The organism is Streptomyces sp. yr375 (assembly GCF_900110755.1).
Lineage (GTDB): Bacteria > Actinomycetota > Actinomycetes > Streptomycetales > Streptomycetaceae > Streptomyces.
In genome coordinates, this window is the sequence record NZ_FOFF01000004.1 from 228414 (window position 1) to 285705 (window position 57292).

Consider the following 57292-nt stretch of genomic DNA (forward strand, 5'->3'; position numbering starts at 1 on the left):
AGGATCAGGAACATCGTCCAGGCGATCGCCGAGGCCCGGCCCAGGTGCTGGTTCACCCAGCCCTGCTCGTACAGATACAGGCCCAGCGTCTGGAACTGGTGCTCCGCGCCGCCCGACGCGCCCTTGTTGGCGTCGAAGAGGAGCGGCTCGCCGAAGACCTGACTGGCGCCGATCGTGGACACGACGACCGTGAACAGGATCGTCGGGCGCAGCGACGGCAGCGTGACGTGCAGGAACTGCTTCCAGCGGCTCGCGCCGTCCAGCGCCGCCGACTCGTACAGGTCCTGCGGTATCGCCTGCATCGCGGCCAGGTAGATCAGCGCGTTGTAGCCCGTCCACCGCCAGACGACGATCGTCGACACCGCGATCTGCGACGGCCACTTGTCGTTCTGCCAGTCGATCGCGTCGATCCCGGCGAAGTGCAGCGCCCAGTTGATCATGCCGTAGTCGCGCCCGAAGAGCAGCACGAAGACGAGCGAGGCGGCGGCGATCGACGTCGCGTACGGCGCGAGCATCGCGACCCGGTAGAACGTCGAGGCGCGCAGCTTGTAGTTGAGGATGTGGGCGAGGCCCATCGCCATCAGCAACTGCGGGACGGTGGAGATGATCCCGATGGTCAGGGTGTTCTTCGCCGCGTTCCAGAAGAAGTCGTCGTCGAAGATGCGCGTGTAGTTGCGCATCCCCACCCACGTCATGTCGGTGGGCGCGGTCAGCTCCACCTGGTGCAGCGAGGCCCAGCCGGTGTACACGAGCGGGAACAGCCCGAACGCGAGAAACAGCAGGAAGAACGGCGAGACGAACGCGTACGGACTCCAGCGCATGTCCCGCTGCCAGCGGCGGGACAGCCGGGACCGGCGCCTCTGCTCCGCCTCCGTGGCGCCGCCGGGCGGGCGGCCCGGGGCCGCGCCCCCCTCCTTCACGGGGGGCGCGGCGGTGTCGTGGCGGGTGGCCATACGGGTCACTTGTCCAGGTTGTTGTCGATGGTCTTGGTCGCCGTCTGCCAGGCTTCCGCCGCCGACTTGCCCTTCGTCACGAGGATGACGCCGTTGTCGGTCAGGCCCTGCTGGATGATCTGGTCCTTCGGGCCGATCACCTGCACCGGCGTGGTCTTGGCGGCCTCGGAGAAGACCGTGCCGATCGGCGAGTCACCGGTCATCTCGTTCTTCGCGCCGGTCACCTCCGCCATGGTGTACGTGCTCGGCGCGCTCGGGAAGTTGCCCTGCACCTTGAACAGCTTCGCCTGCTGCTCGGGCGCGGTCAGCCAGGTGACGAGCGCCTCGGCCTCCTTCACGTGCTTGCCGCTCTTCGGCACGCCCAGGAAGGAACCGCCCCAGTTGCCGGACTTGGGCGCGACGGCCACGTCCCACTTGCCGGCGTCCTCCGGCTTCGCCTTGCCCTTGATGGTGCCGAGCATCCACGGCGGGCAGGCGATGGTGGCGAACTTGCTGTTCGCGATCGTCGTGTCCCACGACTGCTGGAACTGCGTCTGCGGCTGGACCAGACCGTCCTCGGCGGCCTTCGCGGTGAGGTCGAAGGCGGCCTTCACGGCCGGGTTCGTCTTGTAGATGATCTCGCCGGAGGAGTCGTAGAACTTCTCCTTCTCACTGCTGAGGATGGCGTTGATCAGGCCGCCGGGGGAGTCCATGAAGAACGTGCCGGCCTTGGCCTTCTTCTTGTACTGCTGGCCTGCGGTGACGAACTTGTTCCAGTCGCCCGCCCACAGCTTGCCGACCTCGGTGCGGTCGGTGGGCAGCCCGGCCGCCTGGAAGAGGTCCTTGCGGTAGCACAGGGCCATCGGGCCGACGTCGGTGCCGAGACCGATCGTCGCGCCGTCCTTGGTCGTGGCCTGCGCCCACTTCCAGTCCAGCCAGTTGCTCTTGCTCACCCCCGAGACCTTCGACATGTCCTCGAATCTGCTGGCCTGCGTCGCCACGACCTCGGCGATGTTGCCCACTTCGATGGCCTGGACGTCCTGGAGGCCGCTGTTGGTGGTGAGGTGGTTGACGAGCGCCGGGTAGTAGTTCTCGTTCCGCTCCGTGACATTCTCGGCGATCTTGATGTCGGGGTGGAGCTTCTCGTACTCGGTGTAGAGCCCGGCTTCCTTGAAGCCCATCGTGCCGAACAGACCCAGGGTGATCGTGGTCTTGCCGCTGCCGCCGCCCGACGTACCGCCGGAAGCGTTGTCGTCGCCGCTGTCGTCGGCACAGCCGGCCAGCAGCCCGGCGCCCAGCGACGCGACGGCCGCGAGGACCACCACCCTGCGGGTGGATCGGGTACGTGCTCGCATTACGTCCTCCTGTTGCCCTGACGTGCCGACCCCCCGGCCAACTGCATTGTTGGGCCCGTTAGTTACTCGCTGCGGCTCGGGCGGGGAACGTGCGGGATGTGTATGTGTCAGGTACCGTGGGAGCGCTCCCACAAGTGATGTGTTGAAGAGTCGTCGGTTCGGGCGGGGGTGTCAAGGGTGGGGGCGCGGAAGGATGCGTTCAGTTATCGGGCTGTTAGCTAACCCGGGGGAGTGGCGCGTGTAAGCCGCGTTTCATCCCATAGCGGACCGGAGGATGGGGTCGCGGCGACGCCGGGCGGCCGACCGGTCGAACGGGCGGGACTGTTAGATTTCCAGGCCAGCGTGGACAAACAGGCGGGAAGGCGGGGCCCATGGCAAGCCACGGAGCGCGGGGGCGGAGCGGTGGTCGGCCGACCCTCGAAGAGGTGGCCGCACGCGCCGGCGTCGGCCGCGGCACGGTCTCCCGGGTGATCAACGGTTCGCCGAGAGTCAGCGACGCGACCCGCGCGGCGGTGGAGGCGGCGGTCGCCGAGCTCGGCTATGTCCCGAACACCGCGGCCCGCGCGCTCGCCGCCAACCGTACGGACGCGATCGCGTTGGTGGTGCCCGAGCCGGAGACCCGGTTCTTCGCGGAGCCGTACTTCTCGGACATGCTGCGCGGCGTCGGCACGGAACTGTCGGAGACCGAGATGCAGTTGCTGCTGATCTTCGCGGGTAGCGACCGCGAACGACGCCGACTGGCCCAGTACTTGGCGGCGCACCGGGTGGACGGCGTGCTGCTGGTCTCGGTCCACGCGGACGACCCGCTGCCCGACCTGCTCGCGCAACTGGAGATCCCCGCGGTGATCAGCGGCCCGCGTTCGGCGGGGGAGACGCTTCCGTCGGTGGACTCCGACAACTACGGCGGCGGCCGCTCGGCGGTCGAGCACCTCCTCTCCCGCGGTCGCACCCGCATCGCCCACATCACCGGCCGCCTCGACGTGTACGGCGCGCAGCGGCGCGTCGACGGCTACCGCGACGCCCTGCTGGACGCGGGGTACGGGGCGGACGAAGGCCTCATCGCGCCGGGCGACTTCACCGAGGAGGGCGGCCACCGCGCGATGCGCGAACTCCTCGCCCGCACCCCGGCCCTCGACGCGGTCTTCGCCGGTTCCGACGTCATGGCGGCGGGCGCCCGCCAGGCCCTGCGCGAGGCGGGCCGCCGTATCCCGGAGGACGTGGCGCTGGTGGGCTACGACGACTCGGCGATCGCCCGCCACATGGATCCGCCGCTGACGAGTGTCCGCCAGCCGATAGAGGAGATGGGCCGCCGGATGCTGGACCTGCTCCTGACGGAGATCGCGGACCGCCGCCCGGCGGTCTCCCGGGAACTGGAACGCCGTCAGGTGGTGCTGGCCACGGAGCTGGTGGAGCGGGCCTCTTCGTAAGCCGGGCACGGCCCCCGGCCCTCGGCCCCGGCCCTGGGAAACGCATCAGCCGGTGACTTCCCCTAGGGGAAGTCACCGGCTGATGACTCAGGGTGAGTGACGGGACTCGAACCCGCGGCATCCTGGACCACAACCAGGTGCTCTACCAGCTGAGCTACACCCACCACGTTCGGTAGTTGGACTTTGTGGTCTCCCTACCGGCCGAGAAAAAGTGTACAGGGTCCGAAGGGGTGCTCGTGCACGGCTTTTCCGGGCGACCCCCGACCGCCCCTACGGGGCGCGTTACGGGGCGCGCAGGACGTGCTTGGCGGCGATGGTCTTCGCCGTGTCGGAGTCCGGGCCGGGCTGCGGTACGAAGACGGCCTCGCGGTAGTAGCGCAGTTCCGCGATGGACTCGCGGATGTCGGCGAGGGCGCGGTGGTTGCCGCTCTTCTCGGGGCTGTTGAAGTACGCCCTCGGGTACCAGCGCCGGGCCAGCTCCTTGATCGACGACACGTCGACGATCCGGTAGTGCAGGTAGGTCTCCAGAGCCGACATGTCCCGGGCCAGGAACCCGCGGTCGGTGCCGACGGAGTTGCCGCACAGCGGCGCCTTCCCCGGCTCCTTCACATGCTCCCGGACGTAGGCCAGCACCTGCGCCTCGGCCTCCGCGAGCGTCGTCCCGCCGGCCAGCTCGTCGAGCAGCCCGGACCGGGTGTGCATCTCGCGCACCACGTCGGGCATCGTCTCCAGGGCTTTGGACGGCGGGCGGACGACGATGTCCACGCCGTCGCCGAGGATGTTCAGCTCGGAGTCGGTGACGAGGGCGGCAACCTCGATGAGAGCGTCGTCCGACAGCGAGAGGCCGGTCATCTCGCAGTCGATCCACACCATGCGATCGTTCATGCGACCACCCTAAAGCTGACGTCGGCTTTTGAGGTGCTCACGGCGGTGTGGGCTTTGTCCGGGTGGGCTTCGTCCGTGTCGGCCTCGTCCCGGGAACGCGGGAGGGGGCTGGGTCGGCCCAGCCCCCTCCCGCGTCACAAGGTCGTTCACATACCGCTGCGCTGCCCCGGCAGGCTCGCCCGCGAGGTCGCGTACGCGTCGCGCGCGTGCTCGGACGGCAGGGACGCCGACGAGCCCATCGCGCCCGCGCCGGCCGTGCGCCGGATCTGCGGCGGGACCGGTCCCGGCCCGTCCGCGTGCAGCGACTGCGACGAGGGCGGCGGGGACGACGGCTCGTTGTCCGTCGTCCGTTCGCCCTGCGGCCTACGGGCCCGGTACGCCGCCCGGTACGCAGCCGGGGACGACCCCAACTGGCGGCGGAAGTGGCCGCGCAGGGCCACCGGCGAGCGGAACCCGCACCGGCCCGCGACCTCGTCCACCGAGTAGTCCGACGTCTCCAGCAGCCGCTGCGCCTGCAGCACCCGCTGGGTGATCAGCCACTGCAGTGGCGCGCTGCCGGTCAGTGACCGGAAACGGCGGTCGAAGGTACGGCGGCTCATATAGGCGCGGGCCGCCAGCGTCTCCACGTCGAACTGCTCGTGGAGGTGCTCCAGCGCCCAGGCGACGACCTCGGCGAGCGGGTCGGCGCCGATCTCCTCTGGTAAAGACCGGTCGAGATAGCGCTCCTGGCCGCCCGACCGGCGCGGCGGGACCACCAGACGCCGGGCCAGCGCGCCCGCCGCCTCGTTGCCGTGATCCGTCCGCACGATGTGCAGACAGAGATCGATTCCGGCCGCCGTACCCGCCGACGTCAGGACGTCTCCGTCGTCCACGAAGAGTTCTCGTGGGTCCACATGCACCGACGGATAGCGCTTGGCCAGCGTCGGTGCGTACATCCAGTGGGTCGTCGCCGGTCGGCCGTCCAGCAGGCCTGCGGCGGCCAGCACGAACGCGCCGGTGCACAGGCCCACGATGCGGGCACCCTCTTCGTGCGCCCGGCGCAGCGCGTCGAGCGCGTCCTCCGGTGGCGGAGAAGTGATCGAACGCCAGGCCGGCACGACGACCGTGCCCGCCCGTGAGATCGCTTCCAAGCCATGTGGCGCGGTGAGTTCCAGGCCCCCCGTGGTCCGCAGCGGGCCTTCTTCGCCGCCGCACACCAGCAAGCGGTAGCGCGGTACGCCGGCGTCCTGGCGGTCAATCCCGAACACCGACAGTGGAATGGAACTCTCGAATATGGGGCCGCCGCTGAACAGCAGCACCGCGACGATCTCCTTGCGGCGTCGCCCGGAGAGTTTCCGGGCCGCGGCTTCCGGCGCGGCAGTGGAGTCGTGGCTCATCCTGCTAAGCCCCCCTCGGTGGTCGCGGCTCCTCGGTTGTGTCGCTCCTGCACGTTTCCCCTCGGTCCTGCACGAGTCCCCCGCCGTAGACAGTCAAGATCGAAATCTACTGTGTCGCATGATGCCGGCGTGGCCAGTTCAGCACCCGGCAGATTGTCGACATGGCAACTTGGCGTGAAGCATTCGATCACGAAGCGTTGCACTAGTGGGCCGTACAGGGAAGTGCGCCTCGGTGTGGTGGCCAATCCCCGTAGGGTGCACAGGGGCTCTGAGGCCCTTTCCGTGCAGGTCAAACGGGGGGTGGGGGGTAGTTTCGGCAAGGGATGCGCACTGCCCGGAAGTTGGCTGAAAAGATGCGGGTCCGTGCGCGAAAACCGGTCAACCGACCGGTGAGTTTCCCCCGGAGTGACGACCGCCACGGTGCGACCCCGATCCGGTGCGCTGATGGCGCCCCCGGTGGTGCGCCTGCGGCGTGTGGTCCTCCGCGAGCAGCCGGGCCGCGTACCGCTCGGAGCGGCGCAGCAGCACCCGGCAGACGGCCGTGACGGCGGCCAGGCCCAGGGCGGTGCCCGCGGTGCCGGCCAGCGAGGTGCCGTACCAGAGGAGGACCACCGGAACCAGGACGCAACTGAAGGCGGCCCAGCGCATCAGGTCGGTCGTCCGGTCTTCGCGGGGGTGGGTGCCGGGGCGGGTGCCGGGGGTGGCGCGGGGCGAGAGCACGGGGCGGGCTCCTTCCTGGGGGCGGCGCGGGGGCGGTGCGGCGGCGGTACCGGGGGGCCGGTGGTGCAAGGGGTTCAACGCCGCTCCGGGCGGTCGGTCACTGCCGAGGTCGGTTCCGCGTAAGTGAACGCTGTGCAAACCGCCTGTACGGGGCAGCAGCCATTGCGTTACGGGCGTCCGCTCGGGCATGCTCCCTGGAACCCCCACCGGGGGTGTGCGTGATCTGGGCCTGGGAGGCGTGCCGCCGTACCCTTGGGGGTATGGGGTTGGGAAGATGATTCCCGGACAGCTCCCCAGCTCCGTCGATCACCGCCGCCCCGCCCGTATGTCCCGTATATAAGGATCGATTCGCCGAGACAGCCATGGCCGGTCACGAATTCTTCGAACCCGCGGACCGCAAGCGGCCCGTCGCCGACCCTACGGCGGCCGAGCCCCTGGCGGCGGAAGACGCACGCCATTCCTGCGATCCAGCCTTCAAGCACGGCGTGGTCGTCGGCTTCGACGGCTCCACGTCCAGTGAGCGCGCGCTCGCGTACGCCATCGGCATGGCCCACCGCTCCGGCTCGGGCCTGATCATCGTCCACGTCGCGAACCGGCTGCCCACCACGGTGTGGGCGGGCTGCGAGCCGCCCGTCTTCGTCGACGTGCCGGACCACCGCACCGAGGTGCTCGGTCTGGAGCTCGCGTGCGCGGAGTACCTCGCCGAGGTGCCCTGGATCCTGGTCGAGCGCGGCGGCGACATCTGCCACGAACTCGAAGAGGTGGGGCGGGAGTACGAGGCCGACGCGATCGTCGTCGGCTCGACGCACGGCATCGTGGGGCGGATCTTCGGCTCGGTCGCCGGGCGGCTCGCCAAGCGGGCGAAGCGGCCGGTCATCGTGATCCCGTAATTTCGCGATTCTTGGCGATCCTTCGCGTTCCTTGGCGATCCGCCCGAATTCGTGGCTCTCGCAGGGTGTTTGTGTGTTTGTGAAGGGCATATATCGCTCACACAACTGCACGTGCGTGAAGGGAGCCCGCCGTGGACAATGACGTCTCCGCGGGAAGCAGCACCACTACGATCGCCGGCCGACTCGCCCTCGGCGTCACCCTGTTGGCCTTCGGCCTCGGGAACACCGGCCTCATCGACGGCGTGACGGCCGCGGACGCCGTCGCCGTCGCCCACTACGTCGGCGGCGTCGCGCTGTTCGTCGCCGGCCTGTTCGCCCTCCGGGACCGCGACACGGCCTCCGGCACCGCCTACACCGTCCTGGGCGCGTTCTGGTTCACCTGGGCGGTCTCGGCCGGGGCGCAGGTCTCCGACAACGCGGCAGGGCTCTTCCTGCTGCTGTTCGCCCTCGTGGCGCTGTCCCTGACGCTCGCCGGTGGCGACCAACTCGGCCAGGGCGTGTACGGGTTGTTCTTCGTCGCGCTCGCGTTGATGGCCGTCGCGCGGTTCGCCGGAAGTGACGGGCTGACCAAGGTCGGTGGCTGGTTCGCCGTCGCGGCGGGAGTGGTTGCTTGGTATGCGGCGACGGCGGCGCTGGCTCACTGGCCTACGGCGTTTTTGCGGCGGGCTGCCCGCCCCGGGGTGACGGCCACGGGCTGATTGGCGGCCGGGGCCGGGGAGTTGGGCATCCCCGGTGACGGGGACGACCCCCCACGTGTCGGTAGCGCACGTGGGGGGCCGTTCTGTTGTCTCGCCTCTGCGGCGCGTCGTGGTTGCTCGCGCAGTTCCCCGCGCCCCTTCGGGGCGCTACTCCACCGTTACTGACTTGGCCAGGTTGCGGGGCTTGTCGATGTCTCGGCCGAGGGCCTTTGCCGTGTAGTAGGCGAGGAGTTGGAGGGGGATGCCCATGAGGATGGGGTCGAGTTCGTCCTCGTTCTTGGGGACGATGATCGTCTGGTCGGCCTTCTCCTGGTCCTGGTGGGCGACCGCGAGGATCCTGCCGCTGCGGGCCTTGATCTCCTCCAGGGCCGCGCGGTTCTTCTCCAGCAGGTCGTCGTTCGGGACGATCGCGACCGTCGGGAGCGCGGGCTCGATGAGGGCCAGCGGGCCGTGCTTCAGCTCGGAGGCGGGGTAGGCCTCGGCGTGGATGTACGAGACCTCCTTGAGCTTCAGGGAGGCCTCACGGGCCACCGGGTAGCCCCGGACGCGGCCGATGAAGAGCATGGAGCGGGCCTCGGCGAACTCCTCGGCCAGCTTCTTGATCTCCTCCTCGTGGGAGAGGATCTCCGCGATCTGGCCGGGCAGCTTGCGCAGGCCCTCGATGATCCGCTTGCCGTCGCGCACGGACAGGTCGCGGGTGCGGCCGAGGTGCAGGGCGAGCAGCGCGAAGGCCACCGTCATGTTGGTGAAGCACTTGGTGGAGACGACGCAGACCTCGGGGCCGGCGTGCACGTACATGCCGCCGTCGGCCTCGCGGGCGATCGCCGAACCGACCACGTTGACGATGCCCAGCACCCGCGCGCCCTTGCGCTTCAGCTCCTGGACGGCCGCCAGCACGTCGTACGTCTCACCGGACTGGGAGACGGCGATGTACAGCGTGTCGGGGTCGACGACCGCGTTGCGGTAGCGGAACTCGGACGCGGGCTCGGCGTCCGCGGGGATGCGGGCCAGCTCCTCGATCATCTGGGCGCCGATCATGCCCGCGTGGTACGAGGTGCCGCAGCCGAGGATCTTCACGCGGCGGATCTGGCGCGCCTCGCGGGCGTCCAGGTTGAGGCCGCCGAGGTGCACGGTGGAGAAGCGGTCGTCGATGCGGCCGCGCAGCACGCGGTCCACGGCGTCGGCCTGCTCGTGGATCTCCTTGTGCATGTAGGTGTCGTGGCCGCCCATGTCGTAGGAGGCGGCCTCCCACTCCACGGTGGTGGGCTCGGCCGTGGTGCGGGTGCCCTCCGTGGTGTAGGTGCGGAAGTCGTCGGCCTTGAGGGTGGCCATCTCGCCGTCGTCCAGCGTGACTATCTGGCGGGTGTGGGCGACCAGCGCGGCGATGTCCGAGGCGACGAACATCTCCTTCTCGCCGATGCCGAGGACGACCGGGGAGCCGTTGCGGGCGACGACGATGCGGTCGTTGAAGTCGGCGTGCATGACGGCGATGCCGTAGGTGCCCTCGACGACGCGCAGCGCCTCGCGGACCTTGTCCTCCAGCTTGTCGGCCTGCGAGCGGGCGACGAGGTGGACGAGGACCTCGGTGTCGGTCTCCGAGAGGAACTCGACGCCGTCCGCTTCCAGCTTCCTGCGCAGGTCGGAGGCGTTGTCGATGATGCCGTTGTGCACGACGGCGACCTTGAGGTCGGCCGACATGTGCGGGTGGGCGTTCACGTCGGACGGGGCGCCGTGGGTGGCCCAGCGGGTGTGGGCGATGCCGGTGGTGCCCTTGAAGCGCGCCGGGACCTTGGCCTCCAGGTCACGGACCCGGCCCTTGGCCTTGACCATCTTCAGGCCGGCCGTCTTCGGGGAGGTGACGACTATGCCCGCGGAGTCGTACCCGCGGTACTCCAGGCGCTGCAGGCCCTCCAGGAGCAGGGGAGCGACGTCACGCTTCCCGATGTATCCGACGATTCCGCACATATATACGTATCCCCAAGCTTCGGTTCAGCCGTAGACGATGCGCCGCAGTTGCCTGAGCGTGAGCTCGGGCGGGGCCACCGCACGGTATTTCAGGTCCGCCTCGATCCGTTCGAAGATCTCCGCGTTCACCAGGCCCTGGGCCTGGAGTTCGCGGTGGCGGCGACGGACGTAGTCCTCGGTCGTCTCGTCGAAGTAGGCGAGCACGTCCTGGATCACCCGTAGCGCCTCGCCCCGCTGGAGGGGCGTGGAGCGCGTCAGGTGATCAACGAGTTCGTCGTGCACCCGGTAGATCCTGAGGGACGCGAGCCGGTTTCGCAAGAAACCTGCCCGATTTCGGGCACGCGCCTGTTAAGGAACCTTGGGACAACATTGAATGTGTTATGAGCCCCTGTTCGCGAATCGTCCATATGGCGTCTTGCGGCTGGTCGTCCGAGGCCACGAGTTTCAGACGTCATGGACACTCCTCGCATGGGCGTACCCGACCAGCTCGCCGCACACATGAGCATGGCCGAGCAGCACGAGTACCTGCGCGCCAAGTTCTCCCGGCGCTCGATGATCAGAACCGGCGCGGTCACGCTGGGCGCCGTCTCCGGTGGCGCGTTCGTGACCGGTGCCACGGCCCAGGCCGCCGTACAGGCCCAGGCGCGGACGCAGACCCCGAAGCCCGCGCCGACCACCGAGCGGGTCGACGGCTCGCTCGTCGCCCCGTTCGGCCGCCACCTCGCCTACGGCAGCGACCCGCGCACCGAGATCTCCGTCTCCTGGCAGGTCCCGGTCGCGGTGAAGAAGCCCTTCATCCGTGTCGGCGTCCACCCCTGGGACCTTTCCCGCAAGATCGAGGCCGAGGTGCGGACCCTGTTCACGCCGGCCGGGGTCGGCGCGAGCGGCAACCACACCCAGTACTACCTGCACGCCAAGCTCACCCACCTCAAGCCCGGCAAGACGTACTACTACGGCGTCGGCCACGCCGGTTTCGACCCGGCCGCGCCGCACCTGCTGGGCACCCTGGGCACCTTCACCACCGCCCCCGCCCACAAGGCGCCGTTCACCTTCACCGCCTTCGGCGACGAGGGCGTCAGCTACCACGGCCTGGCCAACAACAGCCTGCTCCTCGGCCAGAACCCGGCCTTCCACCTGCACGCCGGTGACATCGCCTACGCCGACCCGTCGGGTTCCGGCCAGAGCTCGGACACCGGCTTCGACTCGCGGATCTGGGACCAGTTCCTCGCCCAGACCGAGTCCGTCGCCAAGTCCGTGCCGTGGATGCCGGCCTTCGGCAACCACGACATGGAGGCCTGGTACTCGCCCAACGGCTACGGCGGCGAGGAAGCCCGCTGGAACCTGCCCGACAACGGCCCGGACAAGAAGAACCTCCCGGGCGTCTACTCCTTCGTCTACGGCAACACGGCGGTCATCTCGCTCGACGCCAACGACATCTCGTTCGAGATCCCGGCCAACCTCGGCATCTCGGGCGGCACCCAGACCACGTGGCTGGAGGCGCAGCTCAAGAAGCACCGCGCCTCGAAGGACGTCGACTTCATCGTCGTCTTCTTCCACCACTGCGCCTACTGCACGTCCACCGCGCACGCCTCGGAGGGCGGTGTCCGCCAGGAGTGGGTGCCGCTGTTCGAGAAGTACACCGTCGACCTGGTGATCAACGGCCACAACCACCAGTACGAGCGCACCGACGTCATCAAGAAGGGCGCGGTCGCCAAGAAGCTCCCGATCGGCGGCACCGCCTACCCGGAGACCGAGGGCGTCGTCTACGTCACGGCGGGCGCGGCCGGCCGCAGCCTGTACGCGTTCACCGCCCCGCTGTCCTACGAGGGCCACGAGAACGAGGTCGAGTCGGTGGCCTCCTTCATCAACACCAAGTCGGGCAAGGTCAACGAGACGGTCACCTGGTCGCGCGTGCGCTACCTCGACTACTCGTTCCTGCGCGTCGACGTCACCCCCGCCGCGAAGGGCCGTACGGCCACCCTGACCGTGCGCGGCATCGCCGAGACCGGCGACCAGATCGACCACTTCACGGTGGCCCGCAAGGCCAAGTAGCCCCGTACGCACCACGGTGTGCCCGGAAGGCAGGGCGCACACCCCCGGCAGGCGGTCCTCGCCCGCGCTACAGGCGCTTGAGGACCGCCTGTTTGGCCATCGTGAACTCCTCGTCCGTCAGGACCCCGTCCCGGTGCAACTCGCCGAGCTCGCGCAGGCGGCGCAGCAGCGCGTCGTGGTCGTCGGCGGGCTCCGGCGCCGGGAGGAGGGCGCCCACCGGTCCTGCGGTCGTCGTGGCCGACGGGTGCGGCAGGCGGGCCTGGACCGCCGCCGCGACCAGCGCCATCAGCGGGTCCTTGCGGAAGCCCCACAGCTCGACGGCGTTCGGGTCGTACTTCGGCCGGGCCTTGGTGGGCGCGCCGCGCACGGTGAACCGCAGGTGGCCGTTCTCCAGGCCGGCCGACGGCTGCCATTCGACGCCCGTTATGTCGGCGACCGCGATCGTGCGGGCGCCGGCGGCGGCCTTGGCGTCCTCCGTCTTCCAGTTCCACTCCAGGCGCACCTGCTCGCCGTCGAAGCTAGCCGTGCCGTCCCCGGCGGCGGCCGTGAGCGGTACGGACGGCCCCGGCAGCAGATACGCGTCCACCGGGCCGGCCGGTACCTGGTCCAGCGCCAGCGCGCCCCGCACCTCGTCCACGAGGTACTCGGCGACGCCGTACCGGTCGGACTCGACGACGAGTTGGTACGGGTCGTGCGGCTCGGCCAGCCGGCCGCCGGTCGCGTGCAGCAGGGGGTCCGCGCCGTCGCGCAACCGCAGCCTCAGCCGCCCGGCCTTCTTGCCCTGCTCGACCGAGATCCCCGCCAACGCGCCCAGCGGGACGACGAGTTCACCCAGCTCCCGGCGTAGCAGGCCGACGTTCTTGTCCCGCCCCGGGGTCAGGCGCAGGGTGTCGCCGTCGAAGACCCAGGTGCCGTCCTTCTGGATGATTTCCGCCATGGGGCGATTGTTCCAAAGAACGCGGCGGGCGCCCCCGAGGACCGTACTCGGGGGCGCCCGCCTGTCGTGATCAGAACCCTGTGACGGGATTCTTCAGGGTTCCGATCAGTTGGAGGGCGCCCGAGGGGTCCGCCAGGTCCACCATCTGCCGGTTGTCGCGCAGTTGGAGCCGGTTGAGGCAGGACAGGGCGAACTCGGGCGCGAACAGGTCGTACTGGCGGAACTTGTCGGCCAGTTCGGGGTTGGCGTCCTGGTAGGCGCGGGTGACCTCGGCGACCGTGCGCCAGAAGTCGTCCTCCGCGAGGATCCCCTCGGCGGCCAGGTCGGCGGCGAGGAAGCGGAAGAAGCAGTCGAAGACGTCGGTGAAGATGGACAGCAGTTTCTTGTCCTCGGGCACCTCGACGCGGATGCGCCGGACCTCGGGCGGCAGCACCGCGAGCGGGTCCAGGACGGCGATCTCCTCGGCGATGTCCTTGTAGATCGCCCGCCGCACGACCCCGTCCGCCAGCACCAGGACGGTGTTCTCGCCGTGCGGCATGAAGACCAGGTCGTAGGCGTAGAAGCTGTGCAGCAGCGGCGTGTAGTAGGCCTGGAGGTAGTGCCGCAGCCACTCCGTCGGCGCCAGCCCCGACTGCTCGACGAGCGCGCCGGCCACCGACCGTCCCTCGTGGTCGACATGGACGAGCGAGGCCATCGTCGCGAGCGACTCGCCGTCGCGGAGCGTGGGCACCGGGCTCTCCCGCCACAGCGCGGCCAGCATCTTGCGGTACGGCGAGTAGCGGTCCGTCGCCGCCTCGTACTCCAGGTGCCGGTAGCCGACGGCCGCCCGCTCCCGGATGATCGACAGCCCCGTCGACTTCAACACCGGGTCGTTGTCGATGAGTTGGGCGAGCCAGTCGTTGATGGCGGGGGTCGCCTCCATGTACGCCGCCGAAAGGCCGCGCATGAAGCCCATGTTGAGGACGGACAGCGCCGTCTTCACGTAATGCTTCTCGGGATGCGAGGAGTTGAAGAACGTGCGGATGGATTGCTGCGCCAGATACTCGTCGTCGCCCTCGCCCAGGCACACCAGGTTGCCGCGCGCGATCTCGGCGGCGAAGGTGACGGTGAGCTTGTTCCACCACTGCCAGGGGTGGACGGGGATGAGGAGGTAGGCGGCGGGGTCCAGCCCCTGTTCGCGCAGCCGGTCGTCGAACCGCTCGACGGTCTTCTCGCCCAACTCCGCCCGTACGAACGACTCGTACTCGATGCCGACGCCGGCCGTGAACGCGGCCCGTGAGCGGTGCGCGGCCAGCCACACCAGCCGGACCGGGCTCGCCGTCTCCGGGGCGTACGACAGGTACTCGTGGACGCCGAAGCCCAGCCGCCCGTTGTTGGCGACGAAGCAGGGGTGGCCCTCGGTCATCCCGGTCTCGATGGCCTGGAAGCCGCTTCTGACCAGCTCGGCGGAGGTGATCTGGGGCTTGGTGAGCTTGTAGCAGGTGCCGGAGAGGGTGGAGGAGATCTCCTCCAGGTAGACCGGCAGGATCTCGTCGCTGAGGCCCAGCGTCTGCTTCAGCTCGATGAAGAAGTCCAGTGCGGCGAGCGGGAGTTCGGCGTCGTCGCGGGTGCGGGTGATCGAGTCGGCGGCCACCTGCCAGTGGTCGAGGGCGCGGCGGACGGCGGTGAAGCGGTACGACGTCAGTCCGTCGTCGCTGCGGACGACGTACCGCCCGTCTTCCTCCGCGGGCGTGAGGAGCCGCTCGTGGGCGAACTCGGCGAGGGCCTTGCGGATCAGCAGGCGGTTGGCCTTCTCCCAGCGCTCGGGGGAGAGGTGGGCGACGGCGTCGGCGAGGCTCATACGGCCACCGCCGTCGCCGCGTGGAACTGTTCCCGGGTGCAGAAACTCAGCAACGCCTTCTTCTCCGGCTTCTGTATCTCGCGCTCGGGCACGAACCCGACGGCCTCGTTGAGCGCGTGCACGGCCTTGTTGGACACGTCGGGCTCGACGACGACGCGGCGCACCGCCGGGTCCTCGAAGAGGTGCGCCATGACGGCGGTGATGACGGCGAGGGTGAATCCGTGCACCGGGGCGTCGGTGGCCGGGGTGAGGAAGTGCATGCCGACGTCACCGGCCAACGGTTCGTAGTGGCCGACGAGTTCGCGGTGGACGGGGTCGTACTTCTCCATCAGGAAGGCGGGCACGCCGTCGCGCAGTCCGAGCAGCGCGTGATGGTGCTCGTCGGCGGCGACCTCCATGTAGGCGCGCTCGACGTCCACCAGTCCGGCGTCCTGCATCATCCAGTAGGCGGCCTTGGGATGCGTGACCCAGGCGTGCAGCAGCTCGGCGTCCTTGAGGGGGTCGAGCGGGCGGAAGGTGAAGGTCATACGGCGAACTCCTGGAACGCGATGGTCTTTTCGACCGGGTAGTACTCGCTGCCGAGCAGCTCGCGGATGATGGAGCTGTTGCGGTAGGCGCCCATGCCGAGGTCGGGGGAGGTGATGCTGTGGGTGTGCACGGCCGCGTTCTGGAGGAACACGCCCCGGCCCGTGGTGTCGATGGCGTAGTTGCGGGCGACGTCGAAGTTGCCCCGTGAGTCGTAGCGGAGCCTGTCCTTGACCGGGCTCAGGAACTCCGGTTCGGCGTACCGGTAGCCGGTGGCCAGGATCAGCCCCTGGGACTCCAGGGTGTAGTCCTTCTCCTGCTCCTCCTGGCGGAAGCCGAGCGTGTAGCCGCCGTCGGCGTAACTCGCGCTGTTGAGGGACGAGTTGGTGAGGAGGCGGGTGGGAACCGGGCCGCCGATGTTCTTCTGGTAGAGCAGGTCGAAGATCTCGTCGACGAGGTCGCCGTCGATGCCCTTGAACAGGCCCTTCTGCTCGGCCGTGAGGCGGTAGCGGGTCTGTTCCGGCAGGTCACGGAAGTAGTCGACGTACTCCGGGGAGGTCATCTCCAGGGTGAGCTTGGTGTATTCGAGCGGGAAGAAGCGGGGGGAGCGGGTGACCCAGTTCAGCCGGTAGCCGTGGACGTCGATCTCGCTGAGCAGGTCGTAGTAGATCTCGGCGGCGGACTGACCGGAGCCGACGAGGGTGATCGACTCCTTCTTCTGCAGCTCCGCTTTGTGCTGCACATAGCGGGAGTTGTGGATGAAGTCGCCGCCGAGGCCGTGGCAGGCCTCGGGTATGTAGGGCGGGGTGCCGGTGCCGAGGACCAGGCGCCGAGTGCGGAACGTCTCCCCGGCGGCCGTCCGTACGGCGTACAGCTCGTCCTCGTCCTGGTAAGTCACCGCCGTGACCGTCGTGTCGAAGCGGACGCTGCTCAGCTTGTGGGCGGCCCAGCGGCAGTAGTCGTCGTACTCGACGCGCAGCGGGTAGAAGTTCTCGCGGATGTAGAAGGAGTACAACCGCCCTTTCTCCTTCAGGTAGTTGAGGAAGGAGTACGGGGACGTCGGGTCGGCGAGGGTGACCAGGTCCGACATGAACGGCGTCTGGAGGTGGGCGCCTTCGAGGAACATGCCGGCGTGCCACTCGAAGTCGGGCTTGGACTCCAGGAAGACGCCGTCGAGCGCGTCGATCGGCTCGGTGAGGCAGGCCAGGCCGAGGTTGAACGGGCCGAGCCCGATGCCCACGAAGTCGTAGGTCCTCGTCGGGGAAACGGGCTCAGGAAGCGCGGTCAAGGGACTCTCCCAGGTACTGCTCGGCGTGGCCGGCGATCAGGTCGAGGACGGCCGTGATGTCGTCGGTCGTCGTCTCGGGGTTGAGCAGGGTGAACTTCAGGTAGTGGCGGGCGCCGACCTTGGTGCTCGCGACGACCGCGTCACCGGAGGCGAACAGGGCTTTGCGGGCGTAGAGGTTGGCGCGGTCGATCTCGGCCGGGTCGGTGACGGCGGCGGGGATGTAGCGGAACACCAGGGTGGAGAGGGACGGCTGGACGACGACGTCGAAGCGGGGGTCGGCGGCCAGCAGCCGCCATGCCTCGACGGCCAGGTCGCAGACCTCGTCGAAGAGCTGCCCGATGCCGTCGGCGCCCATCGTGCGCAGCGTCATCCACAGCTTGAGCGCGTCGAAACGGCGGGTGGTCTGGAGGGACTTGTCCACCTGGTTGGGGATGCGCTCCTGCACCATGCGGCGCGGGTTCAGGTACTCGGCGTGGTAGGTGGCGTGCTGGAGCGTGGCCGCGTCCCGGACCAGTACGGCGGACGAACTCACCGGCTGGAAGAAGGACTTGTGGTAGTCGACGGTGACGGAGTCGGCGCGCTCGATACCGTCGATCCGGCCCCGGTGCTTGAGGGAGGCGAGAAGTCCGCAGCCGTAGGCGGCGTCGACGTGCATCCAGGTGCCGTACTGGGCGCACAGCTCGGCGATCTCGGGCAGCGGGTCGATCGAGCCGAAGTCGGTGCTGCCGGCGGTCGCGACGACGGCCATCGGCGTCAGCCCGGCTTTCTTGCAGCGCTCCAGCTCATGGGCGAGCGCGACGGTCTGCATCCGCTTGTCGGCGCCGACGGGGATCGACACCACCGAGTCCGCGCCGAGCCCGAGGAGTTTCGCGGACTTCTGCACGCTGAAGTGGCTGACCTCGGAGGTGAAGACGCGCAGGGTGGCGAGGCCGTCGGTCTTGGCCTCCTCGCGGGCGAGCAGCAGCGCCTGGAGGTTGGACTGCGTGCCGCCGGAGGTGAAGATGCCGTCGGCGGCCGGTCCGAGGCCGATCCGCTCCGCCGTCCAGGCGATCAGTTTGCGCTCGATGAGGGTGCCGCCGGCCGACTGGTCCCAGGTGTCCAGGGAGGAGTTGACGGCGGACAGGACCGCCTCGCCCAGCACGGCGGGGATCACGACCGGGCAGTTGAGGTGGGCGAGGTAGCGGGGGTGGTGGAAGTAGATCGCGTCGCGGAGGTAGACCTCCTCCAGCTCGTCCAGGACGGCCGCGGTGTCGTGCAGCGGCTGGTCCAGGTCGATCCCGTCGATGCGGGGCGCGAGGGCGTCGACCGTGACGCCGGTGAACGGACGGTCGGTGGCGGCGAGTTTGGCGGCCACCCGCTCTACTCCTTCGGTCACGGAGCGGCGGTACGCCTCCGCGGTCGTGCCATTGAGCAGGTGCGAGCGCATGGTGAGGGTCCTCCGGGGTAAGGGGACGGGTCCGCTGAGGGACGGTTCGAGGGGACGAGGTCTCGGATCCGACCGGTTCGGCTTAGGTTAGCCTAACCTAAGTTATCCGGTGGAGGGTATGCCTCTGCCGTGACCGCGATCGCGTTGACCACACCGGTGCCCCCGCACAACTGCCAACGGAGGCACGGTCGTTGCTGCTACTCCGCGTCGCGGAGCTGTTCCTCGCTCATGCCGTGGCGCCAGTACCCGACGAAGGTGACCCGGCGCCGGTCGATGCCGCGCTCGCGCACGAAGTGCCGGCGCAACGCCTTCACGCACCCCGACTCGCCCGCGATCCACACGTACGGCTGCCCGGCGGGCGGCAGTTCGGCCGCCCGGAGGGCGTCGACGGAACTCTCCCCGACCACCCACGTGATCTCGGCGTCCGCCGCGGTCGCCAACTCCTGTACGTCGGCGGCGTCGTGCACCTCCAGCCACACCCGCGCCCGCTGCCCGGCAGGCAGCGACTCCAGGATCGACGCGATCGCCGGCAGCGCGGTCTCGTCGCCCCACAGCACGACCAGGTCGGTGCCCTGCGGCGGCCGGAACCGGATCGCCCGGTTGTCCGCGACGGCCGGCCCCAGCACGACGACCCGGTCCCCGACGACGGCCCCGGCGGCCCACGCGGAAGCGGGACCGGCCGGGGTGTGCAGCACGAAGTCGACGTCGATCTCGACGGGGCCACCACGCGGCGCACGCAGGCCGCGCAACGTGTACGACCGCATCACCGCCCGCACGTCGTCCGGCAGTTCACGCCACCCCTGCCACCACCCGTCCCCGAGCTCGAAGGGCACAGCGGGCGCGACCTGCCCGGGCTGCGGCAGAAACAGGGACAGCGACTGATCCCACCCGTCGGAGAGGAAGTGCACGAGGTCTTCCCCACCGAAGGACACCCGCACGAGAGCCGGCGACAACCGCCGAACCCGCACGACGTACAGCGAGAAAAACCGAAAGGGAGCGACGACAGCGGCGGTGGTCATAAGGGGGCTCCTGAAGCTTCGTCAGCCTTTGAGCAGAGGGCAGGGCAGCGTTTTTAGGGGCGCGGGGCTGTATCGATTTGCGGCTCCGCCGCGTGGGCGCGACCAGCCACAACGGACCCGCAGCTCACCCACAACGTCAAGCCACCCTGATCAGGCGACCTTCTTGGCCTTCTCAAGCGCCTCGGCGAGAGTCTCAAGCAACGGCGCACACTTGTCGTACGACAGAATCGGCTCCGGCGACCGAGCGATAACCTGCCCGGCCTTGACTGCGGGCAGCGCCTTCCAGGTGGCCTCCGTGATCGCCGAAGGCTGAATCGTCGAGGACCGGTCGTCCATCATGATGATGTCCGCCGGGTACTTGTCGACGTTCTCCCAGCTCAGCGACTCGAACCAGCCACCGCCCTGCGCTTTCGCACTCTCCGGCGGTTCGACGAAGTTCACGCCGAGGGCCTTGAAGTACTCCAGGTCGATGGAGAGGTTGGTGCCGGAGACGTAGAACAGCGCCTCGCTCGCGGAACCGGCCAGCACCTTGATCTCGGGCTTGGCCTTGGCGGCGGCGCGCAGCCGGGCGGCGGCGGCCTCGAACCTCTTCTTGGCGTCGGTGACCGCGGCGGCCGTCATGTCGGCGCCGAGGGACTCGGCCAGCTCCCACATGCGCTGGAGCGGGGTGGTCAGTTGACGGTCGTAGACGGAGAGGGCGACGCTCGGGGCGAGCTTGGCGATCTTGTCCTTGGAGGCCTCGGGGACGTACCAGAGGGTGCCGGCGGTGTCGAACGTCGTGGAGATGAGCACGTCGGGGGCGAGGGCGGCGTACTTCTCTACGTTGAACTCGTCCCAGACGTTGCCGAGGATCTCGACCTTGGTGATGTCCATGTCGCCGGCCTGGACGTCGGCCTTGCCCGCGGCGGTCCTGGTCGGGCCGAAGACGCCCTTGACCTGGATGCCGTAGTCGTGGAGGGCGGCGCCGACGCCGGTGAACGCGACGATGCTCGCGGGGATCTTGTCGAGGTTCACCGTGGTGCCGCGGTCGTCCTTGAAGGTCCACGGGCCGGACTTGGCCGAGGCGCTCGCCGACGCCTTCGAGCCGCCGGTGCTCGCGTCCTCGTCCCCGCAGGCGGCGAGTACGGCACCGAGGCCGAGGGCACCACCTGCGGCGAGGATGCCACGGCGGGTGGGACGAGCGGCTCTGGCGTTGGGCATGAGTCTGGCTACCTTCGAACGGGGTGGAGCACCACCCGGGGGCGAGTTCGAATGTAGGTTAGCCTAACCTTACTTATTGTCCAGAGGGGTGGGTCCGGCGGTCCGGGGTGGTCTCAGGGACGCCTCACAGCCCCAACTCGCGGGCGATCAGCATCCGCTGCACCTCGCTCGTGCCCTCCCCGATCTCCAGGATCTTGGAGTCGCGCCACATGCGGGCCACCGGATACTCGTTCATGAAGCCGTAGCCGCCGTGGATCTGGGTGGCCTCGCGGGCGTTGTCGACGGCGATCGTCGAGGAGTGCAGCTTGGCGATCGCCGCCTCCTTCTTGAAGGGCTCGCCGGACACCAGCCGGGAGGCCGCGTCGCGCCAGGCGAGGCGGGCGGTGTGGGCCTTCATCTCCATGTCGGCGATCTTGAACTGGATGGCCTGGTTGGCGCCGATCGGACGGCCGAACGCGTGCCGTTCCTTCGCGTACTTCACCGACTCGTCCACACAGCCCTGCGCGAGCCCGGTGGCCAGAGCGGCGATGGCGACGCGGCCCTCGTCGAGGATCCGCAGGAACTGCGCGTACCCGCGCCCCTCCTCGCCCACCAGGTTCGCCGCCGGGACGCGCACGTCGGCGAAGGACAGCTCACGGGTGTCGGAGGCGTTCCAGCCGACCTTCGAGTAGGGGGCGGCGACCGTGAAGCCCGGGGTGCCGGACGGGACGATGATCGCCGAGATCAGCGGCCTGCCGTCGGGCTGGCGGCCCGTCACCGTCGTGACCGTGACCAACCCCGTGATGTCCGTGCCCGAGTTGGTGATGAAGCACTTGGTGCCGTTGATCACCCACTCGTCGGTGTCCGGGTCGAGACGGGCCGTCGTCCGCGTCGCGCCCGCGTCCGAGCCGCCGTCGGGCTCGGTCAGGCCGAACGCGCCCAGCAGTTCCCCGGCGCACAGCCGCGGCAGCCACTCCCGCTTCTGCTCCTCCGTGCCGAAGAGATGGATCGGCATGGCGCCCAGCGAGACGCCCGCCTCCAGGGTGATCGCCACCGACGAGTCGACGCGCGCGAGTTCCTCCAGCGCGATGCCGAGGGCGAGGTAGTCGCCGCCCATGCCGCCGTACTCCTCCGGGAACGGCAGCCCGAACAGGCCCATGCGGCCCATCTCGCGGACGATCTCGTACGGGAACTCGTGCCGCTCGTAGAAGTCGCCGATCTTGGGGGCGACGACGTCGTGCGCGAACGCCTCGACGGTACGGCGGAGTTCTTCCAGTTCGGGGGAGAGACGGTGGTCCATGTCGGGTCACTGCTCCTTGTGGGGCTGTGTCGTGTTACCGAGGGCTCGGACGGTGCGGGACGGGCTGGGTCGGCCCAGTCGGTCGGCCATCCACTCGCTTGTGGCGACGAGACGGCCGAGGTCGACCCCGGTGTCGATGCCGAGGCCGTGCAGCATCCACACGAGGTCTTCGGTGGCGAGGTTGCCGGTGGCGGACTTGGCGAACGGGCAGCCGCCGAGACCGCCCGCCGAGGCGTCGACCGTGGTAACGCCGTGCTGGAGCGCGGCGAGGGTGTTGGCGAGGGCCTGGCCGTAGGTGTCGTGGAAGTGCACGCCGAGCACGTTCGTCGGCACGCCCTGTTCGTTGAGGGAGGACAGCAGTTCCAGGACGTGGCCGGGGGTGGCGACGCCGATGGTGTCGCCCAGGCTCAGTTCGTCGCAGCCCATGGCGCGCAGCGCCGCGCAGACCCGGACCACCTGGTGGAGCGGGACCGGCCCCTCCCAGGGGTCGCCGAAGCACATCGACACATAGCCGCGTACGTGCGCCCCCTCGTCCTTCGCGCGCCGCACGACCGGCTCGAACACGGCGAGCGACTCGTCCACCGTGCGGTTGAGGTTGGCCTTCGCGAAGGACTCCGTGGCGCTGGCGAAGACGGCGACGCGCCGCGCGCCAAGGGCCAGGGCACGGTCCAGCCCGCGACCGTTCGGCACGAGGACCGGGAGCGCCACCTGCCGCTCGCTCAGGTCGCTGACGAGCGGGAACAGGTCCTCGGCGTCGGCGAGTTGCGGCACCCACTCGGGGTGGACGAAGCTCGTCGCCTCGATCGTCGTCAGGCCCGCGTCGGCCAGCCGGTGGACGAACTCCGCCTTCACCGCCGTCGGCACGGTCGACTTCTCGTTCTGCAGCCCGTCCCGCGCGCCGACCTCGTGGATCCTGACCCGCGCGGGGAGATCGGGGGCCGGTACGACCATGGGGAGCGTCATTCTTTCTCCTCCTCCGCAGGGGTGACGACGGGTACCACGGGGGCGATGACGGCGAGGACCTGGTCCATGGCGACCGTCGTCCCCGGGGTGACGTCCAGTTCGGCGACCGTGCCGTCGTGCGGGGCGGAGATGACGTGCTCCATCTTCATCGCCTCCACCACCAGCAGACTCTGCCCCGCCGTCACCTCGTCCCCGACGGCCACCTTCACCACCGTCACCGTCCCGGGCATGGGCGCGGTCAGCGAGTCGACCCCCGCCCGCCCGCCACCGGACAGCGACGCGGCGACCGGATCATGATCACGCACCTGCCAGGCGTCGCCGTCGCGGCCGATCCAGGTGCCGTCCGGCAGGGCGGCGAAGGTGTGAGAGACGCCGTCGAGCCGGAAGGCGAACCGGTGGCCGGTCTCACGCTGCGGGGGCACGCCCCCGGACCCCTGGAGGGGTCGGTCCGCGCCGGGCAGGAGCAACTCCACCGAGCCGCCCGCCCCGCCGCCCGGCGTGCTGCGCACGCGCACGGTCACCGGCTCGTGGCCGGGCAACTGGAGGTGGTGGGGTGTCCAGGCCCGCTCGCCGCCCAGGCGCCAGCCGTCGGCGGCGGCGAAGGGGTCCGCCCAGCCGGAACGTGAGCTGGCGGCGGACCCGGAGTCGTCGCCGGGCGCGAGCGCGCCGTGGCGCAAGAGCGCCGCCGCCGCGTAGACCTCCGGCGGCACCGTGTCGGAGACCAGCTCGTCCACCACCCGCTCCACCAGCCCCGTGTCCAACTCGCCCGCCGCCACCGCCGGGTGGGCGAGCAGGCGGCGTAGGAAGCCCGCGTTGGTGGGGACGCCCAGGGTGACCGTGGACGCGAGGGCCGCGCGGAGTTTGCGCAGGGCTGTGGCGCGGTCCGGGCCGTAGGCGATCACCTTGGACAGCATCGGGTCGTACAGGCTGCCCACCTCGGTGCCCTCGGTGAGCCCGGAGTCGGTGCGGACGCCGTCGCCCTGCGGCTCGTGGAGTCGTAGCACCGTGCCGCCGGACGGGAGGAACCCGCGCGCGGGGTCCTCGGCGCAGATCCGGGCCTCGACGGCGTGGCCGGTCAGGCGGATGTCCCGCTGGCCGAAGGGCAGGGCCTCGCCGGCCGCGACCCGCACCTGCCACTCCACCAGGTCCAGGCCGGTGACCAGCTCGGTCACCGGATGCTCCACCTGGAGGCGGGCGTTCATCTCCATGAAGTAGTACGACGACACGGGGGGTTCGGGGGGCGTCCCCCCGACAGGCACAGTGGTGCCCGGCACGATGAACTCGACCGTGCCCGCGCCCCGGTACCCGCAGGAGCGCGCCGCCTGGACGGCCGCCTCGCCCATCGACGCGCGCGTGGCCTCGTCGAGGAACACGCTCGGCGCTTCCTCGACGACCTTCTGGTGCCGGCGCTGGAGGGAGCACTCGCGCTCGCCGAGGTGCACCACGTTGCCGTGGCCGTCGGCCAGGACCTGGATCTCGATGTGCCGGGGCCGGTCGACCCACCGCTCGACGAGGAGCGTGTCGTCGCCGAAGGAGGCGCGGGCCTCGCGGCGGGCGGCGGCGATCTCCTCCTCCAGCACGGACAGGTCCCGCACCAGCCGCATGCCCTTGCCGCCGCCGCCGGCCGACGGCTTGAGCAGCACGGGCGCGCCCAACGCGTGGGCGGCCTCGGCCAGTTCGGGGTCGCGCCCGCCGGGAACGACCGGCACCCCGGCCGCCGCCACGGTCTCCTTGGCGCGGATCTTGTCGCCCATGAGGGCGATGGCGTCGGCGGGCGGCCCGATGAAGACGAGCCCCGCGTCGGCGCACGCGCGCGCGAAGGACGCGTTCTCGGCCAGGAAGCCGTACCCCGGGTGGACGGCCTGCGCGCCCGTGCGGGCGGCCGCGTCCAGCAGCCGCTCCACGGACAGGTAGCTCTCGGCGGCCGGGGCCGGGCCGAGCCGGACGGCCGTGTCGGCCTCCCGGACGTGCCGCGCGTCGGCGTCCGCGTCGGAGAAGACGGCCACCGACCGCACCCCCAGCGCGCGCAGCGTGCGGATCACGCGGACGGCGATCTCGCCCCGGTTGGCCACAAGCACGGTGTCGAACATCAAGGCTCCCCTCCTCACATCCGGAAGACGCCGAACCGGGGTTCCCCCAGCGGCGCGTTGGCACAGGCGGTCAGGGCCAGGCCCAGCACCTGCCGGGTCTCCAGCGGCTCGATCACCCCGTCGTCCCAGAGCCGGGCGGTCGCGTAGTAGGCGTTGCCCTGCTGCTCGTACTGGGCGCGGATCGGGGCCTTGAACGCCTCCTCCGCCTCGGCCGGCCACTCCTCGCCGCGCGCCTGCGACTGGTCGCGCTTGACGGTAGCGAGGACGGACGCGGCCTGCTCGCCGCCCATGACGGAGATCTTGGCGCCGGGCCACATCCACAGGAAGCGGGGCGAGTAGGCCCGGCCGCACATCGAGTAGTTGCCCGCGCCGTACGACCCGCCGATGACGACCGTCAGCTTCGGCACGCGCGTGCACGCCACCGCCGTCACCATCTTGGCGCCGTGCTTGGCGATGCCCCCCGCCTCGTAGTCCCGGCCGACCATGAAGCCGGAGATGTTCTGGAGGAACACCAGGGGGATCCCGCGCTGGTCGCACAGCTCGATGAAGTGGGCGCCCTTCTGGGCGGACTCGGAGAACAGGATGCCGTTGTTGGCGACGATGCCGACCGGGTGGCCGTGGATCCGGGCGAACCCGGTGACCAGGGTCTGCCCGAACTCGGACTTGAACTCCTGGAAGCGGGAGCCGTCGACCACGCGCGCGATGACCTCCCGTACGTCGTAGGGGGTGCGGGAGTCGACGGGCACCGCGCCGTACAGCCCGTAGGGGTCCACCTTGGGTTCGACGGACGGCCGCACCTCCCAGGGGAGCGGTCCGCGCGCGGGGAGCGTGGCGACGATGTTGCGCACGATGCGCAGCGCGTGCGCGTCGTCCTCCGCGAGATGGTCGGTCACGCCCGACACGCGCGCGTGGACCTCGCCGCCGCCCAGCTCCTCGGCGGTGACGACCTCGCCGGTGGCGGCCTTCACCAGCGGCGGCCCGCCCAGGAAGATCGTGCCCTGGTCGCGGACGATGACCGCCTCGTCGCTCATGGCGGGCACGTAGGCCCCGCCGGCCGTGCACGAACCCAGGACGGCCGCGATCTGCGGGATGCCCGCCCCTGACATCCGGGCCTGGTTGTAGAAGATCCGCCCGAAGTGGTCGCGGTCCGGGAACACCTCGTCCTGCATGGGCAGGAAGGCACCGCCGGAGTCGACCAGGTACAGACAGGGCAGGCGGTTCTCCAGCGCCACCTCCTGGGCGCGCAGATGCTTCTTCACCGTCATCGGGTAGTACGTGCCGCCCTTGACCGTGGCGTCGTTCGCGACGATCACGCACAGCCGCCCGGCGACCCGCCCGATCCCGGCGATCACCCCGGCGGCCGGGGCCTGCCCCTCGTACAGCCCGTCGGCGGCCAGCGGCGCGAGCTCCAGGAAGGGCGACCCGGGGTCCAGGAGGGTGTCCACCCGGTCCCGGGGCAGCAGCTTCCCGCGCGCGGTGTGGCGGGCCCGCGCCTTCTCCCCGCCGCCCAGTCGGGCCGCGGCGAGCTTGCCGCGCAACTCCTCGACGAGGACGCGGTGCGCCTCCTCGTTGGCCCGCCAGACCTCCGACGCGGGATCGGCCGCGCTCGTCAGCTCCGGTGCCTGCTCCATCCTGCGGCTTCCCCTCACCCGGTGAGACCCGTGAATCGGCTGTGCTCGGTCGCTCTCGGCTGTTAATGAGCGTTAACCATTTCCTTCAGGTTAACGACCGCTAACGTCCCTGTCTAGAATCACTTTCATGGCCACGAGAACCGACGCCCCCACCCGCCGCGAGCAGATCCTCAAGGAGGCCGCGCGGCTCTTCGCCGAGCGCGGGTTCCACGGCGTCGGGGTGGACGAGATAGGCGCCGCGGTCGGCATCAGCGGCCCGGGGCTGTACCGGCACTTCCCGGGCAAGGGCGCGATGCTCGCCGAGCTGCTGGTCGGCATCAGCGGCCGGCTGCTGACCGGGGCGAAACGGCGCGTCGGGGAGGCGGACGGCGGGCCCGCCGGGGCGGTCCTCGACTCGCTCATCGAGGGCCACATCGACTTCGCCCTCGACGACCGCCCGCTGATCACCCTGCACGACCGCGAGCTGGACCGGCTGCGCGACAGCGACCGCAAGCTGGTGCGCCAGCTCCAGCGCCAGTACGTCGAGCTGTGGGTGGAGGTCGTCCGCGAGGTGTACCCGGCGCTGACCGAACCGGCGGCCCGCTCCGCCGTGCACTCGGTCTTCGGCCTGCTGAACTCGACCCCGCACCTGGGCAGGCCGGGCGCGCTGCCGGGCCGCGGGGTCACGGCGGAGCTGCTGCGCCGGATGGCCAGGGGGGCGTTCGCGGCCGCCGGGGCGTGACGAGGGTTACCCCGCTCCCACCCTGGACGGCTTCCCTACTCGCCGGTACGGTTGTCTGAGCAAGCGCTTAGATGGCGAAGTACGCGATGCGGGTACCTGGAGGTGGCGGACAGTGCGCCGTACGGTGTTCAACGAGGACCACGAGGCGTTCCGGGAGACCCTCCGGGCCTTCATCGAGGCCGAGGTCGTCCCCGTCTACGACGAGTGGTTCGCCGCCGGCCAGGCGCCGCGCGACTTCTACTACAAGCTCGCCGAGCTGGGCGTCTTCGGCATCCGCGTCGACGAGGAGTACGGCGGCGCGGGCATCGACTCCTACAAGTTCGAGGCCGTCCTGTACGAGGAGACCGCCCGCGCGGGCGTGTCCTTCGGCGGCTCCGGTGTGCACGTGCTGCTCGGCCTGCCGTACATCAAGCTGCTCGCCACCGACGAGCAGAAGAAGCGCTTCCTGCCGAAGTTCGTCTCCGGCGAGGAGATGTGGGCGATCGCGATGACCGAGCCGGGCACCGGCTCCGACCTCGCGGGCATGAAGAGCACCGCCAAGCTCTCCGAGGACGGCACGCACTACGTCCTCAACGGCTCCAAGACCTTCATCACCGGCGGTGTGCACGCCGACCGCATGATCGTCTGCGCCCGCACCGCCGCGCCCTCCGCCGAGGACCGCCGGCACGGCATATCCCTCTTCGTCGTCGACACCAAGGCCGAGGGCTACTCGGTCGGCCGCAAGCTCGACAAGCTCGGCCTGAAGACCTCCGACACCGCCGAGCTGGCGTTCGTCGACGTCAAGGTGCCCGTCGAGGATCTCCTCGGCGAGGAGAACAAGGGCTTCTACTACCTCGGCCACAACCTCGCCTCCGAGCGCTGGGGCATCGCCTACGGCGCGTACGCGCAGGCCAGGGCCGCCGTCCGGTTCGCCAAGCAGTACGTGCAGGACCGCGTCGTGTTCGGCAAGCCGGTCGCGCACTTCCAGAACACCAAGTTCGAACTGGCCGCCTGCCAGGCCGAGGTGGACGCGGCCGAGGCCGTCGCCGACCGCGCCACGGAGGCCCTGGACGCGGGCGAGCTGACCCCGGCCGAGGCCGCCAGCGCCAAGCTGTTCTGCACCGAGGTCGCCCACCGCGTCATCGACCGCTGCCTCCAACTGCACGGCGGCTACGGCTTCATGAACGAGTACCCGATCGCCCGCCTGTACGCGGACAACCGCGTCAACCGCATCTACGGCGGCACCAGCGAGATCATGAAGTCGATCATCGCGAAGGACATGGGCCTGTAAGCACGCAGGTCTGTGAGTTCAGGGCCGGTAAGGACATGGTTCTGTAAGGTTCCGGCAACTGCGCGCCGGTAGAAATGACCACCATGAGCCAGGCACTTCTCGATCTCCTCGATCTGCTGGACCTTGAGCAGATCGAGGAGAACATCTTCCGCGGCCAGTCCCGCTCCGCCGTCGTCCCCCGCGTGTTCGGGGGACAGGTGGCGGCGCAGGCGCTGGTCGCCGCCGGGCGGACGGTCCCCGCCGACCGGCACGCCCACTCGCTGCACGCGTACTTCCTGCGCACCGGCGACCCGGGCGCGCCCATCGTCTACAACGTCGAGCGGATCCGCGACGGCCGCTCCTTCACCACCCGCCGCGCGGTCGCCGTCCAGCACGGCCGGCCGATCTTCACGCTGTCGGCGTCCTTCCAGACGTACGAGGACGGCCTCGACCACCAGACGCCGATGCCGCCGGCGCCGGACCCGGAGACCGTCCCGACCGGCCAGGAACGCCTGCGCGGCTACGACCACCTCGACCCGGGCATCGTCGAGCGGTTCATCGAGGCCCGCGAGGCGATCGACCTGCGGTACGTCGACGAGCCGCCGTACGGGAAGTTCGGCGCGCCGCGCGAGCCGCGCAGCCAGGTCTGGTTCCGCACCAACGGCAAACTCGCCGACGACCCGCTGCTGCACGTCGTCCTCGCCACCTACGTCTCCGACATGACGCTCCTCGACTCGGTCCTCCTCGCGCACGGCCGCGGCGGCTGGGCGGTCGGCGACGTCGTCGGGGCCTCCCTGGACCACGCGATGTGGTTCCACCGCCCGTTCCGCGCCGACGAGTGGCTCCTCTACGACCAGGAGTCGCCGTCCGCGTACGGCGGCCGGGGCCTCGGCCAGGCCCGCATCTACACCCAGGACGGCCGGCTCGCGGTGTCGGTGATCCAGGAGGGCGTGGTCCGCGTCCCCCGCGACGGCTGACGTCCTACAGGCCGGCCGCCGCCAGCAGGTAGGCGATCATCGGGTCGTAGTGGCGCGGGCTGACGACGTGGTCGTCGAGCGGGACCGCCACCTGTACGGTGCCCTCGGCCTCGGCGATGAACAGCGCCGGGTCGTTGCAGTCGGCGTACCCGACGGAGTCGACGCCGTGCTGCCCCGCGTACCCCGCCCAGCCGTGGTCGGCGACGACCAGGTCCGGCAGCGGGCGGCCCGCGCGCTCCAGCGCGGTGAGGATGGCCTTCATCGGCTCGCCCGAGTGCGTGTGCCACAGGGTCGCGCCGTGCTCCAGGACGGCCACGTCCGCGACCTGCCAGACGTACCCTTCGTCCGTCTGCAGCCCCTCCGGGATGACGACGATCTCGCAGCCCGCCGCGCGCAGGGCGGCCGCCGTGGCGCGGTGCACGTCGAGCAGGCCGCCCGGGTGGCCGGTGGCGCACAGCACCCGCTGACGGCCCTCGGCGGCCTTGCGCAGCCGCGCCGCCAGCCGGTCCAGACCGTCGACCGTCAGCTCGGGGTCGATGGTGTCCTGGCCGTGGCGGTGCCCGGGATCGTCGTTCACGCCGACCCGCTCCGCCATCACCGCGAGCACGTCCTGCTCGTCGCTCCAGCGGTCGCCGAGTTCCAGGCCGAGCCAGAAGTTGCGGACGCCGTTGGCGAGTTGGCGGTAGTGGGAGAGGTTGTTCTCGCGCGGAGTGGCGACGTCCCCGGCGATACGGGTGCTGACGAGGTGGTCGACGAGTTCGGCGCGGCTGGGCGTCCCGGGTATCGGCATGGTCCCATTGTGAGGCAGCGGACAGCGGCCGTCTTCGCTGTTCCGGACGCTGCGACACGCGTCACTCAGCCCTGTTTCAGCGCGAACCACAGCTCCATCCGTACGTCCGGATCGTCCAGGTCCGTCCCCAGCAGGGCCGCGCAGCGGGCGATCCGCTGCCGCACGGTGTTGCGGTGAACGGCCAGCGCCACCGCCGTACGGTCCCAACTGCCGTGCAGGGAGAGCCAGGTGCGCAGGGTCTCGGTGAGCGGCGGCGCGAGCGGGGCCAGCAGCGTACGGGCGTGCGCCTCGGCCTCCTCCTGCGGGATGAGACCGGTCAGCCCCGCGCGGTCACCGTGCCGTACCAGGGGCGCGCGGGTGGCGCGGGCGCGGGCCAGCGCGCGGGCCGCCTGACGGTCGGCGAGCGCCCACTCGCGCGGCGCGACGACGGCACTGACCCCCAGCGTCCACCCGCCCTGCGGCTCCGCTCCCGTTCCCGTCTCCGCTCCCGTCTCCGCTCCCGTCTCCGCTCCCGTTTCGGGTCCGGCCGGGACCAGGATCCGTACGACGTCGGAGCCGGGCGCGAGGTCGACCAGCGGGGACCCGAGCGCGGCGCCCAGCGCGGCGGCGGCGAGGGCGTCGGGGGCGTGGTCGTCGGGCCGCGCGTGCACGACGAGCCACCGCTCGCCGCCCAGCAGCGGCGCCACCTCCTCGGGCGCGCCGCCCAGCAGCAGCCGCACCAGCGCGGCGGAACGGGCCGCTCCCGACCCGCTCCGCTGCTCACCGGTGAGGAGGGCGAGGAGGACGGCGGCGACCGAGGCGATGGTGTGATCACCGGGTTCCCGGCGCGGGGCCGCGACCCCGAGCACGAAACCGCGCCCCGCGCCGAGCGCGTAGGCGGCGAGGTGGGCGCCGGCGGGGGTGGTGTCGGCGGCGGTGGCGAGGGGCGTCGCGGGGGCACGGCGGGTGAGGAGACGGGCGAGCGCGGCGAGCGGGACGTCCACCGCAGGTGCCCCGCCTGCTCCCGTGACCCCTCCCGCCGCCGCGATCGGTGTTCCGTCCGGTCCGTACAGCACCGCGCGCCCGCCGATCCGCTGGGCGAGCTGCCGCAGGACGGCCGGGACCGGGTTAGGGCGGGCGGCGGCCGCCGCGAGGCTCTGCTGCGCCTCGGTCACCCGGCGCAGCTCGGCCGTACGGGCGCGCTCCACGAGCTGCCAGACGGCGCGGGCGACGGCCGCGAAGGTCGTCCGGGGCGGCACTTCGAGCAGCGGCAGCCCGTGCGCCTCGCAGGCGGCGACCAGCGCCCTCGGCACCGTGTCGTGCACCGGCGCCACCCCGAACCCGAGGGCCGCGCCGCCCGCCGCGACGATCCGCGTGACGTAGTCGTCGAAGTACGTCCCCGACCCGACCGCCGCCGGAATGTGCACGCCCGCCGTCAGCAGCAGCTCGCCGCCCAGCAGGTACGGGTACGGGTCGGCCATCTCCGACGTGTGCGCCCCGTGCAGCACGACGCCGGCGGCCTCGGCGGGCGGCCCGGCGATCTGCCGCAGCGCGAGATCCTCACGGGCCAGCAGGGCGGCGAGCGGGACGGGCGGTACAGGCTGGACGGGCGGGGGCGCGGGGGCGGCGGGCTGCTTCGGCATGGCGTGTGTGCGTTCCCTCCATATCATGGCTCATGAGTGGATGAAACGTACACTTCGCACTCGCTTTCCGGCCACCTAGGGTCGGTGCTCGTCCGTAGACGCGTAAGAAAGAAGGCATTCGACCGTGAGCAGCAACGAGACGCCCCGCGGCCCTGTCGACTCCTCCCGGATCCCGCGGTACGCCGGGCCCGCCACCTTCGCCCGGCTGCCCCGGCTCGACGAGGTCGGCCGGGCCGATGTCGCCGTGGTGGGCGTGCCGTTCGACTCGGGCGTCTCGTACCGGCCGGGCGCCCGCTTCGGCGGCAACGCGATCCGCGAGGCGTCCCGGCTGCTGCGCCCCTACAACCCGGCGCAGGACGCCTCCCCGTTCGCGCTGGCACAGGTCGCGGACGCCGGTGACATCGCGGCGAACCCGTTCAACATCAACGAGGCCGTCGACACCATCGAGGCGGCGGCGGACGAACTCCTGGGCGCCGGCGCGCGGTTGATGACCCTCGGCGGCGACCACACCATCGCGCTGCCCCTGTTGCGCTCGGTCGCGAAGCGGCACGGCCCGGTCGCCCTGCTGCACTTCGACGCCCATCTCGACACCTGGGACACGTACTTCGGCGCGGAGTACACGCACGGGACGCCGTTCCGGCGGGCGGTGGAGGAGGGCGTCCTCGACACGTCGGCGCTGTCGCACGTCGGCATCCGCGGCCCGCTGTACGGCAAGCAGGACCTCACGGACGACGAGAAGATGGGCTTCGGCATCGTCACGTCGTCGGACGTCTACCGGCGCGGCGCCGACGAGGTCGCCGACCAGTTGCGTCAGCGCATCGGCGACCGCCCCCTCTACATCTCCATCGACATCGACTGCCTCGACCCGGCGCACGCGCCCGGCACGGGCACGCCGGAGGCGGGCGGCATGACGTCCCGGGAGCTGCTGGAGATCCTGCGCGGTCTGGCCGGCTGCAACCTGGTCTCGGCGGACGTCGTCGAGGTGGCCCCCGCGTACGATCACGCGGAGATCACGTCGGTGGCCGCGTCCCACACGGCGTACGAACTGACGACGATCATGTCCCGCCAGATCGCGGCGGCGCGTGAGGCGGGCAAGGAGAACGAGGGCAAGTGACCCACGACCACGACCTGGTGCTGCGTCCGACGGAGGCGCAGATCGAGGCAGCGCTGAACCCTCCCGCCGGCCGCACCGGCGGAGACCTGGTCGTGGAGACGCTGTCCGGGCTCGGCGCGACGACCGTCTTCGGCCTGCCCGGCCAGCACGCGCTGGGCCTGTTCGACGCCCTGCGGCGCTCCTCCCTCCGCTACATCGGCCTGCGGGTGGAGAACAACGCGGGCTTCGCGGCGGACGCGTACGGCAGGATCACGGGCGAGGCCGCGCCGCTGCTGCTGTCGACGGGGCCGGGCGCGCTGACGTCCCTGGCGGCGCTCCAGGAAGCCGCCGCCGCCTCCGCTCCCGTGCTGGCGATCAGCAGCCAGATCCCGACGCGGGGGCTGGGCGGCGGGCGCCACGGCTACCTGCACGAACTCCCCGACCAGTCGGCCTCGTTCCGGGGCGTGGTGAAGTCGGTCCACCTGGTCCGTACGCAGTCCCAGATCCCGTCGGTGATCGAGGCGGCCTGGAAGTCGGCGCTGACGGCTCCGCACGGGCCGGTGTGGGTGGAGATCCCGCAGGACGTCCTGCTCGCCGAGACGTCCATCCCGGTGGTGACGGGCGGCGACGCCTTCCCGGAGGAACTGCCCCCGCGCCCCGAACTGACGGCGCTGGCGGCGCACTTGCTGTCCACGGCCGAGCGTCCGGCGATCATCGCGGGCGGCGGAGTGGTGCGGTCGGACGCGTCGGGCAAGCTGCGGCGGTTGGCGGAGCGACTCCAGGCCCCGGTGGTGACCACCTTCGGCGGCAAGGGCGCGTTCCCCTGGAACCACCCCCTCTCCCTCCAGTCCTGGCTGGAGGACCGCCACACGACGGACTTCCTGGAGGACGCGGACGTCCTGCTGGTGGTGGGCTCGGGCCTGGGTGAACTGTCCTCCAACTACCACACGTTCAAGCCGCGCGGCCGGGTCGTCCAGATCGAGGCGGACCTCGGCAAACTGGAGTCGAACCACCCGGCGCTGGGCATCCACGCGGACGCGAGGCCGGCACTCCAGGCCTTGCTGGAAACGGTGGAGGCGCGGGTGGACGACACGGCGGAGGCCCGCGTCAAGACGCTCCTCGCGAAGGTGACGGACCGCATCGCCGCGCAGGAACGAACCCTGGAACAGGGCCTGTTGGCTTCGATCCGCAGCGCGCTCCCCGCCGACTCCCCGTCCTTCTGGGACATGACGATCCTGTCGTACTGGGCCTGGTCGGCCTTCGACCCCAAGGCCCCCAACACCATGCACTCCGCCCAGGGCGCCGGCGGCCTCGGCTACGCCTTCCCGGCGGCGCTGGGCGCGGCGGCGGCCGACCCGACCCGTCCGGCCCTCGCGGTCTCGGGCGACGGCGGCGCCCTCTACTCGATCGCCGAACTGGCGACGGCGAAGCAGTACGCCCTCCCCGTCACCTGGCTGATCATCGACGACGGCGGCTACGGCATCCTCCGCGAATACATGACGGACGCCTTCGGCGAGCCCACGGCGACCGACCTGACCCGCCCGGACTACATCGCCCTGGCCGAGTCCTTCGGCGTACCGGCGACCCTGACGTCCCCGGAAACCCTGGAAACGGACCTGGCCACGTCCCTGTCCGAGCCCGGTCCCTCGGTGCTCGTACTCCCGGCGGTCCTACGGATGTTCGCGCCCACCCACCTGGACTGACCGGTAGGGTCCCGGCATGTCTGATGTGAATGGATCATCCGGTTCTGGTCCTGGTCCTGGTCCCGGGCCTGTCACCGGTGACGATGTGCAGTACGCGGTCCGGCTGGCCGTCGCCGCTCTCCGGAGCGCGGACGGGGCCGACTGGGACGTCAACGCCGGTTCTCTGGAGTGGAGTTGCTGGGAGACCGTCGAGCATCTGGCCGACGACCTGTTCGCCTACGCCGCTCAACTCGGGCCCGAGAAGCCGCCGTTGGACACCGAGGTGGCGTTCGTATGGAGCCGGAAGCGGCCCGGTGGGCCGTCGAACGTCATCTTCGCGGATCGGGCGGCCGGGGCGGGCGGGCTGGTTCAAGTGCTGGAGGCCTGTGGGGCGTTGCTGACCGCCATGGTGCGGACGGCCGCGCCGGGTGTCAGAGCGCATCATGGCTTCGGGGTCTCCGACGCCGAGGGGTTCGCCGCCATGGGGGTCGTCGAGACGCTGGTGCATCTGCACGACGTCGCCGAGGGCCTCGGGGTCGGGTGGACGCCGGATGCCGGGCTGTGCGACCGGGTGCTGGCGCGGCTGTTCCCCGACGCCCCGACCGGCACCGACCGGTGGCCCACCCTGCTCTGGGCCACCGGCCGAGGCGAGATCCCGGGTCACGCGCGCCTGACGCGGTGGCGTTGGTACGGCGCTCCCCGGGGCGAGCAATAAAACGGGGTGAAGCGGGGTGAGGCGGGTCAGCAGGCTCCCGGGCCCACGCCGTCGATCCGGCCGCCGAAGTCGCCCTGGTAGCGCGAGCGGTAGTCGCCGTTGAAGACGTCCCGCTTCTCGACCGGACCCCAGTTGATGAAGCAGGCGCGGGTGCTGGCGACGAAGGAGCCGACGTGGTCGTGGAGGAAGGGCGGCATGTCGCGGTAGCCGCTGCGGGCGGTCCACTCCCAGGTGCTGCCGCCGAAGCCCTCCCCGCTGTAGAAGCAGACCGAGCCGTCGGGACAGGAAGGCGCCGCTGCCGCCGCGGCTTCCTGGGCCGGCAGGGCGAGGGCGGTCAGGGCGAGGGCGGCGGCGAAGGACCAGGCGCGAAGCTTCATGAAGGTCTCCGGGAAAGAGGAAGCGAAAGGGGGATCGGAATCGCCTCGGCTGTCGCCTCGGCGCACCCCATGCTTCCGGCCCGGCCCGCGACATGCCCGGGATGAAGATCCACATCGCCGGTGTGAGGGAATTCGTCGTTCGATATGGAAAACCCGATATGGAAAGTCCGATACGGAAAGACGGGGGCGAACGGCGCAGGGCCCTCCCGGAGTTGCCGGGAGGGCCCTGTGCTGGTGTCTGCGGTTGTCGGCTGCGGTGGCTGCCGTAGCGCGTCCTACCAGATCGACTCGACCCACTCCGGGTGGTCGATGAACGGGTTGCGGTTGTGCTGGTAGGTGTCGTAGATGGTCTGGTTGCGCTTCTCCTCGAAGGCGCTCGGCGGGTCCTCGTCGTTCCACTGCTTGAGGACGGACAGCTTGCCGATGTACGGGTTGCTGCCGTTGTTGACCTTCTCGTTGGGCTCCAGGTCGGCGAAGCCGTCGCCGCCGTCGTAGCGGACCGCCATGTAGAGGATCATGCGGGCCACGTCGCCCTTGTCGGCGTCGCGCGGCTCGAAGGAGTCCGAGTCGACGAGGCTGCCGCCGCCGCCCGAGACCGTGCTGCCGCCGTTGTCGAAGTCCAGGTTGCCGCGGATGCTGTTGACCTGCACGTCCGCGGGCCGCAGGTGGTGCAGGTCGGTGCCGGGACCGGTCACCTCGCCGAAGTCGCCGTGGGACTTGGCCCACACGTGCTCGCGGTTCCAGTCGCCGAGGTCGCCGCCGTTGAGGGACTTGCTGCGCGAGACGCCGCTGTACAGCAGGATCACGTTGCTGCTGTTGTTCGGGTCCTGGTCGGTGACCTTCAGCGCGTTCCAGACCGCGGAGTACGAGATCTTCGTGACGTTGGCGCTGATGATCGTATGCAGGGACGACTTCAGGCTCGTGCCGGACTTGCCGACCGCGTCCTTGTAGTACGTCGAGTCGTACGCCGTGGTGGTCGCGGCGGCGGGGGTCGCCGTGAGCGCGGGCGCGGTGAGGCCGACCAGGACGGCAGTGGTGGCAAGCGCCACCGACTTCCATCGGCGTATGCGTGTCGCCAGCATGTGGGGTGTCCGATCTACGCGGGTGGATTGGAGGCGGCAATCGGGAGAGTGACATGCACATGCGGTCGTGACAATGAATCTGACATGTCGATCAGATGACGGGAACGGGCAAATTGCCCCAGGTCTACGCGAGTTGACATGACGCGACGGCAACGAAACGGCCCCTGACAGGAGAGTCAGGGGCCGTTGGTGCTGAGCCGGTCGAGGTGCCGGTCGGGGTGCCGACCGCGGTGCCGGTCGAGGTGAGGATCAGCTCACGTCGGAGGGGTCCAGCCGGTAGACGGTGGAGGTGTTGGAGGTGGTGCCGGAGGTGCCGGATTCCGAGCTGGACGACGTTCCGGACTCGGAGGTCGTGGCGGACCCGGAGTTCGACGACGTGCTCTTGCTGTACTCGCTCTCCTTCACCGCCGTCCCGTTCTTCTGCACCCAGGTGGTGAGTTCCTGGTTCAGGCTGTTGTTGCCGCCCATTCCGCCGCCACCGCCCATGCCGCCGCCGAGCTGGATGTAGTGCAACTCGCCCTTCTTCACCAGTTCCTTGAGCTTGGCGAGCGTCATCGCCTGGTCAGAGCCGGTGAAGCCCCACATGGAGATGACGGGCTTGCCAGTGCTCAGGATCATCTGGCCAGCGCTCTGCGAATTCGACACCGCGATCAGCCACTTGGCGCCGTCCTGGTGCTTCTCCAGGTACGAGATGAGTCCGCTGTCGGCGCCGCCCATACCGCCGCCGCCACCGCCCATGCCGCCTCCGCCGCCACCGGGCCCACCGCCGGTCCCACGCTCACCCTGGGTGCCGCCACCGGGCAACTCCCCGCCGGCACCGCCCTGTTGGCCGCCCTGCGGGATTTCCCCGGTGCCGCCACCCGGCGTCATCTGACCGCTGCCGCTGCCGCCGGGGAACTCCCCGCCCGCCTGGCCGCCCTGCTGCGTGCCGCCCTGCGTCTGGCCACCGGGACCACCGTTACCGCCCCCGCCGTTGCCGCCACCGTTGCCGCCGAAGCCGCCCCGGCCACCGCCACCGCCGCCGCCGGGACCGCCCATGCCGCCCCCGGTCGAGGGACCCGCGGTCGGGTTGACGCCGCCCATCATGCCGCTGGTGGAACCGAACGCGGGCGAGACGGCGTACGCCGTCGGACCCGCGAGGGCCGCCACGATCGCCGCGGCGACGGACACCCCGAGCAGCCGCAGCCGCGTACCGGAGCCGGCCGACCGCAGCACGAACAGCCCCACCACGGCGAGCACCATGGCCACGCCGATCACCGGCCACAGCCAGGTGTTCCACCCGCTGGCCCGGCGCAGCAGCACGATCGCCCAGCCGCCGGTGACGATCAGCCCCGCGGGCAGCACCCACGACCACTTCGCGTCGCCGCTGCGGAAGGCGCGCCACAGCATCACGCCGCCGCCCCCGCACAGCGCCGCGATGCCCGGGGCGAGCGCGGTCGTGTAGTACGGGTGCATGGTGCCCTCGGCCATGGCGAAGGTCAGGTAGTGCAGCACCAGCCAGCCGCCCCACAGCACCAGCGCGGCACGGGTGAGGTCGGTGCGCGGGGCGCGCCCGCACAGCACGAGCCCGGCGACCAGCGCGATGCCCGCGAAGGGGATCAGCCAGGAGATCTGGCCGCCGAGGACGTCGTTGAACATCCGTCCGATGCCGGCGGTCCCGGCGAAGGTGCCGCCGCCACCCCCGCCGCCTCCGCCGTTGCCCTCGCCGCCGAGGACCCGGCCCAGCCCGTTGTAGCCCATGATCAGGTCCCAGGCGCTGCCGTCCGTCGAACCGCCGATGTAGGGACGGTCCTCGGCGGGCACCAGCGAGACCGCCGTCGCCCACCAGAAGCTGGCGACGGCCAGCGCCACCGCCGCGAGCGCGAGGTTGACGGCCTTCTTCTTCCACCCCAGCTTCGACGCGTACACGTACACGGCGAAGACGGCGGGCAGGGCGATGTAGCCCTGGAGCATCTTGGTGTTGAAGGCGAGCCCGAAGCAGACGGCGGAGCCGATGAGCGGCAGCAGCCGGTCGTCGCGGGTGGCGCGCAGCGCGAGGGCCGCGCCCGCGACCATCAGCAGGACGAGGATCGTGTCCGGGTTGTTGTCGCGGTTGATGGCGACGGTGATCGGCGTCAGCGCGAGGACGAGCGCGGTGATGGTGGCCGCCACATGCCCGAAGACCCGCTTCACGGACGAGTGCAGGATCCAGATCGTGCCCAGCGCCGCCGCGATCTCCGGGGCCATCATCTGCCAGGTGCCGAACCCGAAGATCCGGCAGGACAGGCCCATGATCATGAGCGCGAAGGGCGGCTTGTCGACGGTGATGAAGTTCCCGGCGTCGAGCGAGCCGAAGAACCACGCCTCCCAGCTCTTCGTACCGCTGTAGATGGCGGAGCTGTAGAAGCTGTTGAGGCTGTTCGACGACAGGTTCCAGCCGTAGAGCACGGCCGCCAGGGCGAGGATCGCGAGCAGCGCGGGCAACGACCAGCGCGGCGCCTTGCCCTCGGGCGGCGCCAGACCGGCAGCCGCCGGCGGCGCCCAGTCCGCGGGCACGGGGGACGCGGGAGACGCCAGGGAAGCGGGGGACCCGGGGGGCGCGGTCGGTCGGGGGAGTGGATCGGTGGCTGAGGTCACCCTGCGATGCTGTACGCCGGTTGTGGGTGGTCGCTGTGCCGAAGCTGGCCGCGACCTGTGAAGACGCACAGGGGCCGGTAACGGATTGCTCAGGCTTTGCCCAATACCCGAACCATTTCGTACAACCATTCATACGAACTGATGAGTCAAGCTGGGCATGACTCACCGGACCGTAAGACCTAGGAGCAGGAGAGGACTGGTCGCCACCGCGTTCGGCGCCGGATTCCTCATAACCGGCGTGGCCGTCGCCGCACCCGCCTCGGCCGCCACCCCGACCGTCAGTTGTACGTCGTCCAAGGCGGCCCTCGCGGCCAAGCTGAAGAAGGACATCACCGCCGCGCTCGTGGGACGCACGGGCACGGTCGCCGTCGGTCTGTACGACCGCACCACCAACACCACCTGCACCCTGCGCGCCACCACCGCCTACGACTCGGCCAGCGTCGTCAAGGTCACCGTCCTGTCCGCGCTGCTGTGGGACGCGCAGAAGACCGGCCGGGCGCTGACCAGCCGGGAGAAGTCCCTCGCCACGGCCATGATCACCAAGTCGGACAACGCCGCCACCTCCACCCTGTGGAAGCAGCTCGGTCCGACGCGGATCAAGAACTTCCTGACGGCCGCCAAGATGACCCTGACCAAGCCGGGCGCCAATGGCTACTGGGGGCTGACCCAGATCACGGTCACCGACGAGCAGAAGCTGCTGAACCTGCTCACGGCCAAGAACACGGTCCTCACCGACGCCTCGCGCGCCTACGTCAACCAGTTGATGGGCCAGGTCGTCGCCGCCCAGCGCTGGGGCACGCCGTACGGCGTTCCGGCCGGTGTCACCTGGCACGTGAAGAACGGGTGGCTGTCGCGCGCCACGCTCGGCTGGCGGGTGCACAGCGTCGGCACCTTCAAGGGCGGCGGCCACGACTACAGCATGACCGTCCTCACCCACGGCAACAGCACGATGAACTACGGCATCGCGACCATCCAGGGCGTCGCCAAGGTCATCCACAAGGACCTCGCGGCCTCCTGACCGGCCGGGTCCGTGGCCGGGCCACGATCTTTAACCAACAGTCCTACCGGCCGTCACCACCCCGTCCTACGGTGACGTCCATGCGTCTGCGAACCGTAATCGCCGCCCTCGCCGCAGGCCTGGCGGCGGCCACCTCCGTCACTGCCGCCGGGCCCGCCGCCGCCAGTGCCCACCCGGGCACCGGCCACGCCTGCTCACCCTCCGTCGCCATCGACCGCTTCTCCGACGCCCTCGACAAGACGGCCTACGACGGCACCTTCGTCGGAAACCTCTCCGCGCTCGCCGTGGACGGGCACGGCTCCCTCGCGGCCCTCTCCGACCGCTCCGCCCTCTTCGACCTGGACACGACGACCCTCGCCCCGAAGGCGGTCGTCCCGCTCGCCGACGAGAAGGGCGCCGCCCTCGACTCCGAGGGCCTGGTCGTGGACCGGGACGGCACCCGGCTGGTCACCTCCGAGACCGAGCCGTCGATCCGCCGCTACAGCCGCGCGGGCCGGCTCCTCGACCGGCTTCCGGTGCCGCCCGCGCTGCTCGTCGCCCCCGCCGGGCGCGCCACCGCCAACCAGACCTTCGAGGGCCTGACCCTCCTGCCCGGCGGACACACCCTCCTCGCGTCGATGGAGTACGCGATCTCCGGGGACGCCACGAACATCGTCCGTTTCCAGACCTGGAACAGGACCGGTACCGGGACCACGGGCAAGGGCGGGGGCTTCGAGCTCGGCGCCCAGTACGCCTACCGCACCGACGCGGGCGCCGGGCTCGGCGTCCCCGAGGTGCAGGCCACCCCCGACGGCCGCCTGCTCGTCCTGGAGCGCGGTTTCACCTCGGGCGTCGGCAACACGGTCCGCCTCTACCTGGCCGACCCGCGCCACGCGACGGACACGAGCGGTGTCGAGAACCTCACGGACGGCCAGAGCGGCGTCCGCCTGATCAGGAAGACCCTGCTGACGGACCTGGTGACCTGCCCGTCCCTGGGAGCGACCGCCAAGCAGCCCCAGCAGAACCCCCTCCTCGACAACATCGAGGGCATGGTCATCACGGGCCAGGCCAGGGGCCGCCTCAAGGTCCTCCTGGTCAGCGACGACAACCAGAACGCGGCGCAGATCACCCGTTTCTATTTTCTGCGGGTGAGGGTCGCAAGGTAGGGGCGCGGGGAACTGCGCGACCAGCCCCCACGGCGCTGCACCCGAAACGCGGCCGAACCGCGGAGCGAATTGTTGCGGCGGGATGAAATCCGCCCCGTTCAACGTTGGTGCCTTCCGGAAGATCAGGCCGGCAGGTCGGGGTCTGAAGGGCTGAAGGAAGGCACCGGGGTGGCAGCGCAGCAGGGGGAGACACCGCGAGGCTGGGCACACCGCCTGGCAGGTTACGCATGGCGGCACCCGACGGACGTCGTCCTCGCGCTCGGCTCCTCGCTCGCCGGCATGGCCGTCATGGCGCTGGTCCCGCTGGTCACCAAGGTGATCATCGACGACGTCATCGGCGGCCACACCCGCGCCATGGCCCCCTGGGCGGGAGCCCTCCTCGCCGCCGCGCTCGTCGTGTACGCCCTGACCTACGTCCGCCGCTACTACGGTGGCCGGCTCGCTCTCGACGTCCAGCACGACCTGCGGACCGAGATGTTCGAGACGATCACCCGGCTCGACGGCCGCCGCCAGGACGAGCTGTCCACCGGGCAGGTCATCGGCCGTGCCACCAGCGACCTCCAGCTCATCCAGGGCCTGCTGTTCATGCTCCCGATGACGATCGGGAACGTGCTCCTCTTCCTGATCTCCTTGGTGATCATGGCGTGGCTGTCGCTCCCGCTCACCCTGGTCGCGCTCGCCGTGGCACCGGCCCTCGCGTACATCGCCAAGCGCAGCCGTACGAAGCTGCACCCGGCCACCTGGTACGCGCAGGCGCAGGCGGCGGCGGTCGCGGGCGTCGTCGACGGCGCGGTGAGCGGCGTCCGCGTGGTGAAGGGCTTCGGGCAGGAGGACCAGGAGACGGGCAAGCTGCGCGAGGTCGGCCGCCGGCTGTTCGCGGGCCGGCTGCGCACGATCCGGCTGAACTCGGCGTACACCCCCGCCCTCCAGGCGGTCCCGGCCCTCGGGCAGGTCGCCATGCTGGCGGTCGGTGGCTGGCTGGCCGTGCGCGGGCACATCACGCTCGGTACGTTCGTCGCGTTCTCCACCTATCTCGCCCAGCTCGTCGGCCCGGTCCGGATGCTGGCGATGGTCCTCACGGTCGGCCAGCAGGCCCGCGCGGGCACCGAACGCGTCCTGGAGCTCATCGACACCGAGCCGTCCATGACCGACGGCACGAAGGAACTCCCCGCCGACGCCCCGGCGACGGTCGAGTTCGACGACATCTCCTTCGGCTACGACCATGAGCGCCCCGTTCTCGACGGCCTCAGCCTCGAGATCCGCGCCGGTGAGACCCTGGCCGTCGTCGGTTCGTCCGGCTCGGGCAAGTCGACGGTCTCCCTGCTCGTGCCCCGCTTCTACGACGTCACCCGGGGCGCGGTCCTGATCGGCGGCCACGACGTCCGCGAGCTGACCTTCGACTCGCTGCGGGCCGCGATCGGCCTGGTCCCCGAGGACTCCTTCCTCTTCTCCGACACGGTCCGCGCCAACATCGCGTACGGCCGTCCCGACGCCACCCCGGAGCAGATCGAGGAGGCCGCCCGCGTCGCCCAGGCCGACGGGTTCATCGCCGAGCTGCCCGAGGGCTACGACACGAAGGTCGGCGAGCACGGCCTCACCCTCTCCGGCGGCCAGCGCCAGCGCGTCGCGCTCGCCCGCGCGATCCTCACCGACCCTCGCCTGCTGATCCTCGACGACGCCACCTCCGCCGTGGACGCGGCCGTCGAACACGAGATCCACGAGGCGCTGGCACAGGTCATGGAGGGCCGCACCACCCTCCTCATCGCCCACCGCCGCTCCACCCTGGGCCTCGCCGACCGCATCGCCGTCCTCGACGCCGGACGCCTCGCCGACCTCGGCACCCACGAGGAACTCCAGAAACGCTCCCCGCTCTACCGCCGCCTGCTCACCGACCCGGACGAGCTCGGCGGCGTCTCGCCCGGCCACGGCCAGCCGCCCGCGCCGGGCGAGGACACCTCCGTCCGCGACGAACTGGACGCCGAGTTCGACGCCGAGCGCGGGGTGACGCCCCGGCTGTGGACCGGCGACCGTGAGCCACGGGACAGCACGCTCTCCGACCTGTCGGCCACCCCCGAACTCCTCGCCCAGATCGAGGAGTTGCCCCCGGCCACCGACACCCCCGGCATCGACGAGGGGCAGGCGGTGCAGCCCGAGGAGTCCTACGGCCTGCGCAGGCTGCTGCACGGCTTCGGCGCCCCGCTCCTCGTCAGCCTCGGCCTGGTCGCCGTCGACGCCGGGATGAGCCTGCTGCTGCCGGTGCTGATCCGGCACGGCATCGACCAGGGCGTGAGCAGGATGGCGCTGGGCGCGGTCTGGGCCGCCTCGCTGCTCGGCCTGCTCGCGGTGCTGGTGCAGTGGATCGCGCAGACCGGCGAGATCCGCAAGACCGGCCGCACCGGCGAACGCGTCCTCTACACCCTCCGCCTGAAGATCTTCGCCCAGCTCCAGCGGCTCGGACTCGACTACTACGAACGGGAGTTGACCGGCCGGATCATGACGCGGATGACGACCGACGTCGACGCCCTGTCCACGTTCCTGCAGACCGGTCTGGTCACCGCCTTCGTCTCGGTCGTCACCTTCTTCGGCATCCTGGTCGCCCTGCTGGTGATCGACGTACAGCTCGCCCTCGTCGTCTTCGCGACGCTCCCGCCCCTGATCATCGCCACCTACTTCTTCCGCAGGGCGAGCGTGAAGGCGTACGAACTCGCCCGCGAGCGCGTGTCGTCGGTCAACGCCGACCTCCAGGAGTCGGTGTCCGGGCTCAGGATCGTGCAGGCCTTCCGGCGCGAGCGGGCCGGCGCGACACGGTTCGCGCAGGCCAGCGACGACTACCGGGTGGCGCGCATCCGGGGCCAGTGGCTGATCTCCGTCTACTTCCCCTTCGTGCAGTTCCTGTCGTCGGTCGCGGCGGCGGCCGTACTGATCGTGGGCGCGGGCCGGGTCGACGCGGCGACGCTGACGACCGGCGCGCTGGTCGCGTACCTCCTGTACATCGACCTGTTCTTCGCCCCCGTCCAGCAGCTCTCGCAGGTCTTCGACGGTTACCAGCAGGCGACCGTATCGCTGGGCCGCATCCAGGAGTTGCTGCGGGAGCCGACGTCCACGAAGTCCGCCGACGAGCCGCTCGAAGTGCTCTCGCTGCGCGGCGACATCGCCTTCGAGGACGTGCACTTCCAGTACGGGGCGGAGGAAGAGGCCCTGACCGGCATCGAGTTGAGCATCCCGGCCGGCCAGACGGTCGCGTTCGTCGGCGAGACCGGCGCGGGCAAGTCGACCCTCGTCAAGCTGGTGGCCCGCTTCTACGACCCCACCGGCGGCCGGGTCACGGTCGACGGCACGGATCTGCGCTCCCTGGACCTGACCTCGTACCGCCACCGCCTCGGAGTCGTCCCGCAGGAGGCGTACCTCTTCCCCGGCACCGTCCGCGACGCCATCGCCTACGGGCGGCCCGCCGCCACCGACGCCGAGGTGGAGGCGGCGGCGCGGGCGGTCGGCGCGCACGAGATGATCGCCACCCTCGACGGCGGCTACCTCCACGAGGTCGCCGAGCGCGGCCGCAACCTCTCCGCCGGCCAGCGCCAGTTGATCGCACTGGCCCGCGCCGAACTCGTCGACCCGGACGTCCTGCTCCTCGACGAGGCGACCGCCGCCCTTGACCTGGCCACGGAAGGCCAGGTCAACCAGGCCACGGACCGCCTCGCGGGCCGCCGCACGACCCTGGTGGTGGCCCACCGCCTGACCACCGCCGCCCGCGCGGACCGCGTCGTGGTGATGGACCACGGCCGGGTGGTGGAGGACGGCACGCACGACGAACTCCTCGCCCTCGGCGGGCGCTACGCGCGCCTGTGGCGGACCTTCGTCGGCGCACCCGAGCCCGAGGAGTCGGTGAGCGCGTCCCTGTGACGGTCGTCGCGCAACCATCCGACACCCGCCGCGCGTCCGTACGCCTGTACGGCCATCGGATGCGTCGGCGAGGTGGGGAGGGGACGGGGACTGTGGGCACAGGGGGGACTTGGGGACCTGGGACCAGAGGGAGCGGAGAGGACGGGGGGAGTGCGGCGGGGCGGCGGCTGGTCGGGGGGCTGGTTCTGCTGATCGTTGCCGCGCTGCTCGCCGTCGCGGCACCGGCCCGCGCCCATGCGGCGCCCGCCGCCTCCTGTACGGGGCGGCAGGTACGTACCCTGCCCTTCTCCACCGGCTCCGTGCTGGTGCACAAGGACGGCGGCCTGTTCTGCGCCTACACCGTCCAGAAGAAGCCCGGCACGAAGCGGCTGATCGGGGTGAGTGTGCAGGCGCGCGGCCTGGTCGCCGTACCCAAGTCGAGGCAGCACACGCGCAGTTCGCCGGTGGTGCAGGTCTACGCGGGACACCGGTGCGTGTGGGTGCGGGGCTCGGTGGGCGGCGGGTCCTACAGCTCGGGCTGGATCCTGTGCTGAACGCGAACCCGAGTCCGGACCTGGACCTGAACCTGGCGTAGGGCAATCCCCTCTGGTGCGACGGGCGTTGCCCCGGATAGCTTCCGGGTGCACATCTGTCTCACAGGGAAGGGTGCACGCGCATGCGCAAAGCGCTCAGATGGCTGCTGGCGCTCACCGTGCTCATAGGCACGCTGAGCACGGCCGGAGCGGCGACCGCTGCCCAGCCGGAGCCGACGGACATCAAGGACCGGCTGCTCTCCGTCCCGGGCATGAGCCTGGTCCAGGAGAAGCCGTATCCCGGCTACCGCTACTTCGTCCTCACCTACACGCAGCCGGTCGACCACCGGCACCCGTCCAAGGGCACCTTCCAGCAGCGCATCACGGTGCTGCACAAGGACGTCAGCCGCCCCACGGTCTTCTACACCGGCGGCTACAACGTCTCCACCACCCCCAGCCGCCGCGAGCCGACCCAGATCGTCGACGGCAACCAGGTCTCCATGGAGTACCGCTTCTTCAACCCCTCCCGCCCCGACCCGGCCGACTGGTCCAAGCTGGACATCTGGCAGGCGGCGAGCGACCAGCACCGCATCTTCCAGGCGCTGAAGAAGATCTACCCCCAGAAGTGGATCTCCACCGGCGGCTCCAAGGGCGGCATGACGGCGACGTACTACGAGCGCTTCTACCCGCGCGACATGGACGGCGTGGTGGCCTACGTCGCCCCCAACGACGTCGTCAACGACGAGGACTCCGCCTACGACCGCTTCTTCGCCCGCGTCGGCACCAAGGAGTGCCGCGACCGGCTGAACGCCGTACAGCGCGAGGCGCTCGTGCGCCGGGAGCCGCTGGAGAAGAAGTACGAGGCGTACGCGGCGGACAACGGCTACACGTTCACCACCATCGGCAGCCTCGACCGCGCCTACGAGGCCGTGGTGCTCGACTACGTCTGGGGCTTCTGGCAGTACAGCCTGCTGTCGGACTGCGCCACGATCCCCGCGAACGCGGCGACCGCCACGGACGACGAGATCTTCGACTCGATCGACACGATCTCCGGCTTCTCCGCCTACGCCGACCAGGGCCTGGAGACGTACACCCCGTACTACTACCAGGCCGGCACCCAACTGGGCGCTCCCACCATCCACTTCCCGGCCATCGAGAAGCAGTACATCCGCTACGGCTACCAGCCGCCGCGCAACTTCGTCCCCCGCGACATCCCGATGACGTTCCAGCCGGGCGCGATGCGGGACGTCGACACCTGGGTCAGGCACCACGCCCGGCACATGCTCTTCGTCTACGGCCAGAACGACCCGTGGGGCGCGGAGCAGTTCCGGCTCGGCAAGGGCGCGAAGGACTCGTACGTCTTCACGGCCCCCGGCCTGAACCACGGCGCGAACGTCGCCGGTCTCGTCGCGGACCAGAAGTCGCTGGCCACGGCCCGGATCCTGGACTGGGCGGGCGTCGCCGCCACCGCCGTCGCCCAGGCCAAACCGCTGGCGAAGTTCGACGCGAAGCTGGACGTGCGGGACGTGGAACGGGAGCCCGCGCTGCGCCCGTGACGTGACGTGACGTGACTCAGAGCGGCCGCGCGCAGCCCACCGGGTGGGTGTCGCCGCCGAGTTGGACGTAGAGGGCCGTGGACGCCGGGCAGTGCGCGCGGACGTCCACGGCCTTCGTCACCTCGTACCGCGGTGTCCCGGCCCCCGACCCGTCGCACGCCGTCTCCCGGACCCGGCCGCCGTCCGTGCCGCCGACACAGTCGCCGACGATCGTGCGGGGGCCGCCGCCGGCGCCCGGGTCGCCGGGGTGCGGCGGCTGAAGGTTGCGCATACAGGCGTACCCCTGCGGGATGAAACCGGCGGAGTCGGTGCCGGTCTGAGTCGGCTGTGCGCCGATGTGCAGGACGAAGTCGGTGGTCGGCGGGCAGAGCGGGCCCTCGCCGACCTCGCCGTCGTGCCGGGCGACGACCCGCGCCGCCGCCCGTTCACCGCCGCACGGCACCTCGGTGAAACTGGTCGTCCCGAAGGAACTGCACTCGCCGACGCCGAGGAAGAGCGTGCCGAAGCCGGAGCCGGGGGCCGGGGAGGCGGGCGTCCGCGAGGCCGTCGACGCGCTGTCCGGACCGAGGACCTGGCACGCCTGACACGCCGTCAGGAGCAGGGCGGCGGCCCACAGGATCACGACCCGGCGCACCGGGGACTCCTCGGGCTCCGGGAACTGGGCATCCCCCAGAGTGACCCGCGACGCCCGGCGCACGCCAGCCGCGCGGGATGCTTCGCGCGTGGTGAGGGGCGCACGCCCGACGCCCGGCGTAGCTACCTCTCATACGTCAGTCCGTGCCCGGTCGGATACAGCACCCGCGTCGGATCGTCCGCCCGCTGCACGGGCACCGGCAGCTTCCCGCGCGGTTCGACCGTCCCGGCGATCACCCTCGCGGCGGCCCGCAGTTCGACGTCGGTCCAGGAGTAGGTGGCCAAGCAGGCCTGTACGAAAGGCAGTTGGGCGACGTCGTACGGGTTGCGGATCGCCACCGCGACCACCGGCCGCCCGGTCACCGCCAGTTGCTCCACCAACCGCTCGACCAGCGTCCGCTGCGCACTGTCCGCCGTGACGTTGTACGTGGCGACCACGACGGCGTCGACCGCGCCCGCCGCTTTGAGTGCCTGAGTGATCGTCTCGGGTGCCGGGTCCGTGCCCGTGGACAGGGCGGTCGCCTCGAAGCCCAGGGCGGTGAGGGCGGCGGCGAGGACGGTGGTGGGCGGGCCGGTGGTGCCGGTCGGCGAGGCCGGGTCGGCGCCGAGGATCAGGAGGCGGGGATGGGTGCGGGGGGACAGGGGCAGCACCGGACCCTCGTTGAGGAGAAGTGTCGTCGTCCGCTCGGCGATCTCGTCGGCCGCCGCGAGGTGCGCCCGCGCGCCGACCGTCCGCCCGACGTCGGCCGGGCTGACGTACGGCTCGTCGAAAAGTCCCAGCCGTTCCTTCAGGCGCAGGATCCGCAGGACCGACTCGTCGAGCCGTGCCTCGGTCAGCTCCCCGTTCCGGACGGCCGTCAGCACGGCGTTGAACGCCACGTCCAGCTTGGGCGGGTTGAGGAGTTGGTCGACGCCGGCCTTGAGGGCGAGCACGGGCACCCGGTCGTCGCCGTACTTGGTGCGCACGCCCGCCATGTCGAGGGCGTCGGTGACCACGACCCCGTCGTAGCCGAGCGTCTCGCGCAGGATGCCGGTGACGATGGGGCGGGAGAGGGTGGCGGGGTCGCCGGAGTCGTCGAGGGCGGGGACCAGGATGTGCGCGGTCATCAGGGAGTCGACGCCGGCCGCGATCGCCGCCCGGAACGGCACCGCGTCCAGCGCCTCCCACACCGCACGGGTGTGGGTGATGACGGGGAAGCCGGTGTGGCTGTCGACGGCCGTGTCGCCGTGCCCGGGGAAGTGCTTGGCGGTCGCCGCCACCCCCGCCGCCCGGAACCCCTCGACCTCCGCCGCGACCAGAGCGGCCACCGCGTCCGGATCGGCGCCGAAGGAGCGCACGCCGATGACCGGGTTGGCCGGGTTGACGTTCACGTCGGCGACGGGGGAGTAGTCCTGCCGGATGCCCATCGCCCGCAACTCGCGCCCCGCGAGCCGCCCGAGCGTACGGGCGTCGGCGCGCGAACCGCCCGCCCCGATCGCCATCGCACCCGGGAACAGGGTGGCGGGCCGGCCCACCCGGCAGACGGCGCCGTGCTCCTGGTCGGTGGAGATCAGCACCGGCAGCCCGCGCGGCTGCTGGAGAGAGGCCCGCTGGATGCCGTTCGAGAGGTCCGCGAGCTGCGCCGGAGCGCGGGTGTTGTGCGCCCACGTGAAGTAGATGATCCCGCCGAGCCGGTAGCGGGCGAGCAGCTCGGCGGCCGTGCGCACACCCAGCTCGGCGAGGTTGGCGTCGACGTCGACCTGGTCGGGCGCGGTCGCCGAATGCCCGTACACCCGGGAGACGAAGACCTGCCCGACCTTCTCCTCCAGGGTCATCCGGGAGAGGAGACCGATCGGGTCGCGATCGCTCGCGGGTCCTGCGGCTCCGACCGTGAGGGCGGCGGTGACACCTGCGGTGGCGGCGAGCACGGTACGTCTGGAGGGCATGCGGGCGCTCCTTCCGGCGGGGGTCCGGTGGGGAGAGGCGGGGGGTCCGGTGGCGCACGCTACCCGCGAGGGCGCCGCCATCGGCGCATTGGAGGGGGGCGCGCCGATGACGGCTCGGCTGGCGGGCCCGCGGTGCGGCGGAGAGGGTGGGTCAGCGATCGCAGCCAGCAGCGAGGGCCGACACCGCACCGAGGTGACTCGTCCGACAACCTGCGAGTTGGACGAGCGGGCCCTCGGCAGGGTTCCCGCCCGGACCCGGATTCCCCGAAGTCGGGACGGGCGGGACGAGTGTGACGGGAGGGGCTGCTGAACCGGTCATCTCCGGCCTCCCCTCTCTCCCTCCCCAAGCATTCCCAGCCCCTCCCAGCCCCTCCCAGGGCCTCAGTGGGCCTCAGTGGGCAATCAGTGGGCCGACGCCCGCGGCCACTGCTCGCGCAGCGTCCGTACCGTCTCCGCAATGGCCGGTCGGCGGGCCGCGCCCGTGCGCCACAGGGCGTACAGGCGGCGTACGGGCATCGGGTCGAGCGGTACCTCGACCACGCCGGCGGGCAGGGGGCCGCGGCCGAGCCGGGGGATGAGGGCGACGCCGAGGCCGGCGGCGACCAGGGCGACGAGGGTCGGGTTCTCGTCGGCGGTGTGGACGACGTCCGGCTCGTGTCCCGCCGCGCGCAGCGTGCGCAGCAGCCAGTCGTGGCAGACCCGGCCCGGCGGCTGGCAGATCCACCGCTCGCCGCCCAGCTCCTCCCGCCGTACGGTCGTCCGCCCCACGAAGGGGTGGCCCTCGGGGACGAGCAGGTCGCACAGGTCGTCCCCGATCACGGCCTGCTCCACGCCGGCCGGGGCGGGCAGCGGCGCGATGTCCCAGTCGTGCGCGACGGCGAGGTCCACGGCGCCCTTCGCGACCAGGTCCACCGACAGATGCGGGTCGACCTCGGTGAGCCGGGCGTCCAGGGCGGGGTGCCGGCGGGCCAGGTCGGCCAGGACCGAGGGCAGCAGCCCGCGCGCCGCCGAGGCGAACGCGGCGATCGCCAGCCGCCCGGCCGGCACCCCGCGCCGCTCCTCCAGCTCGGTCTCGGCGCGCTCGACGATCGCCAGCAACTCCTTTGCTGTGGCGGCCAGTTGGAGTGCCTCGTCGGTGAGCCGGATACCGCGCCCCTCGCGCTCCAGCAGGACCGTGCGGGTCTCCCGTTCCAGCTTGGCGATCTGCTGGGAGACCGCCGACGAGGTGTAGCCGAGGGCGACGGCCGCCGCGCCGACGGTGCCGTGGACGGAGACGGCGTGCAGAGCGCGCAGCCGCTGAAGATCGAGCACCGTGAATCCCCTCAGTAGCGTTCGGTTCAGTAGCGTTTCAGTAGCGTTGCTTCATCCAACCATGCAGCAATCATCGCTGGTGCTAAAGGGTCCGCCCCGGTGATCATCACCGTATGCGTCCCTCCCACCTCGCCCTCGCCGTCCTCGTCGCCGCCGTCTGGGGCGTGAACTTCACCGTCATCGAGATCGGCCTCGACCACTTCCCGCCGCTGCTCTTCTCCGCCCTGCGCTTCCTGGTGGCGGCGCTGCCCGCGGTGTTCTTCGTGGGCCGTCCGAAGGTGGCCTGGAAGTGGATCGTGGCCGTGGGACTGGTGCTGGGGGTGGCCAAGTTCGGGCTGCTGTTCAGCGGGATGGCCGCGGGGATGCCGGCCGGACTGTCCTCGCTGGTCCTGCAGATACAGTCGGTGTTCACCGCCGTCATCGCCTTCGTCGCGCTCGGCGAACGCCCCACCCGCGTCCGCCTGTCGGGCATGGGCGTCGCCCTCGCCGGCATCGGCGTCGCCGCCGTCGACGAGGGCGCTTCGGGCCCGCTCGGCGCGTTCGCCCTGGTCATCGTCGCGGCGATGTGCTGGGGCGCGTCGAACGTCCTCACCCGCAAGGCGTCCCCGCCGGACGCGCTGAACTTCATGGTGTGGGTGAGCACGGTCCCGGTGCTGCCGCTGCTCGCCCTGTCCCTCCTCGTCGAGGGCCCGTCCCGGGACCTGGCCGCGCTGCGCGCCCTGGACTGGCAGGGCGCGGGCACCGTCGTCTACGTCGCCTGGGTCACCACCGTCTTCGGCTTCGGCGCCTGGGGCTGGCTGCTGCACCGCCACCCGGCGTCCACGGTGGCGCCCTTCTCCCTCCTGGTCCCCGTCTTCGGCATGTCGTCGGCCGCGATGTTCCTCGGCGAGTCGGTGAGCGGCCTGCGCTGGTGCGCGGCGGCCCTGCTGGTGGTCGGCGTGGCACTGACGTCACTGGCACCGGCGAGGAGGACGGCGGGGCCCTCCGTCCCCCCGGCTGTTCACACGCGGTCCGCCGCCTCGACCCTCGTCCATCCCGTGGACGTACCGGCAGGGGGGCGCGGCGGCGCGGGATCATGAGGGGCATGGCACTCGTCGACCTCCCCGGTTCCAAGTCCATCACCGCCCGCGCCCTGTTCCTGGCCGCGGCCGCCGACGGAGTCACCACCCTCCGACGGCCCCTGCGGTCCGACGACACCGAGGGGTTCGCCGAGGGCCTGACCCGGCTCGGCTACCGCGTCGGACGGACCCCGGACGCCTGGCAGGTCGACGGCCGCCCGCAGGGACCGGCGCTCGCCGAGGCCGACGTGCACTGCCGGGACGGCGCGACCACCGCGCGCTTCCTGCCCGCCCTCGCCGCCACCGGCCACGGCACGTACCGCTTCGACGCCTCCCCCCAGATGCGCCGCCGCCCCCTCCTCCCGCTCACCCGCGCCCTGCGCGACCTGGGCGTGGACCTGCGGCACGAGGCGGCGGAGGGCCACCATCCGCTGACCGTGCGGGCGGCCGGCGTCGAGGGCGGGGCGGTGGTGCTGGACGCCGGCCAGTCCTCCCAGTACCTGACCGCCCTCCTCCTGCTCGGCCCGCTCACCCGCACCGGCCTGCGCATCACGGTCACGGACCTGGTCTCGGCGCCGTACGTCGAGATCACGCTCGCGATGATGCGGGCGTTCGGGGTGGAGGTCGGCCGCGAGGGCGACACGTACGTCGTCCCGCCGGGCGGCTACCGCGCGACGACGTACCGGATCGAGCCCGACGCCTCCACCGCGAGCTACTTCTTCGCGGCGGCGGCGCTGACCGGCGGCGAGGTGACCGTGCCCGGCCTCGGCGCCGGCGCACTCCAGGGCGACCTGGCTTTCGTGGACGTACTGCGCCGGATGGGCGCCCGGGTGGACGTCGGCGCGGACCGTACGACGGTGTCCGGGACCGGCGAACTCCACGGCGTGACGGTCAACATGCGGGACATCTCGGACACCATGCCGACCCTCGCCGCGATCGCGCCCTTCGCCTCCGGACCCGTCCGCATCGAGGACGTGGCGAACACGCGCGTGAAGGAGTGCGACCGCCTGGAGGCCTGCGCGCAGAACCTCCGGCGGCTGGGCGCGGCGGTGACCACGGGCGACGACTGGATCGAGATCCACCCCGCCACGGACGACTCTCTCGCGGGTACGGAGATCAAGACCCACGGCGACCACCGCATCGTCATGTCCTTCGCCGTGACCGGGCTGCGCGTCCCCGGAATCTCGTTCGACGATCCTGGCTGCGTCCGCAAGACTTTCCCCGGTTTCCACGAGGCGTTCGCGGAACTGGGCCGGCTGCTGCGGAAGGACCCGACAGGGTGACGTTCACACCGTTCATACGGCTCACACCGCAAGGGGCGCTTCTGGAGGGCGAGTTGGTGCGCCTGGAGCCGCTCGAGCGGCGGCACGCGGGCGAGTTGGCGGTGGCGGCGGCCGAGAACCGGGAGACGTACGGCTACACCCAGGTCCCGACGCCCGACGGGATCGACTCCTACATCGACGACAAACTCGCCGCCGCGGCGGCCGGCCGGGTCGTGCCCTACGCGCAGGTGTCCCGCGCCACCGGCCGCGCCGTCGGCACCACGGGCTACTGCGAGCCGCGGTGCTGGCGCAGCGACGACCGGCTGGACGCCGTAGAGATCGGCTTCACCTGGCTCGCCGCCTCCGCCCAGGGCACGGGCGTGAACGCGGAGGCCAAACTCCTGCTGCTGCGGCACGCCTTCGAGAGTTGGGGCGTCTCCCGGGTCGACCTCAAGACGGACGCCCGAAACGCCCGTTCCCGCGCGGCCATCGAAAGCGTCGGCGCCCGTTTCGAGGGCGTCCTGCGCAACTGGTTCCCCTCCTCGGCCCCCGGCGAGAACGGCCGCCTCCGCGACTCCGCGATCTTCTCCATCACGGCCCGGGAATGGCCCGAACGCCGGGTGAGGCTGGAGGAACGGGTGGCGGGCTTCCGAGCACGCGGAACGCACGGGAGCACGTCATGAACCAGGGTCCACCCCCGAGGCGAGGCCCGTCCGCCACCCAGGAAGCCGTACTCACCGGCGGCAGCGCACTCCTGTGGTGCGCCGCGGCCCTACTCCTCCACCTGGAGAACCAGTCCAGGGACCCCTGGGACCCGCCCTACCCCGACGAAACCCCCTTCTTCCTACTGGCCACCACAGCCGCCGCCTCCCTCCTCCTCACCCACACCCTCCGCCGCCGCACAGGCAGCCCCCTCCACGGCGTGATCCTTGCCCGGGCGGTCACGGTGCTCGCGGTCTGGGCGGCTTTGATCGCGACGGCGATCACCACCTGACGGAGACGGGCGGTGCCGTTGGAACCCTCGGCGGATTCACGCCGAGTCGTTGAGCAGCCGTCCCAGATACTCGCGCCCGCGTCCCAGCAGGCCCGGCAGCGGTGCCGCCGTCTCGTACCAGCGCTTCTCGTACTCCCAGCACAGCCACCCGTCCCAGCCGTGCCGCGCCAGCACCTCCACACACTCGGCGAGCGGCAGCACCCCCGCGCCCAGCGCCAGCGGGGTGGTGTCCTCGGCCGAGCTGATGTCCTTGACCTGGACGTATCCGAGGTACGGGGACAGCGCCGCGTACGTCTCCTGCGGCTGCTCGCCGCCCAGCCAGGTGTGCATCACGTCCCACAGCGCGCCGACCTGCCGGTGCCCGACCGGCCCGAGGACCCGGATGGCGGCGGCACCGGTGCGGTGCGAGTCGTGGGTCTCCAGCAGGATGCGTACGTCGCGGTCGGCGGCGTACTCCGCGGCCGTGCCGAGCCTACGCGCGGCGACGGCGTCCGCTTCGGCCTCCGGCTGCCCGTCGGCCCCGCCCGGGAAGACCCGGACGTACGGCGCCCCGAGGTCCACGGCGAGGTCGATCAGCGTCCTGACCTCCTCCACGACCGCCGCGTCCGCCCCGGGAGCGGCGACCCGCGCGTACCCGGCGATCCCCAGCACCTCCACCCCCGCCGCCTCGAACGCGGCGGCCACACCGGCCCGCTCCGCCGGCCCGATGCCGGGATGGACCGGCTCCTCCGGATGGGCGCGCAGTTCGACCCCGTGATACCCGTGCGCGGACGCGAGCGCCAGCACCTCCGGCACCGGCAGCCCTGGAACACCGAGGGTGGAGAAGGCGAGCTTCATGGTCCTACTGTCACCCGGCTGGGCGCATGGGTCCAGTGGGGGGCGTTCGCCGGACGCCCCGGCGCGGCGACGGAAGACGAGACACCCGGTCTTCACGCTCCTGCGCTTCGGGCTCCTGCGCTTCGGGCTCCTGCGCTCCGCGCCCCTGCGCTTCGGGCTACCGCGGCACGCAGGAGCGGAACCGGCGCAACAGTTCCCGCCGGGCCGGGCTCTCCGCGTCCCCAGACGCGTGATCCGTTGCACCGGAAGCAGAACGCGATCGCGAAGAGCGGCTCGGGATCATCGGCGTCGGCGTCGGCGTCGCGGATTCCCCAACCGGGCAGGAAACAACGGTACTTCGGTCCGTCCGGCAACTCGGCGACGTGGATCACCTCGACGAGTTCGCCCTTCTCGTGCGCGCGAGGGAGCCGTAACCTCTCGGCTCACCCCCGCGCCCACCCCCTCGGCACCCCCGAAGACCCCCGCACCATCAACTCCCCCCGCACCGTGGCGATCCCGCCCGGCGGCGGCTCCTCGCGCCCCATCGCGATCCGCCCCGCCCGGGCCCCCGCCTCCGCCAGCGGCAGCCGTACCGTCGTGAGCGACGGCACCACGTCGATGCTGAAGGGGAGGTCGTCGAACCCGGCGACCGACACGTCCTCCGGGATCCGCAGCCCCGACTCCCGCAGCGCCGCGCACGCGCCCAGCGCGACGGAGTCGTTCGCGGCGACCACCGCCGTCAGCGACGGATCGCGGCGCAGCAGTTCCAGCGTGGCCTCGTAGCCCGCGCGCCGGTCGTAGGGGCCGTGCACGGTCCAGCGCGGGTCCTCCGCGATGCCGGCGGCGGCCAGCGCCGCCCGGTGGCCCTCCAGCCGGTGCCGGGTCGTCGTCCGCTCCTCGGGGCCCGCGATGTAGCCGAGCCGCCGGTGGCCGAGGCCGATGAGGTGCTCGGCCAGCTCCCGCCCGCCGCCCCGGTTGTCGAAGGTCAGCGCGATCGCCGAGGTCTCCGGCGCCGGCGGCCGCCCGCACAGCACCACCCGCGTCCCCGCCTCCCCCAGCCTGCGCAGCTTCGCCGCCACCGCCGACGCGTGCGGCTCGTCCTCCACGGCCCCGCCGGTCAGCACCACGGCCGCGGCCCGCTGCCGCTGCAACAGGGTCAGATAGGTCAGCTCCCGCTCCGGCGAGCCCCCGGTGTTGCAGACCACCGCCAGCCGCTCGCCCCCGGCGCGCCCGCCGGGCCCCCCGATCTCCGACTGGATCGCGCTCGCCATGATCCCGAAGAAGGGGTCGGCGATGTCGTTGACGAGGATGCCCACCAGGTCGGACGTCGCCGCCGCCAGCGCGCTCGCCGGCCCGTTCAGCACGTAGTCCAGCTCGTCGACCGCCCGCAGCACCCGCTCCCGGGTGGTGGCGGCGACGGGATAGTTCCCGTTCAGCACGCGCGACACCGTCGCGGGCGAGACCTGCGCGCGGGCCGCCACGTCCGCCAGGGTCACCGTCATCTACTCGTCCTCCGGTCACACATCTCGTCGTACGTCGTACGTCGTCTACGTCGTCGTACGCCCGGGTGGTAGACAGCAGCCGTACGGGCACGGTTGCAGTCGTAGGGAACGGTTCCGGGCGTGTCGAGCAGACCTTACGGCCCCGCACCCCTGTCGTTCGCCCCCTCGAACAACTCGGGATGGACACGGTCTTGTCCGGACCGCCGGTCAAAGGCTAGCTTCTCCTTGTATAGA

Annotated in this window: 47 protein-coding genes and 1 tRNA gene (1 of these 48 running past the window's edge); 19 read left to right on the forward strand and 29 right to left on the reverse strand. The window is 71.1% G+C overall.

Annotated elements, in window-relative coordinates:
* Together BMZ82_RS07140 and BMZ82_RS07145 are read right to left on the reverse strand one after the other, a co-directional pair.
* On the reverse strand, nucleotides 1-953 hold the 5' portion of the coding sequence (locus BMZ82_RS07140; RefSeq protein ID WP_093772824.1) for a carbohydrate ABC transporter permease. Its footprint begins 58 nt before the window's first position; only the first 953 of its 1011 coding nucleotides appear in the window; the start codon lies at nucleotides 951-953; its stop codon lies off the left edge, out of view.
* A 5-nt stretch (nucleotides 954-958) separates the two neighbouring features.
* Nucleotides 959-2287 (reverse strand): ABC transporter substrate-binding protein, encoded by a 1329-nt coding sequence (locus BMZ82_RS07145; protein ID WP_093772826.1) that lies wholly within the window; start codon nucleotides 2285-2287, stop codon nucleotides 959-961.
* Between the two features lie 371 nt (nucleotides 2288-2658).
* On the opposite strand from BMZ82_RS07145, the gene BMZ82_RS07150 reads away from it, so the two are divergent.
* On the forward strand, nucleotides 2659-3714 hold the full coding sequence (locus BMZ82_RS07150) for a LacI family DNA-binding transcriptional regulator (RefSeq protein WP_093772828.1): 1056 nt from the start codon (nucleotides 2659-2661) through the stop codon (nucleotides 3712-3714).
* A gap of 91 nt (nucleotides 3715-3805) precedes the next feature.
* Here BMZ82_RS07150 and BMZ82_RS07155 read toward each other — a convergent pair.
* The 4 genes from BMZ82_RS07155 to BMZ82_RS07170 all read right to left on the reverse strand — a co-directional run bounded on the left by BMZ82_RS07155 (nucleotide 3806) and on the right by BMZ82_RS07170 (nucleotide 6623).
* A tRNA-His gene (locus BMZ82_RS07155) sits at nucleotides 3806-3878 on the reverse strand.
* 118 nt (nucleotides 3879-3996) lie between these two features.
* Nucleotides 3997-4599, reverse strand: coding sequence for an oligoribonuclease (gene orn / locus BMZ82_RS07160; protein WP_093772830.1), 603 nt, complete (start codon nucleotides 4597-4599; stop codon nucleotides 3997-3999).
* A 146-nt stretch (nucleotides 4600-4745) separates the two neighbouring features.
* Nucleotides 4746-5975, reverse strand: a complete 1230-nt coding sequence (locus BMZ82_RS07165) for a helix-turn-helix domain-containing protein (protein ID WP_093772832.1) — start codon at nucleotides 5973-5975, stop codon at nucleotides 4746-4748.
* A 378-nt stretch (nucleotides 5976-6353) separates the two neighbouring features.
* Nucleotides 6354-6623: a hypothetical protein gene (locus BMZ82_RS07170; RefSeq protein WP_093772976.1), complete on the reverse strand. Its 270-nt coding sequence runs from the start codon at nucleotides 6621-6623 to the stop codon at nucleotides 6354-6356.
* Nucleotides 6624-7057: 434 nt separating this feature from the next.
* Here BMZ82_RS07170 and BMZ82_RS07175 point away from each other — a divergent pair, with 434 nt between their 5' ends.
* Together BMZ82_RS07175 and BMZ82_RS07180 are read left to right on the forward strand one after the other, a co-directional pair.
* A complete protein-coding gene (locus BMZ82_RS07175; RefSeq protein ID WP_093772834.1) occupies nucleotides 7058-7585 on the forward strand; it encodes a universal stress protein in 528 nt (175 codons plus the stop codon).
* Between the two features lie 131 nt (nucleotides 7586-7716).
* Entirely contained in the window at nucleotides 7717-8283 is a 567-nt protein-coding gene (locus tag BMZ82_RS07180; protein WP_093772836.1) for a GPR1/FUN34/YaaH family transporter, read from the forward strand.
* Between the two features lie 147 nt (nucleotides 8284-8430).
* Here the strand turns inward: BMZ82_RS07180 and glmS are convergent, their stop codons facing one another.
* Together glmS and BMZ82_RS07190 are read right to left on the reverse strand one after the other, a co-directional pair.
* A complete protein-coding gene (gene glmS, locus BMZ82_RS07185) occupies nucleotides 8431-10248 on the reverse strand; it encodes a glutamine--fructose-6-phosphate transaminase (isomerizing) (protein ID WP_093772838.1) in 1818 nt (605 codons plus the stop codon).
* Between the two features lie 24 nt (nucleotides 10249-10272).
* Entirely contained in the window at nucleotides 10273-10530 is a 258-nt protein-coding gene (locus tag BMZ82_RS07190) for a hypothetical protein (protein ID WP_093772840.1), read from the reverse strand.
* Between the two features lie 186 nt (nucleotides 10531-10716).
* Here BMZ82_RS07190 and BMZ82_RS07195 point away from each other — a divergent pair, with 186 nt between their 5' ends.
* Nucleotides 10717-12300 carry a purple acid phosphatase family protein gene (locus BMZ82_RS07195; RefSeq protein ID WP_093772842.1) on the forward strand — a complete coding sequence of 528 codons (1584 nt, stop codon included), beginning with the start codon at nucleotides 10717-10719 and terminating at the stop codon, nucleotides 12298-12300.
* Nucleotides 12301-12367: 67 nt separating this feature from the next.
* Here BMZ82_RS07195 and BMZ82_RS07200 read toward each other — a convergent pair whose 3' ends face one another.
* The 11 genes from BMZ82_RS07200 to BMZ82_RS07250 form a co-directional block, all read right to left on the reverse strand.
* On the reverse strand, nucleotides 12368-13237 hold the full coding sequence (locus BMZ82_RS07200) for a DUF4429 domain-containing protein (RefSeq protein ID WP_093772844.1): 870 nt from the start codon (nucleotides 13235-13237) through the stop codon (nucleotides 12368-12370).
* A gap of 70 nt (nucleotides 13238-13307) precedes the next feature.
* Complete coding sequence (locus tag BMZ82_RS07205) at nucleotides 13308-15077, reverse strand: IucA/IucC family protein (protein ID WP_093772846.1); 1770 nt, start codon at nucleotides 15075-15077, stop codon at nucleotides 13308-13310.
* A complete protein-coding gene (locus BMZ82_RS07210) occupies nucleotides 15074-15604 on the reverse strand; it encodes a GNAT family N-acetyltransferase (protein WP_093772848.1) in 531 nt (176 codons plus the stop codon). Before BMZ82_RS07210 ends, BMZ82_RS07205 begins: the two co-directional genes overlap by 4 nt.
* Nucleotides 15601-16890, reverse strand: a complete 1290-nt coding sequence (locus BMZ82_RS07215) for a lysine N(6)-hydroxylase/L-ornithine N(5)-oxygenase family protein (protein ID WP_093772850.1) — start codon at nucleotides 16888-16890, stop codon at nucleotides 15601-15603. Before BMZ82_RS07215 ends, BMZ82_RS07210 begins: the two co-directional genes overlap by 4 nt.
* A complete protein-coding gene (gene desA, locus BMZ82_RS07220) occupies nucleotides 16874-18316 on the reverse strand; it encodes a lysine decarboxylase DesA (RefSeq protein WP_093772852.1) in 1443 nt (480 codons plus the stop codon). The genes BMZ82_RS07215 and desA overlap by 17 nt, the downstream gene beginning before the upstream one ends.
* A 197-nt stretch (nucleotides 18317-18513) precedes the next feature.
* Nucleotides 18514-19335: a siderophore-interacting protein gene (locus BMZ82_RS07225; protein WP_093772854.1), complete on the reverse strand. Its 822-nt coding sequence runs from the start codon at nucleotides 19333-19335 to the stop codon at nucleotides 18514-18516.
* A gap of 150 nt (nucleotides 19336-19485) precedes the next feature.
* Entirely contained in the window at nucleotides 19486-20535 is a 1050-nt protein-coding gene (locus BMZ82_RS07230; protein ID WP_093772856.1) for an ABC transporter substrate-binding protein, read from the reverse strand.
* A 124-nt stretch (nucleotides 20536-20659) separates the two neighbouring features.
* Complete coding sequence (locus tag BMZ82_RS07235) at nucleotides 20660-21814, reverse strand: acyl-CoA dehydrogenase family protein (RefSeq protein ID WP_093772858.1); 1155 nt, start codon at nucleotides 21812-21814, stop codon at nucleotides 20660-20662.
* Between the two features lie 6 nt (nucleotides 21815-21820).
* On the reverse strand, nucleotides 21821-22777 hold the full coding sequence (locus BMZ82_RS07240) for a hydroxymethylglutaryl-CoA lyase (RefSeq protein ID WP_093772860.1): 957 nt from the start codon (nucleotides 22775-22777) through the stop codon (nucleotides 21821-21823).
* Entirely contained in the window at nucleotides 22774-24867 is a 2094-nt protein-coding gene (locus BMZ82_RS07245; protein ID WP_093772862.1) for an acetyl/propionyl/methylcrotonyl-CoA carboxylase subunit alpha, read from the reverse strand. Before BMZ82_RS07245 ends, BMZ82_RS07240 begins: the two co-directional genes overlap by 4 nt.
* 14 nt (nucleotides 24868-24881) lie before the next feature.
* Complete coding sequence (locus tag BMZ82_RS07250; RefSeq protein WP_093772864.1) at nucleotides 24882-26498, reverse strand: carboxyl transferase domain-containing protein; 1617 nt, start codon at nucleotides 26496-26498, stop codon at nucleotides 24882-24884.
* Between the two features lie 127 nt (nucleotides 26499-26625).
* Here BMZ82_RS07250 and BMZ82_RS07255 point away from each other — a divergent pair, with 127 nt between their 5' ends.
* The 3 genes from BMZ82_RS07255 to BMZ82_RS07265 all read left to right on the forward strand — a co-directional run bounded on the left by BMZ82_RS07255 (nucleotide 26626) and on the right by BMZ82_RS07265 (nucleotide 29445).
* A complete protein-coding gene (locus BMZ82_RS07255) occupies nucleotides 26626-27219 on the forward strand; it encodes an SACE_7040 family transcriptional regulator (protein ID WP_093772866.1) in 594 nt (197 codons plus the stop codon).
* Nucleotides 27220-27331: 112 nt separating this feature from the next.
* Nucleotides 27332-28489: an acyl-CoA dehydrogenase family protein gene (locus tag BMZ82_RS07260; RefSeq protein ID WP_093772868.1), complete on the forward strand. Its 1158-nt coding sequence runs from the start codon at nucleotides 27332-27334 to the stop codon at nucleotides 28487-28489.
* Nucleotides 28490-28572: 83 nt separating this feature from the next.
* Nucleotides 28573-29445, forward strand: a complete 873-nt coding sequence (locus BMZ82_RS07265) for an acyl-CoA thioesterase (RefSeq protein ID WP_093772978.1) — start codon at nucleotides 28573-28575, stop codon at nucleotides 29443-29445.
* Nucleotides 29446-29449: 4 nt separating this feature from the next.
* Here BMZ82_RS07265 and BMZ82_RS07270 read toward each other — a convergent pair whose 3' ends face one another.
* Together BMZ82_RS07270 and BMZ82_RS07275 are read right to left on the reverse strand one after the other, a co-directional pair.
* Nucleotides 29450-30235 (reverse strand): phosphatase, encoded by a 786-nt coding sequence (locus tag BMZ82_RS07270; protein WP_093772870.1) that lies wholly within the window; start codon nucleotides 30233-30235, stop codon nucleotides 29450-29452.
* 65 nt (nucleotides 30236-30300) lie between these two features.
* The gene (locus BMZ82_RS07275) at nucleotides 30301-31857 is read right to left on the reverse strand and encodes a PucR family transcriptional regulator (protein WP_093772872.1); all 1557 of its coding nucleotides are present in this window, start codon (nucleotides 31855-31857) and stop codon (nucleotides 30301-30303) included.
* Nucleotides 31858-31981: 124 nt separating this feature from the next.
* Here BMZ82_RS07275 and speB point away from each other — a divergent pair, with 124 nt between their 5' ends.
* Genes speB through BMZ82_RS07290 form a run of 3 tightly spaced genes read left to right on the forward strand, consistent with a single transcriptional unit; the run spans nucleotide 31982 to nucleotide 35347 of the window.
* Complete coding sequence (speB, locus tag BMZ82_RS07280) at nucleotides 31982-32971, forward strand: agmatinase (RefSeq protein WP_093772874.1); 990 nt, start codon at nucleotides 31982-31984, stop codon at nucleotides 32969-32971.
* Nucleotides 32968-34653 (forward strand): thiamine pyrophosphate-binding protein, encoded by a 1686-nt coding sequence (locus BMZ82_RS07285; protein ID WP_093772876.1) that lies wholly within the window; start codon nucleotides 32968-32970, stop codon nucleotides 34651-34653. The genes speB and BMZ82_RS07285 overlap by 4 nt, the downstream gene beginning before the upstream one ends.
* Before the next feature lie 16 nt (nucleotides 34654-34669).
* On the forward strand, nucleotides 34670-35347 hold the full coding sequence (locus tag BMZ82_RS07290) for a DinB family protein (protein ID WP_093772878.1): 678 nt from the start codon (nucleotides 34670-34672) through the stop codon (nucleotides 35345-35347).
* Nucleotides 35348-35373: 26 nt separating this feature from the next.
* Here the strand turns inward: BMZ82_RS07290 and BMZ82_RS07295 are convergent, their stop codons facing one another.
* The 3 genes from BMZ82_RS07295 to BMZ82_RS07305 form a co-directional block, all read right to left on the reverse strand.
* Nucleotides 35374-35724, reverse strand: coding sequence for a peptidase inhibitor family I36 protein (locus BMZ82_RS07295; RefSeq protein ID WP_093772880.1), 351 nt, complete (start codon nucleotides 35722-35724; stop codon nucleotides 35374-35376).
* Nucleotides 35725-35999: 275 nt separating this feature from the next.
* Nucleotides 36000-36806, reverse strand: coding sequence for an endonuclease I family protein (locus BMZ82_RS07300; RefSeq protein WP_093772882.1), 807 nt, complete (start codon nucleotides 36804-36806; stop codon nucleotides 36000-36002).
* 249 nt (nucleotides 36807-37055) lie between these two features.
* A complete protein-coding gene (locus BMZ82_RS07305; RefSeq protein ID WP_093772884.1) occupies nucleotides 37056-39422 on the reverse strand; it encodes a mannosyltransferase YkcB-related protein in 2367 nt (788 codons plus the stop codon).
* A 157-nt stretch (nucleotides 39423-39579) separates the two neighbouring features.
* Here BMZ82_RS07305 and BMZ82_RS07310 point away from each other — a divergent pair, with 157 nt between their 5' ends.
* The 5 genes from BMZ82_RS07310 (at nucleotide 39580) to BMZ82_RS07330 (ending at nucleotide 47556) form a co-directional block, all read left to right on the forward strand.
* Nucleotides 39580-40440, forward strand: a complete 861-nt coding sequence (locus BMZ82_RS07310) for a serine hydrolase (protein ID WP_093772886.1) — start codon at nucleotides 39580-39582, stop codon at nucleotides 40438-40440.
* Between the two features lie 80 nt (nucleotides 40441-40520).
* Nucleotides 40521-41585, forward strand: a complete 1065-nt coding sequence (locus BMZ82_RS07315) for an esterase-like activity of phytase family protein (protein WP_093772888.1) — start codon at nucleotides 40521-40523, stop codon at nucleotides 41583-41585.
* A 168-nt stretch (nucleotides 41586-41753) separates the two neighbouring features.
* Nucleotides 41754-45488 (forward strand): ABC transporter ATP-binding protein, encoded by a 3735-nt coding sequence (locus BMZ82_RS07320; protein ID WP_093772890.1) that lies wholly within the window; start codon nucleotides 41754-41756, stop codon nucleotides 45486-45488.
* 299 nt (nucleotides 45489-45787) lie between these two features.
* On the forward strand, nucleotides 45788-46021 hold the full coding sequence (locus BMZ82_RS07325) for a hypothetical protein (protein ID WP_371271163.1): 234 nt from the start codon (nucleotides 45788-45790) through the stop codon (nucleotides 46019-46021).
* A 122-nt stretch (nucleotides 46022-46143) separates the two neighbouring features.
* A complete protein-coding gene (locus BMZ82_RS07330; RefSeq protein WP_093772892.1) occupies nucleotides 46144-47556 on the forward strand; it encodes a S28 family serine protease in 1413 nt (470 codons plus the stop codon).
* A 16-nt stretch (nucleotides 47557-47572) separates the two neighbouring features.
* Here the strand turns inward: BMZ82_RS07330 and BMZ82_RS07335 are convergent, their stop codons facing one another.
* From BMZ82_RS07335 to BMZ82_RS07345, 3 genes are all read right to left on the reverse strand, one after another.
* Entirely contained in the window at nucleotides 47573-48190 is a 618-nt protein-coding gene (locus tag BMZ82_RS07335) for a hypothetical protein (protein ID WP_093772894.1), read from the reverse strand.
* A gap of 122 nt (nucleotides 48191-48312) precedes the next feature.
* Nucleotides 48313-50115, reverse strand: coding sequence for a glycoside hydrolase family 3 protein (locus BMZ82_RS07340; protein ID WP_093772896.1), 1803 nt, complete (start codon nucleotides 50113-50115; stop codon nucleotides 48313-48315).
* A 402-nt stretch (nucleotides 50116-50517) separates the two neighbouring features.
* On the reverse strand, nucleotides 50518-51426 hold the full coding sequence (locus tag BMZ82_RS07345; protein ID WP_093772898.1) for a LysR family transcriptional regulator: 909 nt from the start codon (nucleotides 51424-51426) through the stop codon (nucleotides 50518-50520).
* Nucleotides 51427-51539: 113 nt separating this feature from the next.
* Between BMZ82_RS07345 and BMZ82_RS07350 the strand changes: the two genes are divergently transcribed.
* Genes BMZ82_RS07350 through BMZ82_RS07365 form a run of 4 tightly spaced genes read left to right on the forward strand, consistent with a single transcriptional unit; the run spans nucleotide 51540 to nucleotide 54740 of the window.
* Nucleotides 51540-52505 carry an EamA family transporter gene (locus BMZ82_RS07350; protein ID WP_256251805.1) on the forward strand — a complete coding sequence of 322 codons (966 nt, stop codon included), beginning with the start codon at nucleotides 51540-51542 and terminating at the stop codon, nucleotides 52503-52505.
* A 5-nt stretch (nucleotides 52506-52510) separates the two neighbouring features.
* Entirely contained in the window at nucleotides 52511-53767 is a 1257-nt protein-coding gene (gene aroA, locus BMZ82_RS07355) for a 3-phosphoshikimate 1-carboxyvinyltransferase (protein WP_093772900.1), read from the forward strand.
* A complete protein-coding gene (locus BMZ82_RS07360) occupies nucleotides 53764-54429 on the forward strand; it encodes a GNAT family N-acetyltransferase (RefSeq protein WP_256251806.1) in 666 nt (221 codons plus the stop codon). Before aroA ends, BMZ82_RS07360 begins: the two co-directional genes overlap by 4 nt.
* Entirely contained in the window at nucleotides 54426-54740 is a 315-nt protein-coding gene (locus BMZ82_RS07365; protein ID WP_093772902.1) for a hypothetical protein, read from the forward strand. Before BMZ82_RS07360 ends, BMZ82_RS07365 begins: the two co-directional genes overlap by 4 nt.
* A gap of 36 nt (nucleotides 54741-54776) precedes the next feature.
* Here BMZ82_RS07365 and BMZ82_RS07370 read toward each other — a convergent pair whose 3' ends face one another.
* Together BMZ82_RS07370 and BMZ82_RS07375 are read right to left on the reverse strand one after the other, a co-directional pair.
* Nucleotides 54777-55577, reverse strand: coding sequence for a sugar phosphate isomerase/epimerase family protein (locus tag BMZ82_RS07370; protein WP_093772904.1), 801 nt, complete (start codon nucleotides 55575-55577; stop codon nucleotides 54777-54779).
* Nucleotides 55578-55999: 422 nt separating this feature from the next.
* The gene (locus tag BMZ82_RS07375; RefSeq protein ID WP_093772906.1) at nucleotides 56000-57058 is read right to left on the reverse strand and encodes a LacI family DNA-binding transcriptional regulator; all 1059 of its coding nucleotides are present in this window, start codon (nucleotides 57056-57058) and stop codon (nucleotides 56000-56002) included.
* Between the last annotated feature and the right edge of the window lie 234 nt (nucleotides 57059-57292).

Excerpts from the sequence above, each read along its gene's own strand:
- BMZ82_RS07315 (WP_093772888.1), top strand. The coding sequence starts at position 40,521 with ATGCGTCTGCGAACCGTAATCGCCGCCCTCGCCGCAGGCCTGGCGGCG.
- BMZ82_RS07275 (WP_093772872.1), bottom strand. The coding sequence starts at position 31,857 with ATGCCGAAGCAGCCCGCCGCCCCCGCGCCCCCGCCCGTCCAGCCTGTA.
- BMZ82_RS07150 (WP_093772828.1), top strand. The coding sequence starts at position 2,659 with ATGGCAAGCCACGGAGCGCGGGGGCGGAGCGGTGGTCGGCCGACCCTC.
- BMZ82_RS07310 (WP_093772886.1), top strand. The coding sequence starts at position 39,580 with ATGACTCACCGGACCGTAAGACCTAGGAGCAGGAGAGGACTGGTCGCC.
- BMZ82_RS07145 (WP_093772826.1), bottom strand. The coding sequence starts at position 2,287 with ATGCGAGCACGTACCCGATCCACCCGCAGGGTGGTGGTCCTCGCGGCC.
- BMZ82_RS07255 (WP_093772866.1), top strand. The coding sequence starts at position 26,626 with ATGGCCACGAGAACCGACGCCCCCACCCGCCGCGAGCAGATCCTCAAG.
- BMZ82_RS07375 (WP_093772906.1), bottom strand. The coding sequence starts at position 57,058 with ATGACGGTGACCCTGGCGGACGTGGCGGCCCGCGCGCAGGTCTCGCCC.
- BMZ82_RS07240 (WP_093772860.1), bottom strand. The coding sequence starts at position 22,777 with ATGACGCTCCCCATGGTCGTACCGGCCCCCGATCTCCCCGCGCGGGTC.
- BMZ82_RS07225 (WP_093772854.1), bottom strand. The coding sequence starts at position 19,335 with ATGACCACCGCCGCTGTCGTCGCTCCCTTTCGGTTTTTCTCGCTGTAC.
- BMZ82_RS07300 (WP_093772882.1), bottom strand. The coding sequence starts at position 36,806 with ATGCTGGCGACACGCATACGCCGATGGAAGTCGGTGGCGCTTGCCACC.
- BMZ82_RS07365 (WP_093772902.1), top strand. The coding sequence starts at position 54,426 with ATGAACCAGGGTCCACCCCCGAGGCGAGGCCCGTCCGCCACCCAGGAA.
- BMZ82_RS07230 (WP_093772856.1), bottom strand. The coding sequence starts at position 20,535 with ATGCCCAACGCCAGAGCCGCTCGTCCCACCCGCCGTGGCATCCTCGCC.
- BMZ82_RS07340 (WP_093772896.1), bottom strand. The coding sequence starts at position 50,115 with ATGCCCTCCAGACGTACCGTGCTCGCCGCCACCGCAGGTGTCACCGCC.
- BMZ82_RS07265 (WP_093772978.1), top strand. The coding sequence starts at position 28,573 with ATGAGCCAGGCACTTCTCGATCTCCTCGATCTGCTGGACCTTGAGCAG.
- BMZ82_RS07290 (WP_093772878.1), top strand. The coding sequence starts at position 34,670 with ATGTCTGATGTGAATGGATCATCCGGTTCTGGTCCTGGTCCTGGTCCC.
- BMZ82_RS07165 (WP_093772832.1), bottom strand. The coding sequence starts at position 5,975 with ATGAGCCACGACTCCACTGCCGCGCCGGAAGCCGCGGCCCGGAAACTC.
- BMZ82_RS07235 (WP_093772858.1), bottom strand. The coding sequence starts at position 21,814 with ATGGACCACCGTCTCTCCCCCGAACTGGAAGAACTCCGCCGTACCGTC.
- glmS (WP_093772838.1), bottom strand. The coding sequence starts at position 10,248 with ATGTGCGGAATCGTCGGATACATCGGGAAGCGTGACGTCGCTCCCCTG.
- aroA (WP_093772900.1), top strand. The coding sequence starts at position 52,511 with ATGGCACTCGTCGACCTCCCCGGTTCCAAGTCCATCACCGCCCGCGCC.
- BMZ82_RS07295 (WP_093772880.1), bottom strand. The coding sequence starts at position 35,724 with ATGAAGCTTCGCGCCTGGTCCTTCGCCGCCGCCCTCGCCCTGACCGCC.
- BMZ82_RS07350 (WP_256251805.1), top strand. The coding sequence starts at position 51,540 with ATGCGTCCCTCCCACCTCGCCCTCGCCGTCCTCGTCGCCGCCGTCTGG.
- BMZ82_RS07245 (WP_093772862.1), bottom strand. The coding sequence starts at position 24,867 with ATGTTCGACACCGTGCTTGTGGCCAACCGGGGCGAGATCGCCGTCCGC.
- BMZ82_RS07370 (WP_093772904.1), bottom strand. The coding sequence starts at position 55,577 with ATGAAGCTCGCCTTCTCCACCCTCGGTGTTCCAGGGCTGCCGGTGCCG.
- BMZ82_RS07205 (WP_093772846.1), bottom strand. The coding sequence starts at position 15,077 with ATGAGCCTCGCCGACGCCGTCGCCCACCTCTCCCCCGAGCGCTGGGAG.
- orn (WP_093772830.1), bottom strand. The coding sequence starts at position 4,599 with ATGAACGATCGCATGGTGTGGATCGACTGCGAGATGACCGGCCTCTCG.
- BMZ82_RS07250 (WP_093772864.1), bottom strand. The coding sequence starts at position 26,498 with ATGGAGCAGGCACCGGAGCTGACGAGCGCGGCCGATCCCGCGTCGGAG.
- BMZ82_RS07210 (WP_093772848.1), bottom strand. The coding sequence starts at position 15,604 with ATGACCTTCACCTTCCGCCCGCTCGACCCCCTCAAGGACGCCGAGCTG.
- BMZ82_RS07175 (WP_093772834.1), top strand. The coding sequence starts at position 7,058 with ATGGCCGGTCACGAATTCTTCGAACCCGCGGACCGCAAGCGGCCCGTC.
- BMZ82_RS07195 (WP_093772842.1), top strand. The coding sequence starts at position 10,717 with ATGGGCGTACCCGACCAGCTCGCCGCACACATGAGCATGGCCGAGCAG.
- BMZ82_RS07330 (WP_093772892.1), top strand. The coding sequence starts at position 46,144 with ATGCGCAAAGCGCTCAGATGGCTGCTGGCGCTCACCGTGCTCATAGGC.
- BMZ82_RS07170 (WP_093772976.1), bottom strand. The coding sequence starts at position 6,623 with ATGCGCTGGGCCGCCTTCAGTTGCGTCCTGGTTCCGGTGGTCCTCCTC.
- BMZ82_RS07200 (WP_093772844.1), bottom strand. The coding sequence starts at position 13,237 with ATGGCGGAAATCATCCAGAAGGACGGCACCTGGGTCTTCGACGGCGAC.
- BMZ82_RS07270 (WP_093772870.1), bottom strand. The coding sequence starts at position 30,235 with ATGCCGATACCCGGGACGCCCAGCCGCGCCGAACTCGTCGACCACCTC.
- desA (WP_093772852.1), bottom strand. The coding sequence starts at position 18,316 with ATGCGCTCGCACCTGCTCAATGGCACGACCGCGGAGGCGTACCGCCGC.